Below are 57671 nucleotides of genomic sequence, written 5' to 3'. Positions count from 1 at the left end.
AGCACAATTTATTGGAAAACTTAACCTTTTTTTAGTATCATATTCAACTATTCTGCCCTTTAAAAATACCAATATAATAATCAGCCACAACATATATTGTTATATTTTATTGCTCTCACTCATAAAGAATAAGTAGAAAAAATATAAGGGGGCAGATTCAAGTGAGAACAAATTACAGAAGATGGTCTGAATATCCTTACCAAGGAGAGCAAACCCCGCCTAAAGCTTATTTTGCACCAGCGTATTTTCCAATGTTTTTTATTTTCAGGCAAAGCAACAATGAATTCCTGGATCCCTTTCAGCAGCGTATTAATTGGCAAATTAAAAATCCTATTGAGGTTGATTGGGGAACAGAATTACATATTGTAGAACAAACATTATCATTCATAAACCCTCAACAAATACGCATCGCACAATACTGGGGGACGGTCGAAGCAACTCAGAATATGACTCCTATGATTTTCAGTTTAGCAAAAAAATATAAACTAGGATCACCGCATATTGCCAGAGCACTCGGATATTTTCACGCTGCTGTTAATGATGCTTTTGTGATGTCTTGGTATTTTAAATATCTTTGGGATGTGGCACGTCCAAATCAATATGGCAGAAACCTATCTCCTGTGTTCACTACACCGCGTTTTCCCTCCTACCCTTCTGCACACGCCACTGTTGCAGGATGTGCAGAATCGGTATTAAGTTATTTCTTTCCACCAGAAGCATCAGGAATAAAAAACACAATGGAACAATGCGCTTTATCACGTTTGTACGCTGGCGTACATTTTAAAGTAGATAATGATGAAGGGTTGAGATTAGGCAGACAAATCGGCGGTATGGTTGTAAGTGTATTGAAGGCACAAAATCTCAATGATTTTCAATAGTATTGAACCCTGTAATTCAGGTTTTATTATTAAATGAAAATATTGCACCCGATGATGGGCAAGAATGCGCAACTGGATTATCACCCAGAAAAAAAGCAGCAAGTTAAACTTGCTGCTTTTTACTTAAAAATCGCGTTCCGCTGCTAGAACATCTTCTTGATCAGCAACAATATCAAATAAAGCTCATCAAGCTCCAAATCATGCGTACTAGATATTACCTGCCTTTTTTTCTTATTCTATTTTTTATAAATGCAATACCTAGAAGTATAATTGGTATAATCACCTGAAATGGAAGATGCAAATATATTGTAACTATCTGTAAACCTTCCTGCAGATGACCAGAAAAATTACTTGCCATCGTTATAGACAAAATCAAAATGACGAGACCAATTGGATAAACCATTCGAGAAGGTTCTTTGATGTTAAACAAGGTTGCAGTGCCTGTAACAGCTGCATAACAAAAGATGCTTATTTTGAAGAAGCCGCTAATAATAAGGGCAAGCATAAAATACACATCAAGCCGTTCCAAAAAATCTGCAACCTGAATCGTTTGTATTGTACTAAGAAGAGGAAATGCAGCAAGGGTAGTAAAATCCACGCCAAGAACACTAATGTTAAACGCCATGACAATTGCTAAGTTTATACCACTTAATCCTAAAGCAAGCAAACCGGTCATTCTCGCCTTTTTCGATTTATTTATATAAGGCATAATCATTGTAAATACGATGACTTCTCCAAAAGGGACATACAAGGTTTGAGTAATTGCGGCTTTTAAAACTGGGAAAATTCCATCTTCAAGTACGGGCTTTAAATTATTAATATCAATTAATCCTGAAATTACAACAAGGATGAAGCCTGTAATTGCGAGCAAGTACATTAATACAAACAACAATTCACCTGTTCTAGCTAATACTTCGATTCCTTTTCGAATGGTATAGACAACAGCCAGCGTCAATAATGCGTTTATAATGAACAACGGTGTATCTGGATAAGCAAACGTTACCAATAATTCTCCAAAGTCTCGCAATACCCTTGCAGCGAGATATGTAAAATATAAAATATAAAGATAGGAAAGGCTGCGCCCGAGTACTTTTCCAATAATTTTTTGAGTATATTCTGTTGGAAGCATATCAGGATAAAAACAGTAAAGACCATGATAGACTAAAAATAGGACAAAACCGCCCAGCATACCAAGCAGAACTGCAATCCAGGCATCCTGTTTTGTCTCGGTAGCAAGCGGAAACAGTAATGCACTTCCTAGTTCGAACAGTAAAATAAGGACAAACAGCTGATATGAGCTAATTTTCGCCTTCTCCACTGAATTGTCACTTCCCTTTTAATTATTTATCCATTTCAGATAAGTGGGGCTTTTTTATCATACCTGTTCTGCGAATAAAAGCATCAACTTTCACATCTACCTTTATTTCTGGAAAGTGAACATCGTTCCAATCATTTTTTAGCTTTTTCCATTCAACTGGATTGGAGCGATATACAGCATCACCAAACCCAAAAATATCCGTTTTGTCTTCCTTTGCTAGTTGTACTGCCTCTTTGATCTCTTTCATAATTTCTTTTTCTAATAATTCTTCGATTTTAAATAAAACGTTGGGATCATTAAGAGTGACAGGAACAGTAACCTCTCCAATATCCCCTTCTACCCGTACATGAATGGAAATATGAGGACGATTATTTTTCATGTCAGCAGAAATTTTGGTTTTTTGACGGATAACCTGATAGGCAATCGCATCTTTATCTTTCTCCCAACTGACATTTACATCGGTTGCTTTGATTTTATCAAGCACCCATAATATGCCTCTAGCAGGTTTCCCTTGATGCCAATTAACCAGCTTACCCTCTTTAAATATTGCAAGGCCTTCAGCTTGGAGGATTGCATCTAGAGCAGTTTGTTGAATATTCTCCATCTTTTTTCCTTGTTCTTTATTGCCCACTACTCGAAAACCGCTGATCACTGGTTCTTTTCCAGAAGATAGAAGGTTTTTAACAACCTCTTGAATGTTGACATTCAAATGTTCTCCCCAACGTCTTTCGGTGAATTTTAACGTTTTAATTACTTTATTTGCAGGAATTTTGTCCACGGCAGTTAATGTCTTTACAATATCTGAAGCATTCGAATCATGTGCGATCACAACTGTGGCTGTAGTTCGAAATTCAGGGTCCCGTACTAAAGCATCAAACATTTTATTGATACCTTCTTCTTTTGCCAATTCCTCGCTAATGATCAGCAGGTTTGTATGTGCGTAATATAGTCTGCGCGAAATCTTGGTTGATGCACGCCGGTTCATTTCCACTAAATTTTTACCTGTCGAGGTAAAGACAGAAACGGAAGGACCCTGTCCGCCTCCGCCACCTTGCGTGCCTCCTGTCACATTTCCTGGATTAATAATTTGAAAAGTTCCAACATACTCACCGTTATCATTTTTATCAATTCCCAGAGCTGAAATTAATGCCAGATCATTTAATTCCTTTTTACTCCAGCATCCAGAGAGAATAGGTATTATTATCAAGAGAAGAAATAATGCTTTTAGATTCATTCTGATCGTCCTTCTTTGAACTTAATATTTACCATTCCTCGGTTTTCAGGGGGGGCAGGCTTCTGGTCTTTCCCTCTCCGATTAATATTTTTATTGATTAATCTTGGTCTTTCTTTTAAAGACCACCATGGCAATCGAACAATTGTATCACCTGTATTCGTCGGAATAAAGGGTGCAAATGGTGCCATGTAGGGTACACCAAAAGATCGTAAACTGCATAGATGAACAATCATCATGATAAATGAAAGAATAATTCCATAAAAACCAAATGAAGCAGCACTCAGCATAAAGATAAAACGTATCAAACGAGCAGAAATGGCTATAGCATATGAAGGAGTAGCAAAACTTGCAATCGCAGTGATGGCTACAATAATCACCATGGCTGGCGATACTATACCGGCCTGTACAGCCGCCTGCCCAATTACAAGAGCTCCGACGATCGAGATTGCCGATCCAATTGCTTTTGGCATTCTTATACCAGCTTCCCGTAATATTTCAAATGTCACTTCCATAACGATTGCTTCAACAAGGGATGGGAAAGGTACGGCTTCACGCTGGGCTGCAACTGCGATTAAGAGCGGTGTGGGGATCATCTCTTGATGGAATGTTGTAGCAGCAACATAAACAGCAGGTGCTATCAGGGATATAAAGAAAATTAGGATTCGCAGGAAGCGCAGTGCAGTGGCGATATCAAATCGAACGTAATAATCTTCTGCTGACTGAAAAAACTGGATAAATAATGCTGGAGCTAACAGCACAAATGGGGTGCCATCTACAAATATGGCCACTCTTCCTTCCAGGAGATTTCCTGCTACCATATCTGGTCTTTCTGTATGATAGAGTGTTGGAAATGTTGTAAATGACTGATCTTCAATCATCTGTTCAATATAGCCAGATTCAAGAATGCTATCGAGATTAATTCTCTCTAGCCTTTTGCGAACTTCTTTAATAATTTCTTCTTTGGCAATACCATTGATATACATGATTACAACATCTGTGTTGGTAACGGTGCCAATTTTAATAGACTCTATCCATAAGTTTGGATTTTTAATAATTCTCCTTACCATGGCTGTATTCGTACCAATTGATTCAGTAAAACTCTCTCTAGAACCACGGACCGCCACCTGAGTCCCAGGCTCCAGTATTGAACGCCTTTCCCCTCCTTTTGTGCTTGCACTCAACCCTATATTTGTACCGTTTACCAGTATAATGGTTTCACCCGACATTAAGGATAACAACAGTTCATGCCAACCATTTATCTGTTTAACACTGCCTATAGAAACAATCTTATCTGCCATGCTGTCTAAGATTTCTTCATAACAATCCGTTCTTTCACTTAATTCAAAATTCTCCATTATTGATTCAATTAAAAAATCATTGATGGATTGGTTATCTACAATACCCTCAATATAAACAATTGCTGCTCTAATTTCAGGATCTTTATTGATTTTCAGCATTCGAATGATTACATCTGAGCTGTTTCCTGTTTTTTGATTTATAGCTGCAATATTTTCTGCCAGAGATATGCCTATGAGCTCTGAAGATTCATTAATTGAATGATCTTCACTATTTTTTTTATTCTTTTCATTTACATTTTTTGATTTAAGCTTTTTAAAAAATGAGGGCATAGTATAAAAAACCTTTCTTTTCTTTCTTTTCTTTCTTTATCTTTTTCATCGTATCTATTTGTTATGCAATATCTAGAAATTATTCGCTAAATGTATAACAGTATAAATTTTTAAAATAGGTAGTGGAGAGTGATATTTAATGAAGATGATTGCCATTCCAATAGTTATGATGATGATGTTAACGGGGATTTCATTTGGGATCGATATTCTTCAAGGATTTGAATTGAGAACATCTCTTTTTAATGCTGTGAATCCCTTTCTTGTGATGGAAACTCCCGAATTAGCTGTTTTCATTTTTTTTCTGTTTTGTTTTGTAATGGATGCCTTTCTCACTTTTTATAGAAAAAGAAAAAATGTAACTAAGAATGCCAAAAAGCAGCCACAATCCTAAAACTGCCTTATGCAGAGGGCATAAAAAAGGGAGCTGCTCCGCAACTCCCTAGACTTCATACAATTTTTTTATACCTAAGCACTCTAAAGTTTGCTAGGGTAAGCAGGATATTGCCACCCGTATTTTTCGGACAACTATTCTTCAGGCTTCCTTTAGGCAAAAAAAGTACCAAGTATACTATTGATATCTTTTTAACAACTTGTAAGTTCCTTTGTTAAAGCGCCCAATAATTGAACAGGCGAAAGCTGTAACAGTACTACTTTTTAAACATAGAAAATTCCCTGTCTTGAAACACGGGACAGGGAATCTTCCATCTTTATATAATTCAAAGTAAATCATCCACGATGTTTCCTGAGGGTACTCGTTTCACTTAGTGACCTCGGAACCACATTCAAGAAGCTTTTATCCGATGCTTCTTAATTTTCTGCTACCTTTCCCTGATTCGCTTGATTTGCCTTCGTGTTCCGCATCTTATAAATCGCAATCAGCAATATAAACCAAACAGGAGTTACGAATAAGGCAACGCGAGTATCTTCCGCAAGTGCGAGCACGACAAGGACGAACGCTAGGAATGCAAGGATCAAGTAATTTGAAAATGGATAAAGCGGCAATTTAAATTTGTTCGCTTTTGCCAGGTCTGGTCTTGTTTTACGGTATTTCAAATGACTGATGACAGTAATTCCCCAAATAAATATGAAACATACTGTAGAAATACTTGTAATCAGTGTGAATACGCCTTCTGGCATTATATAGTTCAAAACAACGGAAATTAGAATGACAACAGTTGAAAAGAACAATGCATTGGATGGTACTTTACGGGCATCAAGTTTTGCAAATGGTACAGGTGCATTTTTATCTTTGGCAAGTGAGTATACCATCCGGCTTGTACTGAAGATGGCGCTGTTACATGCCGACGCAGCCGATGTTAGGACAACAAAATTGACGATACCAGCTGCTGCTGCGATACCAACCGCCACGAATACTTGGACGAATGGGCTTTCCGTTGGGATGATTGCGTTCCACGGATAAACACTCATAATGACAATAAGTGCGCCAATGTAGAAAATGATAATTCGAATAGGAATATTATTGATTGCTTTTGGGATAACTCTTTCCGGATCTTCTGTTTCACCAGCTGTAAGTCCTACAAGTTCAATGCCAACAAACGCAAACACAACCATCTGGAATGAGAGGATAAAGCCATTTATGCCATTTGGGAACATGCCGTCGTGGCTCCATAGATTCGTGAAACTGGCTGCGCCTGAATCAGTGGAAAAGCCTTTAATAATCATGAAAATACCGATAACAATTAGTGCTAGAATCGCGATGACTTTAATTAATGCGAACCAGAATTCCATTTCACCAAAAAGTTTTACGGTTGCAAGGTTCATAAATAGCAAAATGACAAGCGCAATTAATCCTGGCATCCACTGTGGTACACCAGGAAACCAATACTGGGTATAGAGACCAACTGCTGTTAAGTCGGCCATTGCGATTGAAATCCAGCAAAACCAGTAGGTCCAGCCGGTCATAAATGCGTGCCATATTACCTAAATAGTCTCTTACAAAGTCAACAAAAGAATGATAGTTCAAATTGCTTAAGAGTAATTCTCCAAGTGCGCGCATGATTAAAAAACAAATAACGCCTGTAATCATATAAGCAAATAAAATCGATGGTCCTGCTAAATGAATTGATTTTCCTGCTCCAAGAAATAACCCCGTTCCTATTGCCCCTCCGATAGCAATTAGTTGTACGTGCCTGTTTTTAAGGCCTCTCGACAATTCTTGTTCCTGCATATAATTTCCCACTCTCTATTATTTCTAGTCTTTTTGCATGTTGCTGATTATAAATATTTTAATAATAAATTTAAAATCAGATAATTGTAAATTAATATTAAAATAAAAGTTTAACATATTATCAGTCAAATCGAACGCAAAAAAACATCAATTCCTTATTCTTGCTACAGATAAGCTCTTTGCAATTTCAACAGCTAGATCAATCAGATCAAAATAAGGTATAAAAAAAGAGTACCTTTTTAGGCACTCAATCATAACGTTGTTACAGCGGTTTTTCAAGCTCAGATCTGAAACGACAGGGAATCAAAATTGCTCTTTTACAAGCTGACAAAACAGTACTCTGTCCGAAATGGCCGACTTGATTTTGACTATATACGGACTCATAATACCCAAACTTAAAATCGTAATTGCAGTTTTGTAAAAGCTGAGATTTTTTTTAAAAAAATAAATATTATTAAAATAACTGAACTTTCTAAGTTTTTGATGCTAATAAATGATGAAAAGAATTTTTGAATGATTAAACCGGAAGCTCTTCTTCTGTCTTTACTTGCTGCAAGCTTGATTTCCCATCTTCCACAATGAATGAAGTGCGTGTTTCAATTGGTGCACCCGGTCTAGATACATATGGAACTACCAGATAATCTGTTTGCCATTTTTGCTGGGTTAGTTTGCACCGCACATAACCGCGTTGGTTACTAAAAAATTTAATATGTGGATTTTCTTGCAGTATTTGTTCAGTGTTGCTGTTTACATCGGAACCGTCTCCACCAGAGGTAATAGATGTTCCGACAAACTCAACAGCCACATTTTTTGAGTTTTCATCATCAAAGTTCGCTTTAACCTCATTTGCCCAGCTCGTGTGAACATCCCCGGTCAAGACAACGGTATTGGAAATGTTTTTCTCCTCTAAAAAGTCCAGAACACGTTGGCGTGCACCAGGATATCCATCCCAAGCATCCATACTGTAGGACTCCTTCTCTGGACCAATCGCGCCATCACGTCTGGCAAAGAAGACTTGTTGTGCAAGAACCTTCCATTTTGCCTGTGATGAAGCAAGCCCATCAAATAACCAACGCTCCTGTTTTTCACCTAGAAGGGTACGGGATGGATCCTGCGACTCAGGTGTTGGACTGTCCCATCCGTCGCCATTAGCCTGATCATCTCTATATTGACGTGTATCAAGCAGACTAATATCTACTAAATTCCCAAAGGAGAGTCGGCGGTATATTTCCATACTGCTTCCATTTGGGAAGGATGCACGTCGAAGAGGCATGTGTTCATAATAAGCTTGGAAGGCGATAGCCCTCCTTTTTAAGAAATCTTCCTCGGATTGCTTTGCAGGATCTTGGGGAACATCTCCAGCCCAGTTATTATCCACTTCATGGTCATCAAGTGTTACAAGCCACGGAAAATTAGCATGGGCGGCCTGTAAATCAGTGTCTAATTTATATAAGGCATAACGGTTGCGATAATCGTCAATCGTATAGATTTCTGGAAAATCTTTTTCGATAGGCCGAACACCGTTTGAGTTATGAGTACCTTCATAAATATAGTCCCCTAAATGGATGACCAAATCCAGATCATCCTTGGCCATATGCTGATAAGCTGTGTAATAGCCAGTTGGCCAATTTTGGCAGGAAGCAAACGCGAAATTTAACTTTTCTACCTGACTATGTAAAGCAGGAGCAGTCTTAGTTCGACCTACTGGACTGATCTCAGAACCGGCCTTAAAACGGTAATAATACCAACTTGAAGCATCCAAGCCATTGACTTCGACATGGACGGAATGTCCCAGTTGAGGCTTTGAAACCTCTGTTCCTCTTTTTACGACTTTCTTAAATTCTGGATCTAGAGAAATTTCCCATTGTACAGGGAAAGGATGGGGTGACATGCCTCCTCCATTAAGTGGGTCTGGGGCAAGTCTTGTCCATAAAACAACACTATCTTGCAATGGGTCACCCGAAGCAATTCCTAGCGTAAAAGGATATGATAAGCCCTTAGACTGTGCAGAGACGAAATTCATCGGTAGTGTGTTGACAATCGTAGCGCCAAGTACAATCCCCACTCCTTTTCCAGTTTTCTTTAAAAAATTTCTGCGATTGAACTTTTTCGAATTATGGTTAGAATCTTTCACTTTTAGTCCTCCTTTTATACTCATTGACTATTTTATACAAGAACTATTTAGAAGTTATGACCTCATTGTGAAAGATTTGTAAATAGTAGAAATAGTAGATTAATAGTATTTTATTAGAAACAAGAAAAGAGCCCTTGTCAGGGCTTTGTATCATTTAAGGAGCAGTATCAGATATAAAGTGTAAGTTTTTACGCAAAATCCTTTTTATGTATTTTATAACTTTGTACAGGTTCAATGATTTCACGAATCTTTAGAAACGAATACGTACCGCTCCCATTCAATTGTGCTTTTTCCCATCACACTTTGAATAAACGAGCCTGACTATAAGTCAAGCTCGCCTTTTACGAATTTCAATGAACTACCAGTTTATATGTTTTTTCGTTTGTTGGGGGTCATTTTCGTTCAAGTACTTTTGCAGTTCTGGCAGATCGTCTGTATTAATTAGATCCACGCTAGCTTTTAAGAGCTCATCCCATATGGCTTTACGGTTTGGGAGCGGCAAATCTGGTGTTGCCCAAAAACGGACGATCTGCCCGTTTTTATGTGCCGCTGTAACGATGTGATTAAGCTTTTCACGCTCATGCTGCGGCATCTCACCGTATCCCTGCCAAGTGAAGTGCTTTGTCCAATTGTCGCTGATAACTGGCATAAACTTGTTGGAAACATCAGAACCGAGGTCGCTCATCCGGCCATCGTACGAAGCAAAGCGCACGCGCTGGTTTTCCATAAGTTCACGCGGGCGGTTGCCAGAAATTATTACGGTAACGTCGTTCGGCTTAACTCCGTTATCCGTAAACTTTGTCAGCATTTTATTGTACTTTTTCAGCTGTTCATGGATGGCGACATATGTCGCTTCATCTTCAGATTTGATATCAATCCATAGAAGAAAATCCTGGTCATATCCTTTGTAAATTGTCCCTTTATTATTTTTGATTCGTTCACTCAATGGTTTTAGGTATAGAGATTCAAGCGTACGTTCGGGTTTTATATCAATTTGATCATGAGCTACGAGCAGCTCACCATCTTCGAGCCACACATCGGCTTCTACAGAGGTAAATCCATGGTCAAGGGCATCAAATAGTGGTCGTTCATGCTCATAATCGTTATGGGCGTGCGCTTTTGCCAGCGGCACTACGGTCGATTTTCCAAAGGCAGGTTTTGCATAATCAACTTCTCTTTCTTTTGCTCCTGCAGGAACAGCTGGAAGAATCACTCCAATCAAAAACATAGCGATTAACAATACGGTAATCTTTCTCACAATAAATCCGCTCCTTTTTTATTTAGTAGAGATATTGATAGATCACAAAAATCGGAAACTCATTTATAATCATTTAATGAATGATAAAAATTTAAATAAATACAGAGGAGCCGCAGACACCAAAACTTTTCAGCGTCCTGATTGCTACTTCTTATACACACTTACGAATACAGGATTAGAATAGAACCACAGGTCTTGATAATTTCGCTTGTTGATTTCAGCAAAACGAGTTTCGTTATCCTCAATTTCAGTCTTTTGATCAATCAGCGGTTCACCGTTTCTCGTTTCTCCCGGTACATTCAATCCAAGGTTAGTTCCTCTTAGACGGAAGTATTGATTCTTGTTTGCCTTTACTTTATATGTGATAACATTGTAGCCATTACGATCTGTTTTCCAGTCTTTACTTGTGAAACGTTTAATGACTTTAGTCGAATCGTTAGTGTCCTTGTTATAAGCAGGTGTGCCGGGTACTGCTTTCCCCGATACCTCACCAGAAATCAGATCCACGTGATCAACTTGAACCGAATCACCATTGTTATTCTTTTTTGGACTCTTAAATCTCATCGTAACTTTGACCATTTGTCCTTCTTTCACTTTAAGCTCTTCACCCATTTCTGCCTTGCTGCCCATGCCTTCAACTTGAAAATCAAGCTCATTAATCAAGTCTCCAAACACAGAGAATGATTTTCCTGAACGCATGCCTTCAAGGACTGACTGCGCAGTCGATCCGTTTATCCATGTATAATTTTTCGAGTACTGACCAGGCCAATATCCGCTAGAATAAAGACGGTTGTCGCTGATTTCAAAATGAGAGTCCGAATTGGAAAAATTCCAAAATCTTCGTCCTTCTCCAAGGAGTGCATCCCATGAGCCGCCTACCTTAGCAAGCATGTAATCTGAACCGCCGTAAGTACGGTTTTCTGGAGTAGTCAAATTTAAGCCGCCCCTATCAGGTTCCATTTGATTGCCGGGCATGCCTTCAAATCCAAAAACTACATGTGGAGCTATATTATTAAAGTCTCGAAAATCTGCAATCGTGTATACTCTTTTTCTTGAAGGGTGGTTCAAAATCGCATAACTTGTCTCTTTATAATTTTTTTCAAGCCATGCCAGCGCTGTTCGAGCATCTTGTGACGTATTGTAGGCTCTTTCATCCTGAGCTTTCCAAGCAGCTACATCTTCAGGCTCAAACATCTTTTCATCACGGTTCGTAAACAAATACTCGAATTGACTTCCGGCTTTTAAACTTTTCGCCGATCCGGCTTGCTCCCCTATAATGCCAATGCCGACATGCTCATATGTAGGCATGTCCCATTCGAATCCAGAAAAGATAATTTTATTGCGGTACTTCCCTTCACTTAAAAGCTGATTTATTTTCGGTGCTTGATATTGAATGATACCTTGAGACAGTGGGATTGGACCGCCTGGAATCACATTTCCATCAGCATCTCGCGAAGACATTCTCAAGTGATCAGAAACAGCCATCCAATCCATATCATATTTGTCAAACGCATTGTCTAACAGCAGTTCAAGCGTCTGAGAGGACTGAGCATCATCTGATTGAGAGGTATGGGCATGATACTCTCCCTTCAACCATCTTCCTCCGGTATTCTCCTTGAAATTCCTTCCAGTTTCTTGTGCAGTTGCCGGTATTCCCTGAGCAAGGACGGTAAGACCCAGAACCACAATGGTAATTAATTTGAATGCTTTTAACATATAAACCTCCGAAGTGTTGAATTATTATATACAAACCTATTTTATGAAAATATTATTAAGCAAATATAGATAGATTGTATCGTTTAAGTAAAAAGAGAAAGCACTTATAAACAATTTACCTGCTTTCTCAAATCATCAGCATATGATGAAAAAATTCCGACAGGTACCAGACTATTTTAGATAATTATAAGTTTGCTTAGGTTAAGCGGTTACAGTGAACTGAAAAATTTTATTTTGAAAAACCAATGCGATTGTATAATAGGAGAAACACAAATGGATTATCCAATTGAAACGGCAGATTTTTTGATAAGGTTTGAACTCTTAAAAGTCTTATTGAAGAGATGTTGGCGAAATATTAAGAGAAGATTTGAGATCATGGGGGATGCAGCAGGCTTACATATCATTGTTCAATTACCAGAAAGATTAACTACTTGAAAGCAGTTTTAATTACAACAAGTATATCTAAGTAATTTGGAACAAATATTATAACTATTCAAAAGCAAAAGGAGGTAACCACAATGAATGCACAACGAGCACAAGAAATTTCTTCTTCGCCAATTATGGCAAATGTAACCTATAATGGAGAAAGTATTTACATTGAGCACGTGGATGAACAAAATGGAAAAGCTACAATCCATTCACTAAAAGAACCAAATAATAAACAAAGTGTTTCTGTAACAAGCTTGACTGAACATTAATTTATGAAGTATTTCCCCATGATAAACCTCCACCTGCGGGTGGTGGTTTATCTAGTTCAATTCAAAAAAAAAAATTTTTATTAAGATTAATTCGCAGGATTTTTCTGAATGTTACTCCCCTTTGTTCTTTAATTTATTATGAAGCATTCCCCCCTTAACTCAATAAAAAAAGGGATTGCCGCAGCATTCCCTCTCTAAGCCTAATATTTTGTCCCTAACCTCTTTAAAGAAATGAACGGTTTTGCAATCGAAGTGAGTTTTGATAATTTTATAAGACATACAGTAAGTATAAGAGTTAGAAGTAAAAAAACTACAACCATGAAAATAAGCCCTGCCCATCCAAATGAAGTCCAAAAAATCCCTCCTAGAGAACCACCAATACTTGAGCCGGCGTAATATAAAAAAAGATATAATGAAGATGCTTGTGCCTTGTTATTTAATGCACGCTGCCCTACCCAGCTACTAGCAATTGAATGCCCTCCAAAGAAACCAAAAATAAACAAACCAAGTCCCAATATTTTTATTAGTAATGATGGGAATAAAGTTAATAACACCCCTAGAATTGAAATTAATAGATTAATAAATAGGACCTTGGATCTTCCGTGTTTATCAATTAGTCTTCCAATAAAGGAAGAGCTAAACATGCCAATGAGGTAAATCAAAAAGAACCAGCTTATGAAAGATTGGCTAAATGAATAAGGCTCATCCATTAATAGATAACCAATATAGTTAAACAAAGCCACGTTACTTCCTAACAGAAAAAATCCCATTAAAAATAAACAAACTAGTCCAGGATCTTTTAAATGCTTAATTAATGACATCCCTAAGCCTCTAATTTCTAATTTGCACGGCTTAAAATTTCTTGAAGGAGACAGGCTAACACCAAAAATTAGGGTGGCAATTAAGCTTATTGCTCCGACCCCTACTAGTGCGAAATGCCAATCATAATAATCAGTAAGAATGCCTGTAAAAATCCTGCCAAATACAGCCCCTAAAGCATTGCCGCTTATAAATAATCCCATCGCTTTCCCTAGACTCTTAGGATCTACTTCTTCTCCAAGATAGGCCATTGCTATTGATGGCAGACCTGCAAGTGAAATACCTACCATTGTTCGGAGAATTAGCAAAATATGAAAGTTTGGACTAAATGCAGTCAGCAGACACAAGACAGAGGCAATAAACATAGAAATTACCATAATAGGTTTACGTCCCCAAGCCTCAGATAATGATCCAAAAAAAAGCATGCTTACTGCTAATGCTATCGTTGATACTGATAGTGACAAGCTTGCACTAGTTGGAGAAACGCCAAAATCTCTCGTGAATTCTGGCATTAAAGGCTGCATGCAATAAAGAATAGAAAATGTATTGAATCCTGCAGCAAAAAAAGCAAAGTTTGTTTTCCGGAAGGCTTGCGTACCTTGTTGGATGTAAGTCATAAATTAATCAATCCAATAATATAAAAACATTCCTCTTGCAGCATAATGAACAATCGCTTCCTTCTTAAAGATGTTACCTCTTTATAAATTATAATATCTCCTTCAAAAGTCCTTGCAAGTAACTTCTGAATTTATAGTAACACCTAATATTTATAATGTATAATGCATTATAATGATGATTTTAATGCGAAAATGTAATTGATTATTATTGTTTAGGATATAGGAGGTTATTAAATGGATTTGCAGCAGTTTGAATACTTCCAAACCCTTGCCAAAACGCAGCACGTTACCCGTTCGGCAGAAGCACTCTCAATTTCTCAGTCTGCTCTTAGTCGTTCTATTGCCAGATTAGAGGATGATATAGGTGTACCATTATTTGATCGTCAAGGGCGATCTATTCGACTAAATCAATATGGACAGATTTTTTTAAAGCGAGTAGAAAATATTATGAAAGAGTTCTATGAAGGAAAACAAGAAATACAAGATTTACTTGAACCAGAGTCAGGAACTATATCACTAGGGTTTCTGCATACCCTGAGCACAAATCTCATACCAGATTTAATCTCCTGCTTTCGTATTTACTATCCCAAAATTAAATTTCAACTTGGGCAAGGTCCTTCACATGTTCTTCTTGAGCAGTTGAAATCTGGAGAAATGGATCTTTGTCTAATTGCACCTAACGAAGTCATCCATCCGATTCAATGGGAAAAACTTTGGAGTGAGGAGCTTTTTGTTACAGTCCCTAAAAATCATAAATTCGCTGATCGTAAAAGCATTAGGTTAGAACAATTAGCAAATGAACCATTTATTCATTTAAAAAAGGGTTATTCCCTCCGTATAACCGTGGAGCAGTTGTTTCAAGAAGCAGGGATAACACCAAATATAACATTTGAAGGAGAAGAAGCAGACACTGTGGCAGGGCTTGTCGCCGCAGAACTAGGGATATCGATTTTACCGGATTTAAAAGGAATGGATAAAAGCAGATTATTACAAATATCTGTTAGTTGGCCCAAGAGCCAAAGGACAATTGGTATTGCTTGGGTTGAGGGCAGGTATATATCACCAGCAACTCAACAGTTTAAACACTTCGTTTTGGAGAAATTCAATCACATGAAATAATTGTGAAGAAAAGATGTCGATATAAATCAGCAACCATCTGCATGCAGATTTTCAGGTCCCCATTACATAGACAGCACTGATAAATTCCTTCGATGCATTTTAACTTGTATTTTTGAAATAGGCTCTGGTCAAATTGATATTTTTCCTTGCATAATCTGTGGTGCATGCTTGTGCTGCTTGGATTGCTAGCGGGGCAGATTGATTGAGTAAGAGTTTTTTTAGGTTATAATAACTAAATTAGTATAAAAATAGGGAGTGAATAACAATGAGCTTGTTTTTTATTTTTTCTAAATACATTAACGAAAATGTGGAGTCCTTAGCTATTGAAGTGGTTGAAAGTGTTCTTCATAGAATGAAATTAGACATCCCTGAATGGGAGAAAGAACAAGCAATTGCGATATATGTTGATCTTTTAAGGTTTTTCGGGGAATCACTTATTAACGAAGGTAAAGATTTAGTTCCCGATACCTTTATCGATTGGAGTAAAAGGAATGCGGCAATGCAAGTATCTTCAAGAGGGAAAATTTCAGAAATAGCGGTTCGTTATTCGCCAACCAGGGAAGTCTTTACAGAAATACTAACGAAAATCAGTATAGATCTAGGGCTGTCTATAAAGGAAAATGCGCTTATTATAAAACGGATAAACACAATGTTAGATATCAGCTTAAATGAAACTGTTTTCGCTTTCGAACGCCTTCTAGATGAAGCCAGGGAAGAAACGAAAAAGGAGCTGGCAGCATTATCAGCCCCTATTATACCTGTTAAAGACGGTGTCGTGATCCTTCCCTTGATTGGCTATATTGATAGCTACAGGGCAAATTATATTATGGAATATGTTGTTCCGAAAATGGCTGACATGGATATAAATCACGTCATTGCAGACTTTTCAGGTATTTTAACAATTAATATAGACATTGCAGAACATATCCATCAAATAGGGAACATGCTTCAATTAATGGGGATACATGTAATTACTACAGGCTTGCGTCCTGAACTAGCACAATTAGTGATCAATAGCCGTATTAATATCTCTGCTATCGAGACTTTTGCTAATGTTAAGAAAGCATTAGAAAGTATTAAATAATCTTATGGATAACTTTGTAAAAAACACTGTATATGTTCCCTGAGCTCCCTTCGAACGGTAAAAATTCCATCATCTGTGGTACTGCTATGTACAGCATGAGGACCAAGATTTTTGGTCCTTTTTCTATGCTTAATTATCAACATAATTGTTTAACAGAGCCTTGAAATAAAAGTTTATTAACAGCCCCCGTTTGTTGAATAACATTTGATTTACATTTTATCATTAGTAGTTTTTGGTTTTGTTTCCTTTTGACTTTTTTAATGGTTGAAAAAGAATGTCCTCGTATTTTTCATAAATCATTAAAATATTTCTTGCAACACTTAATTTAGGTACTGTGAAATATATGAAGGCTGCAGCTGCAAAGCTTATTAGTATTCCTGTTAAAACATCAAAAGGATAATGAACACCGACCCAAATACGGGAGATGCCAACAAGAATAGCTAACATTATCCATAAGACCGACCATCCTCTTCTGAAAAGCCAAAAAGAAAGACAATATGAGAAGAATAAGATTGTATGGTCACTGGGAAAGGACTTATCTTTTTCTTTCTCGATCAGCTTATTTACATCTGATAATTCTGCAAATGGCTGATAATTTTTATGAAATTCACCTGACATTTTACCCATTGTAAATGCACAAATAAATGAAATTGTTGCACAAAGAATCATTAATCTGCTGTTTTTGTCCCGTCTAAACCAGAAAATAAGAACACTTAGTGCAAGTAAAAAAACCATATATTCAGCAATAAAACTGAAAACAGGATTTAAATATGTATATTCTTTTCCCAAGTCATTAACCATTCTAAATAATGCAATATTAACTTCAGAAAAATCCAAACCCAATCACCTTCCTATCTCTTTTTACTACATCTTAAAAGAGAGCCAGATGATCTGCCATCGATTCGAATTACATTTTATGGTTTTATGTAACAATCTTGTAAGGTTAATGTTAGATGTTATATAAATGGGACAAAACAAAAAATTCTTTTCTATATGAAAGGAATTTCTTAGTTCACAGCGGCACTAAAATGTACTGCAATCGCTCACCAGTTTTAAATGATCACAAAAATCACCTAACCATTTGGGTAGTCGTTAAAAATTATATATTCAATAGTCTTTTCTAGAAGTTCAATATCCTTATATATCTCTCGTTTAATTCTCATATCATTGCATCGTTGGTAATCCCGGTGTAACCGTTGAAGTTCTTCAGTAAAAATACGGTATAATTAAAACTAATTTTTTTAATTAATGTTCCCCAACGTAAGAGTTAAATTTCCTATGAGTCTTAACGAAACTGTAAAGCCGTTAGTTGAATTAAAAGCAAATAATTATTAGCTTTTACCCTTTAATTGATGATTTTTTCAAATGGGTGTGGTTTAGTATTTTCAATTAAAGGGGATTTAAGTTTTGTAGGAATCTATCTAAAAAGGGGATTAAATAATGGAATTGTTTATTGATACAGTTAAATTCATGAAATACATCGATGAAAATAAACAGAATTTTGAAAATTCGTTATTAAGCCAAGCAGCTAATGTAAAAGAAAAAATTAAAGATATTCTGCAATTTGGAAATATTGATCTCATAAATAATGCCCATAAACTTGTTCATTACGTTGTTGATGGTAAAGAACAAGAACTTCAATCTTTTGCGAAACATGAAGGTATAGCGTGGGCGACACACGAAATTACATTATCATTCAAATTAGAGTGGGTTCAAGCCATTCGCAGAACCTTGTGGGAATTCATGCAAAAATATAACGAGTTATCGAATAACACTATAATCGATGATTTTTTTTCGTTGGAAAAACAAATAAATAGTCGATTAGACCAATTTTTAAATATTTTTTTTATTAATTATTCTAAATACAAGGATTCATTGATAAAGGCTCAAAGAGAATTGGTTGAAAATCTATCGGTGCCTATAATACCAATAACATCCACTATATGTATTTTGCCTCTGATTGGTTCGGTTGATATTTTACGAACGAATGTTATTGAGGAAAAAGTTTTAATGGAAGTTGGAAATTTACATATTCAAACATTGATTATTGACTTATCTGGAATTGCAGAGATGGAGAATGAAGTAATTGACCATTTATTGAAGATTATTGCTGGTACTTCAATGATGGGATGTCATACTGTGATTACAGGGTTAAGAGCTGAAGTTGTTAGAAAAATGATACGTTTAGGAATAACATTTGATAAAAACACCAAAACATTAGGAACTTTACAACAAGCATTAAATGACTACTTGAAAAGTTAAATGGAATTTTTATATATTTAACACGGTGAATATTAGAGGAGATTTGCTCGTACTTTCGCTATTACTCCAGATATTCTTATTGAGTAAGCTATTCATCTTTGCTTGCTGCGCCAAGCATGCTGACAGCAGCTTTATTTAAATAAACAATCTTATTATGCCGGTGAATAAAAACCGATTCAGGCAATGAATCAATCATTTGTTTATAGCTTGTCTCATTATCACGTGCTTTTTTTCCATAATATTTAGCCGTATCATATTGCCATCCGACCAGCCAGGCAATAAGGGTAAAAATAAAAAAGTCTACCGTAAAAAAAGGTTCTTCTCCCACAACCTTTTGGTAGCTTGTAAATAAAATTGAAATAATCACCAAACCAATCTGTCCCGTGTATTTCATCTCATTGCCCCTTATGTAAATAGTCCATTTATCATAGCACAAAATAAAATCATATTGATGATTCTCACAATTAAACTTTGTGTGTAAAGAGAAATTATCTTATGTTTCATATATTCACTAAATTGATTTATATCATGATCAAAAGGTTTGATTTCACCAAATAAGTTTTTTATATTACATGGGCATTCATTGGGAAAGCTGATTGAGCAGCTTGAAGGATGTATGGAATGAAAAATGTACGGGCATTTTAATCCCGAAGGGGGTGTGCTTATGAAAAAAGAAAATCGCTCATCAGATGAACAAACACTTGCTGAAGGAATCAATACAGAAGATGAATTGAATAGAGACGCTACTGAAGAAGAAATTGATAAAGGCGATTACACGAAAGTAACCACTTTATCTCTTGATGAGAACGATCCAAGTTAAACACTAACACCGTATCTCACGGTGTTTTATTATGCTTTCAAGATAAGTGACAATCTATTGGAATGGTTTTAAAAATACCGATACTCATGATAATAAAACTGCTGGTAAAAAATAAGAAAGTGTAAAGAACCGTAATGATTAAACCTCTCCCTTTTTCTTTTATGTCAATTATTTCAAAACTAAACGATTTACTCAATACTTTATTGCTTTTCTTGTTTTGGATATCCCTTTTAACAAACCCAGCAATGATTAGTGAATCGCATTTTGGAGAACAATTGGTCATGATGTAAAGATGAAAAACTCACTATTTATTCATGATGGTAATGGTCTTTGATCAACGTGAGTAAAGGCAAGGCTGAATAAGAGGAATTCAGTAAAAACAATCTAATACCAAAAAAAGAGCCAGCATGTAGGCCGCCTCCTTTTTGATTAGGTTTATCAGCTTATAACACAAATGAACATCTGTTTCATGAAGAAAGGGTTTCAGTCTTCAGTAATTTTTTTCGATAGATAAAGGATGACAAATTGATACTAATTTCATAGATTAATACAAGCGGAACTAATACAAGTATGTCTGATATTAAATCCGGTGGTGTAATTAACACAGACGTTATAAGAATAACAAAATATGCAATTTTTCTGGATTTCTTTAACATCTGCGGATTTAATATTCCTATGGCGGTCAAAAATAGAATGACTACAGGCAGTTCAAACAATATTCCAAAAGGAACGGTCAAGCTAATCAGAAAACTAAAGTACTTTTCTGACGTATAAAATTGCTGAAATCCTTCACCTGCTAATTCTTGCATGAATGATAGAACAATAGGAAACACAAGAAAATAGCCAAAGGTAATTCCGAGAATAAATAGTAAAAATAGTGCTGGAATTAGCATAAAGGTTGCTTTTCTTTCTTGCTCTTGAAGAGCAGGTAAAACAAACCGCCAAACATGGTATGCAGCTAAAGGAATGGTAAGAGCAATCGAACAGACGGCTGATATCTTGAAATAAATCCATAAAACATCTCCTGGTCCAAGTAAGGCGAGCTTAAATTCTAAGTCTTTAACTAGCCACCTATAGATTTGCTCTACAAAAGCAAATGATAAAGCGAAGAAGACCAAAAAACTTCCAAGGATATAGATAAGCCTTTTTCTCAATTCCTCCAAGTGTACCGTTAATGCAACTTCCTGATCCTTCATGTATTTCACCTCTTTAATGAAAAAGAAAAAAGATAAGATTATCCTTTTTCTCTTTTCAATATTTAAAGTTTTTCATCTTCCTTTTTAGAGTCTGAAGATACTAAATCCTTTGTCGCATTTTTAAATTCCTTTAACGTGTTGCCGAAAGCACGTCCAACTTCAGGAAGTTTTGATGGACCAAAAATAATTAGTGCAATGACTAAAATAAGAATTAGCCCTGGAATTCCGATGTTTTGTATCATTTCATTTTCGCTCCTTTATTTTTTGAAAGTATCAGCAATCATGCCGAGCTCCAACGCCTACCCCGACATAGGATTTGCCTTCCTTTATAAAACAAGATTCTTAAGGCTAGTACTGTGTTTGTCGGGGGTGAATTAGGCGCATACACTTTTCTTATTAAAATCCTGTAATAGCAACAACAGCCGGTCGCGGCATTTTGTCACCGCTGCGATGCGGCCACTTGCTTGTAAGGTTTGCAAGGTCTTCTGTTTCTTCACCTGGATGCTGGATAGAAAGGAATAGTGCTTTCTCATCAGGAGTAAAACAAGGTCCTGTTAATTCTGCTTGAACTGGGGCGGAAGCAAATTGGAAAGCTTCTCCTTCGTTTTTCCCTTCTGTAGGGATTACAAATAGACCGTTGTTGCCGAATGGCTCCCATATTTTTGTGTTAACACTTCCGCTTGAAATGTCTGTAACAGTCCAAAGGTTTCCATCTTCGTCGAATAACAGGTTATCTGGTGCACTAAACCCGCTTTGAATACCGCCTGCTGCAAAGATTGAAAACTGGAATTCCATTGAGCCGTGATCGTTATCTTTTTCAAAGAAACGAGTAATATGACCGTGAAAGTTACCATGATTACTGTTATTTGTATGAGCAATAAAGATTGAACCATCAAACGGACTGATTTCTAAGTCTTCTGGGCGATCTGTTGGTGTTCCGCCTAAAAGGAGGGCTGCTTCATGGCAGTTTACAACAACATCTGCCTGTGTTTGGAATTTTTTAAGCAGTTCAGCGTTTCCTTTAGCTGCTTTTTGAACAGCTTCAACCGTCAGGGCTACCCATCTTCCTTCTCCAAAATTAGCTACATAAAGAGTTCCTTCTTCTAATAGTTTTGAATTCTCTTTTCCATCTTTTTGGTTGTATTTATTTTTACTGATAAATTTATAGACACAGGCATCTCTCTTATCATCGCCCATGTACACAACAACTCGGTTATCTTTTGATAGACCCATGCATGTATTTTCATGATTAAAGCGGCCTAAAGCTGTGTGCTTGCGAACTTGATAGGCAGGATCAAATGGATCCACTTCGATTACCCATCCATAATGTGTTTCGTCTAAGTTTGCCGATTTTGAAGTGGATTCATAGTTTTCTTCACAGGATAAAACCGTGTTCCAAAGTGTCTTTCCGCCAGAGCAGTTCGCAAATGTACCTTGAACGATTTCTGCTCCGTTAACAGCTTTTGATCCTTTTGCAGGTCCGGTTAAAGCGAAAGGTGTTAGCCCTGTTACGCGGCGGGCATATTCAGATGACGTATCCATTTTCCAGCCATTTCTGTCTTTAAATACTTCGATAATCGAACCGCCTTGATTATAAAGCATTGTTTTTATCTGTTCCGAGTTGTAGCCGCCCTTAATTGTTTGACCGAAAACAAACAAATCTGAGATATATTCATGATTTACCCATAACAATCCTCGGTTCTTTTCATCTTCATATGGAAAGAAGAGAGTAAAGTCGTTATTGTATCCGAATGTATCTCCTTTTTGATTAATCTTGTCGCCATATGCAGCAATAACTTCATATTTATAGCCTTTTGGAAGAACAAGATCATCCTTTGCTGTTGGTTCGATTGGCTGGAATTTTAATGGACCTCTTTTTGGCCTTTTAAATTCTGGATAGTGAAAAGGAGTTTTTGCTTCTGCTGTTTTTACTAATCCGTCAAGTCCTGTACTTGCTGCTGCTAGGGCAACAGTACCAGTTCCTAGGTATGTTAAAAATTTTTTTCGATTCAATACTGGGGACATATATCCGCACCTCTTCCTCTTAGTTATGCATATTAAATGATAGAGAAAAAGAATTAAGCTGCTTTTAAGTAATTGTAAAGATTCCTTTTTTATTATTTTCAGGAATATATTCTTAGAGTTAACCTGATAAGAAAGTCGCAATCCACTTTATATTTTTCCTGATTTTTACAAAATTATTAAAAAATAAGTGTAGAAATATGGGGTTATATAGTCACTTTTGATGGAATATTTAAGTTGAGAATCATTTTAAAATGTAAATTCATTAAGTTTTTTGTAAAATTTCTTGTCAAAATTTAAGAAAAGGTATTCTTTTTATATTTTTTATATGAATTAAGTAAATTCTATTCAGCTCATATTCTATTTGTGTTAACAATATGTCTGTACTGGATAATACACATCTAAGGAGTGGAATCATTGAAATTCAGAATGCTGTTAATGAGAGAAGCTGAAAAAGGATGAAGCAGACGAGAAAGAAAAACGAAGATCGGGAGAGAGAATGATCCATACCTTCTGCTCTAATCATTCAATAAATAAGGATTGCTGTCAGAAATGTCCGATGGATAGAAAATTAGCAGAGAATATGATTAATAGAAATTCCTTGAATGAGGAGTCTGTTATAAAAGGTTTGGTAAACACACCTCTGAGGTAACTGTAAACATCAGTTGATAAAACAATTACTGCTGCCTGAATAACATAAAACCTTTTTATAAATCACTTGGAATCGAGGAGGATGGATGATGAAAAAAGGAATTTTTGCACTGGCGGCCGCTCTAACTATTGGAACTGTAACAACAGCGTTTGCATACCCTGATGCGCTGAATTCCGGGAAGGACGGTGAACAGCTTGCGGAAAAGTTCCAGCACCTTACCCGTAATAATGTTTGGGAACAGAAAGAAAAAGTTGATCTGCAATTTAACACATATCATCCGCAAGGAATGACGAAAATCGGAGACTTGTACTTCATGTCTTCTGTAGAAATCATCGAAAAAACGGTAAAAATACGACCAGCCTCAAGATGGATACGACCGTACACCTGGTAAAGGAATCGGTCATCTATTTGTATTTACTAAAGAAGGAAAGCTGTTAAAGGATTTAAAGCTTGGCGAAGGTAATATATACCATCCTGGAGGAATTGCATATGATGGTAAATCAATCTGGATATCAGTTGCAGAGTACCGGCCAAACAGCAAGTCAATCATTTATAAAGTAAATCCAGAAACGATGAATACAGAAGAAGTGTTCCGCACGAATGACCACATTGGAGGAATTCTTCGTGATGGAAAACAAGGAACTCTAAAGGCAGTAAGCTGGGGTTCAAGAATGTTTTATGAGTTCAATGAAAAAGGAAAAGTGCTCCGTAAATCAAATAATCCCAGCCATTTTATTGATTATCAGGACTGCGAGAATGCAGGAAAAGAGAACATGATATGCAGCGGTATTACTGAATTGCCACAGCAAGGAGTTTCCACTGCTAAATATGAATTAGGCGGACTAGCCTTACTGGATATAAAAACAATGGAAATGGTTCACGAACTCCCAATTACTCTATTTTCTCACAACGGACATGTTGTAACACGCAATCCAGTATTCCTTGAAAATACAAACCAAGGATTAATCATGTACACTGTACCGGACGATGATCAATCCTCTATGCTAGTGTATGAAACAATAGTAAAAAATAAATAATAGGCGGCATAAGAATATAAGGTATGCCACTAATTGGTGAAGATAGTTTACATAATACAGAATATCATCAGTCGAAAAAGGATTGCAGCAGCAATCCTTTTTATGTTTTTTAATCTTCTAATCGACATGGCACTTGTTATTGGTAATCTAACATTCATTAATAAGTTTTGATGAAAAGATATCAATTAATAATTTTTAATTAGTTTTTCATAATACTTATACCACTCAGCTACTTTAACAATGTCACTAAACCCCGAAATAATTTTTGTCTTAACGTTGTAAATCCGCATTTTGCTGACGCTATCGGCAGTACTTCTGTTCCCGGATAAAAGGCAAAAAGGATGAGTTTGTTAAAAGCTAGACCGAAATGCTCTTCAATGGTCGAAAATAGTATCTAGCGAATTAAAAAAGGTAACGAACTTACTTTAAAAACAACTTCGTTTTTTGGTTACAACTAGACAGGTGCCCGGGACCTGTCATCTTTTACCTAAATACATGTAACCGTTGATTCAGTTCTTTTGTTTGTTGATATACGTCTTTATATATCTTGTACACATCTTCATATACGATGACGTTTTCAGGGATTGGGTTGAATTCTTTTTCATACTGAATGAAAGTATCAGTACAAGCTTCAAATGTATCAAACCAGCCGCAGCCTACTGCTGCTATTATGGCAGCTCCAAGAGCAGGACCTTGCTCGCTTGTTAATTTAACGACAGTTGCATTAAAAATATCTGCCTGCATTTGCAGCCATAGTTCATTTTTTGCCCCGCCGCCAATGGAGATGATTTTATTAATTTCTTTCTTGCCAACGGTTCTCATCAACTCCAATGAATCACGTAAGGAAAACGTAATTCCCTCGAGTACGGCACGAGCAAAGTGATCGAAGGAATGGGAACCATCCATCCCAATAAAGCTGGCACGAATATTGGAATCTGCGTAAGGGGTACGCTCTCCTGCCAAATAAGGCGTAAACAGAAGACCATTTGAACCAATTGGAACAGAAGACACTCCTTGAAGCATTTCTTTGAACTTCTTTTCCTTTGCGAAGGTATTCTTGAACCAGCTTAAGCTATATCCTGCTGCCAATGTTACTCCCATCAAGTAATAGCTATTCGGCTTGGCATGGTTGAAAAAGTGCAGGCTGCCGCGGAAATCCTGCTCTTTATTTTCTTCGTATGATAGAAGGACCCCAGAAGTTCCTATACTGCAAAGTGCAGCCCCATCATTCACAATGCCAGCACCAAGGGCACCGCATGCATTATCAGCTCCACCAGCAAACACCTTTGTTTCTTCGGCAAGCCCCATTGCACTCGCCATGTCCGGAAGAAGAGTCCCTACACAGTCATATGAGGAAACAAGCTCTGGACAAAGAGTGGCAGAGATGGAAAAAGCATTACATATTTCTTCGCTCCACTCTTTGTTTGTTACATCTAATAACAATGTTCCTGCAGCATCAGAGTATTCCATATGAAGCGCGCCTGTGAGACGATAGCGAACATAATCCTTTGGCAAAACAAATGCAAATGCCTTTTTAAAAATCTCAGGTTCATGCTGCTTTACCCACAATAATTTTGGTAATGTAAACCCTTCTAATGACTTATTTTTCGTAATATCTAACAAACGCTCCCCCAATACATCAACGATTTCCTGACATTGCGGAGTTGTTCTTGTATCATTCCATAAAATAGCCGGACGTAATGACCGGCAATTAGCATCTACTAGTACTAGCCCATGCATTTGTCCCGAAAAACTTATTCCTTTTACTGATTGGAGAGAAATTGATTCCTTTTCAGTTAATTCTGCCACGGCACTGAGGGTTTGCGTTATCCAATCTTCCGGATTTTGTTCACTGTAACCTGCCTGCGTTTGAAATAGTTCATACTCACGTACTGCTTCTCCTGAAACAGTACCTTTTTTGTCTACCAAAACCACTTTCACAGAGCTTGTTCCTAGATCAATTCCTAGTACGTATTCCATTACTGTTACCCCCAAAGAAAATATGAAAAGCGCCTCCTGACAACCAAACAGGGAAACTGTCCATTTGTAGAAGGCGCTTCTTCTAATCTATTTTTTAGAAAATATATTCATTTAATGCTGCTTTAACATACTCTATACGGTCAGAAGCATTTTTAATTTCTTTATTCTGCATTGCATACGCCTCTAAAGCTTTGAAGTCTGCCTTTCCATTTACAATGTCTAAGCCAATACCTTCATTGAAGGTCGCATAGCGCTTGTTGATAAGATTATCGAAGAATCTTTCTTCTTTTAATCTAGCAGCAATCTTCAAGCCTCTTGCAAATGTATCCATTCCTGCAATATGTGCCAAGAACAGATCTTCTGCTTCGAATGAAGAACGACGAACTTTAGCATCGAAATTGACACCGCCGCTATGTAATCCGCCATTTTCAAGAATTTCATACATTGCTAGAGTAACAGCATATAAATCTGTCGGGAATTCATCCGTATCCCATCCTAGCAATAAGTCGCCTTGGTTAGCATCAATGGAACCTAACATACCATTAACTCTCGCTACTCGTAATTCATGTTCAAATGTATGTCCAGCCAATGTAGCATGGTTTGCTTCTAGATTTAATTTAAAATCATGGTGTAAATCATATTTTTGTAAAAATGCAATCGTGGTAGCCGCATCATAATCGTACTGATGCTTTGTCGGCTCTTTTGGTTTTGGTTCGATTAAGAATTGACCAGTGTAGCCAATCTCATTCGCGTAGTCAATGGCCATATGGTAGAATTTCGCCAGGTTGTCCATCTCTAATTCTAGATTAGTATTATATAAAGATTCGTAGCCCTCGCGGCCGCCCCAGAACACATAGTTTTCAGAACCTAATTCTTTTGCTGTTTCTAATCCTTTTTTCACTTGTGCTGCAGCATAGGCATAAACATCTGCGTTAGAAGTTGTTGCTGCACCGTGAACAAACCGCGGATTTGTAAACATATTAGCTGTGTTCCATAATAACTTTACATTATTTGTTTTCATATAATCTTTGAACATGGCAACAATTTGGTCTAAGTTTGAATTCGTTTCCTGCAATGTATTTCCTTCAGGTGCGATATCACGATCATGGAAGCAGAAGTAAGGTACATTTAATTTTTCAAATAACTCAAATGCTGCCTCTGCACGTTTTTTAGCAACATCCATCGCACTTCCGCCATCCCATGGGCGAATCATTGTACCCGCACCAAATGGATCCGAGCCATTCGCAGTAAAGGTATGCCAGCAGGCAACGGCAAAGCGCAAATGCTCCTCCATTGTTTTACCTGAAACAACTTCCTGTGGATTATAATGTTTGAATGCAAAAGGATTTTTTGACCCTTTACCTTCAAATTCAATTTTATTTATGTTTTGGAAATAACTCATATTCCTCTTCCTCCATTATCCTTAAATTGCTCTTTTTCAAAAAAACTCTTGCTCAAAAACCTTTAATATTACCGATTATTTAACAGCGCCATCCGAAACACCCTTAATAATATACTTCTGCAGGAACATGTATAGGATGATGACAGGAAGGATAGCGATCAATAATGCAGCAAGCGCTAAGTGCCATTGTTTTGAAAACTCTCCAAAGAAGTAGAACATTTTTAACGGAATGGTATACATTCCATCCTTATTAATAACAAGCGACGGCAACAAGTAGTCATTCCAGAACCAGATGGAATTAAGAACAATGACCGTTACGGTCGTTGGCTTTAATATGGGCAAAATAATATACCAATAGATTTGCAATTTATTGCAGCCATCAATTGTGGCAGCTTCATCCAACGATTTCGGAATCGACCTTAATGCACCATAGTATAAAAAGATTGCCATACTGCTGCCTAATCCTAAATACATGATCACTAGGCCTGCTCGATTCAGCATACCTACACTACCAAAACTGGTCATAAGCGGAATCATGATCGATTGAAATGGAATCAGCATTGCAACAGCAAAAAGGAAATAAATAAATGAACTTACTCTACTATTATTACGAGATAGGGCGTAGGCAGCCATTGATGTACAAACTACTATGACAAATACGCTTACAACGGTAATAATGACGGAATTCATAATACTTCTTACGAAATCCAATTCGACAAAAGCTTCTAAATAGTTATCGATAACAGGATCAAGTGGAATGCCTAAAGTATTGACAAAAATCTCTTTCTTTGTCTTAAAGGAGTTAACCAGTACGAGATAAAATGGATAAAGCCATGCTAAAGCCGCTGCAACACCGACTATACTAATGCCTGCCGATATAATCTTTTTGCTTCTCACAGTTCTACCTCCCTTTTTCTCGTAATATAAATTTGCACCACAGAAATGATGACGATAATAATTAAGAATACAACAGCTTTCGCCTGAGCATATGACATGTCTTGAATACCAAATGCTGTGTTATAAATATTCATAGCCGTCATTTCAGTTGAATTGAATGGACCGCCTGCTGTTAAGGCCATATTCTGATCATATACCTTAAACGCACCAGATAGGGTCAAGAATAAGCTAACTGTAAAAGCTGGTGCCAGCATTGGAAATTTAATCCTCCAAAAACGCTGCCAGGAATTTGCTCCATCAATCTCTGCTGCCTCTAAGAGCTCCTCAGGGATATTATTTAAAAATGAAATATAGATAATCATGATATATCCAGCCATTTGCCAGACATATAAAATGACAAGGCCCCAGAATCCCGTTTCTGTCGTTGAAAGCCAGCCGGACATGAAGGAGAATCCGGTAATACCGGCAATTGATTCAAATGATTTAATAAAAATAAACTGCCAGATGAAACCCAAAATAATTCCGCCAATCAGATTTGGCATAAAAAACACCGTACGCAGCGCTGTATTAAATTTAAATTTCTGGGTAACCAGTAAAGCTAACGCTAATCCAATAACGTTAATACCAATGACAGCGGCAACGGCAAACTTTCCTGTGAAAACTAATGAATTTATAAATCCTTCATCTGTCAGCAGACGTTTATAATTATCCAAACCGACAAATTTATCGACATAATTCCCATCCCAATTTGTAAATGAATAATAGATACCCATAATCAACGGAATAGCAAGAACTATAAATAGAGCTGCTAGACACAGCGATAGAAAGGCCCAATAGGAAAAGCTTTTATTATTCACTGTCATGAACCTCCTAAGACGAGACTGAATCAAAAAGGGGCAGACTCCCACTAAATGATCCATATCTAGTGTTGTAAAAGCACCAAATAGTGTGTTGCGGGGTCTGACACCTTTGGTTTTGAGTCTGCCTCATTATTTATTCCTTGCTTCTTAATTCTTCCCATGATTTAGATGCTGATTTTGTAAACTCATCCCACGTACTATCGCCAGTTAGATATTTTTGGAATTCCGGATGAAGACCGCTTTGGAACCAGCCATTCGGATAGCTGCCGTGAATCCAAACTGTGTTATTTCCGTCTGATAAATGCTGATAAATCACTTTTGAAACCGGATCTTTAATAGAATCTACATCGTTACCTGTATAAGCAGGGATATATTTAAAATCTTCGATTAATGATTTTTTACCCACTTCAGATGTATACATCCAGTCTAAGAATTTTTTGGATTCTTCAACAACTTTCTCATCTTCATTTTTGTTGATGCCCCAGAACCATGAAGGGCCTGCTGCAACCGTGCCTGGTTCACCATCTTTTAAGAACATTGGGACTAAAGCTAATTTCTCTTTAGAGAATGTTTCATCAATACCATCTAAAGTTGGAACAATCCAGTTCCCCTGGTGAATAATTGCAGCTTTTCCATTGGCGAATTTTTCCTCAACAGATGTACTATAATCGATAGATACTATCGGCTGAAGATTATATTTGCTCATTAAATCAGTGTATTGCTTAAATCGATCTCCATACTCAAAGGAAGGTGTTTTAGCTTCAAGTGCTGAACTTAAATCATTTTCGTATGCTAATGACATAAAATTACTAGAGTATTGAGAAACAACCCAGTTTTCTTTGGCACTGAAAGCAAAAACCGCATCAATTCCTAATTCTTTCTTTTTTGAATCAATAGTTTTAACTGCTTTCTCGAAATCCGCAAATGATTTTATGGATTCAACTTCGATTCCTGCCTTTTTAAAGATGTCCTTGTTGACCATCCAGCCAAAACCTTCAATATTATATGGCAAGCCATATGATACTCCATCAATAGTTGCTCCGCCTAAAGTACCTTCAATCGCAAGCTTTGCTGCTTCCGTTTCTGAAACATCCAATAAAGTCTTTTGCCACTTTTTCGCATCATTTAATCCGCCCATCATAAAAATGGATGGTTCATCACCTGATGAGAATTTTGCTTGTAATGCTGCTGGTGCATCTTGACCGCCGCCAACAGTAGTAACATTGATATCAACATTTTTATTTTGACTTTCATATGTCTCTACTAATTCATCAAGCTGTTTTTTTGTTTCAACTTTTATATTGAAAACATCAACTACCACTTTATCGTCAGATCTACCATTTGCTTCATTTGAAGAACATGCTGTTGCTACTAACGAAACACTTAGTAAACTACTTAATAAAAATGCAGTTCTTTTTTTCATTACCTTTCGCCCCTTTAATATATGGAAATATTATTATTAATCCCTATTATTATTTAGACAAATGAATTTGCACTGATTCATCTTTTGTTGTAATTAAAGTTCCTTTTTCTGTATAAATCATTGTGCCATTACTTACTGAATTGACCTTTTCAACATTTCGCAATAGAATACTATAATAATTAGGCAGATTTTTTGCTCTGAACGAAATCATGCTGTCTTCTTTGATTGCAGTTATACTGCCTGCTTTTTCACCTTGAATGTTATAAATATCTGCAGCAGTTTCTTTTCCATCTGCTAATTCAAACACATGGAAAGTCACACCTTCTACATAGTCATACTCTGCTTTGCTATCGATAGCTCCAACAGGTATGATTGAGTTTTCCCTTACCATGAACGGCAAGGTCATGTATCCGTGTTCCTCTGTATGCCACTTCTCACCTTGTACTGCTTCATTGGTCAAGAAGTTTGTCCATTTTCCTTTTGGAAGGTAGTATTTAACAAGTCCCTTTTCATTGAAAATTGGCGCTACCAAAAGCGAATCACCAAACATATATTGTCTATCTAAATAATGACATGTTTCATCATCCGAAAATTCAAGTACCATTGGCCTCATCATAGGGACACCGGTTTGAGCTGATTCACACGCATTCCGATATAAATATGGCATTAGGCTGTTTTTTAATTTTGTAAAGGCTCTTGTCACATCAACTGCTTCTTCATCGTAAATCCAAGGCACTTTGTATTCTGTATTTCCGTGATAGCGGCTGTGGGAGGACAATAAACCAAATTGCGTCCAACGCTTGTATAAGTCTGGTGTCGTGCCATGTTCAAATCCAGATATATCATGGCTCCAATAGCTAAAACCAGATAAACTGAATGATAATCCGCCACGTAAGGATTCAGCCATAGATGGATAGGTTGACCAGCAATCCCCACCCCAATGAACAGGAAACTTCTGGCTGCCAACTGTAGCCGAACGAGCAAAAACAGCTGCCTGATCTTTTCCAAACTTACGCTCTAATAATTTAAATACCACTTCGTTGTATAGATAAGTATAATAGTTATGCATTTTCTTAGGATCTGATCCATCAAAGTAGACAACGTCGGTTGGAATCCGTTCACCAAAGTCTGTTTTAAAGGAGTCTACCCCCATATCGATGAGCGCTTCTAACTTTTCTTCAAACCATTTACAAGCATCCGGATTTGTAAAATCAACAATACCTTGACCCGCTTGCCATTTATCCCATTGCCAAACGCTTCCATCAGGTCGTTTCAACAAATAGCCATTTTTCATCCCCTCCGCAAACAACGGGGACTTTTGTCCAATATACGGATTAATCCACAAACAAATTTTTAATCCTTTATCTTTTAAACTCTTTAACATAGTTTTCGGATTAGGGAAAACACGATTATCCCACTCAAAGTTGCACCATTCAAATTCTTTCATCCAGAAACAATCGAAATGGAATACGTCTAAAGGAATATCTCTTTCAATCATTCCATCTACGAAACTATTTACTGTTTCTTCATTGTAATTTGTTGTAAAAGATGTACTTAACCATAATCCAAATGTCCAGGCAGGTGGCAGACTCGGTTTTCCAGTCAAAGTAGTGTATTTCCCCAAAACATCTTTCATGGTTGGACCATTAATAATGTAGTATTCCAGATATTCTCCTTCAACACTGAACTGCAATTTGGATACTTTTTCTGAACCAACCTCAAAGGATACTTTTTCCGGATGGTTAACAAAGACACCATACCCCTTATTGCTAATGTAAAATGGAATATTCTTATAGGCCTGATCGCTGCCTGTTCCTCCATCTTCATTCCAAATATCAACGGTTTGACCATTTTTCACATACGCAGTGAATCTTTCCCCTAAACCGTAAATCAATTCACCAACATCCATGGACAGCTGTTCGCGTATGTGGGCTTTTTTTTGATCGGTTAAAATATAACTCATCGCTTTACTTTCACTAGAAGTTAATTGCTTTTCATTGTTATAAAACCCTACATTCCATGCATCTTTTTTGTTGAACTTCGCGTGGAGGCTGCCACTAGAGAAGACTATATCATCTTCAGTTTCTTCTATTACTATCGATACATCTTTTTCATATAGTTCAAAATGCGGCCCCTTATTGTTACTTCCGAGGTGATGAAACATTTTCACACAAATCACATCTTCTATTGGAGAAGACAGTTGAATGGTCATCATACCGCCATCTAACGTTTTTCCTCTGTGAACGATATGATCGAAAGGGGCATAAACCGTTAGATCCTTCTCCGTTTTTCGAACATCATATATTTCCATTGGATATTGCAGTATATAACCTTCCTTATTTAACCAGTTGCCATTAGTGAACTTCATGTCTTATCCCCCTTTTTGTTATAGCTTTAGAGTAGAAATCAAGTAATATATACAACCTTATCTTCGTTCGTTGGTTAAACTAACTTTATGAGAAGATTCTATCACACGATTTTTGCACTTGCAAGCGTTTACTTACAATAAAATATAAGACTTTTCGCTATGAAATAAGAGGTATTATGATATATTAATAGCTATATTACTTATATAAAAACAATCCTCATAAGAGATGAAAAATGAAAAATACGATTAAATAAAGGTTTATCATAAAATTTAAATCAATTTATTGTTAATTCCTTGCCAAAAGTTAGTTTGGATATTAAACTTATTATATAAACATTATTTTTAAGGAGAATTCAAGCTGTATTTTAGCTGTTTTTAGAAAAATCGTTTAATTTTGGAGGAGTATTATGAAAGTGGCAGATAGATATTACATTCGTGAAATGAATGAGAATCTCGTTCTTGAAATAATCATTCAACAAGGTACAATTTCACGAGCAGATATTTCCAAGCTCTGCGGATTGAATAAAGCAACTGTATCATCTATTGTTACCAATCTTTTAGAAAAAGAACTTGTAAAAGAAATTGGAATTGGTGAGAGCAGTGGGGGAAGAAAACCGATAATGGTAACGTTTAATGAGAAAGCGGCATTATCCCTTAGCATCGATTTAGGTGATAATTATATCTCTTCTATCCTTACTTATTTGGACGGAACAATCATCTTGCAAAAAAACATTGATGATATCACCATCAATAAGCGAACTGTAATGAAAGAACTAAAAGAGCTCATTACTTATTATCTAGAGCAGGCGCCGCACACAACCTATGGTGTTATCGGTATTTGTATAGGTATTCATGGGATTGTTAATGATAATCAAATCACATTTGCTCCATACTATAACTTTGAAGGCTTAAATTTAGTAGAAAATCTCGAAAGGGTTTTCGCAATTCCAGTAAGATTGGAAAATGAAGCAAATTTGTCTGCTTTAGGGGAGAAAATATTTTCGACCAATGCATCAAATTTCGTTAGCATCAGTGTTCATACTGGGGTAGGTGCCGGAATTATCATTAATGATGAATTGTTTAGAGGCTCAAAGGGATATGGCGGAGAAATTGGGCATATGATTGTGATACCGAACGGAAGAAAATGCCCTTGTGGAAACAAAGGCTGTATTGAACAGTACGCTTCTGAGAAACGACTGCTAGAGGTGTACCGTAAAAAGAAAGGGCAAAAACAATTAACATTTGAACAGCTTATTTACAACTATAAAAATAATGAACAAGAAGCATTAGACATCGTAAATACTTTTATCGATTATATTAGCATTAGTGTGAATAACATCTTTACAGCCTTCGATCCCGATGTCTTTATTCTCAACAGTCGTTTTACAAGTAACATTGATGGATTGATCGATTCTATAAAGGACAAAATCACCAATAAAATGAATAGCGATACAATTCTCCAAAGTTCATCCTTACGAGAAAAAGCCACTCTGTTAGGCGGCGTCCATGTAAACAGCACTTCTTTTTTGGATATCAAACACTTTACATTCCAAAATATGTCAGGTGACAAGCACCATTTAGAAAATCCAAATTAAATCAACATAAAAAAGGAATTTACAATAAAGAATATGGCAAATTTGGATTGGTTGGGTTTATTGGATTATCTTTAAAGATTTTCTTATCCTTCCAATCTTTTTTTTCGGACTAACCATAAGAGGATTTGCTGCTGTGTCTTCTGTACTATCAGGAGTTACAACGGGCATGCTCGCAACATTTATTGAGGTTAGTTTAATACATGTACTTTATCTGTACTATTCTGCATCCTTACAGCAAAAAATAAACAAACCGTTTCTAATCAGCGAATACTTTTACTTAATTAAAGATCAAAGCCTTGAAGGTATCCAAAAAAGGCTTTTTAAGAACAACTTCATTTGAGCAGTGACTGCATAATAAAAAGCTGAAGATTATCATCTTCAGCTTTTCTCAATTATTTAAGATCCCTATTCCAAGTACAAATTACAAAGGAAGATGTATAGTAACCTCAGATCATCTAAGTTTTAATTTTTTTCACTAAAGTCCTAACTTTATTTATATCCATCCCACTTAAAGAGTTCTCAGGTGTTCGAACCCATATGCCCTGTATAAATATCATGACATTCGAGTACAAGATAGAACTAACTTATCTCGAGAATTAATTTAGAAAGAGTAAATGTTTTAGAAATTAAGTATTCCTTCAATCCTTATTTCCAATTTAAGATTAGTATCTCTATAATTTTTACCTTTAGATATTCAAAATGTTATCCTCAAGTACAGCTGATTTATCTCCGTATACTTTTTCAATATGATGAAGACCCCAGGCAGATAAAGACTCGAGTATTCCTGTGACACTCCAGCCATACTCGCTTAGTTCATATTCCACTTTTGGAGGAACTTGATTATAGGTCATGCGATTGATGATTCCATCTTCCTCGAGCTCACGCAGCTGCTGAGTCAGCATTTTTTGTGTGATGCTGGGCATCAGCCTTTTCAGTTCACCCGTCCGTTTTTTTCCCCGCATCAAGTGACATAGGATCACACATTTCCACTTTCCGCCTATTACTTCGAGAGCTGCTTCTACCGGAATGTTATACCGCTTTGTTTCTTTCATTCATGTTCCTCCTTAGTAAAAGGGGTGTTTACTTTTATTATAGCCAACTGCTCTGAATATCCCCAAAATTCAGCGCATAGAAAAACCAATCCTGATAGGATTGGTTTAATTTTGATCAGCGGGATAAACAACACCAATTTGTTTTCTTGCTTCATCCATCACTTCCATTACCTTGATTGAATTCTCATAAGTATTAATTGTTGATTCATACAGGTCATTTTGGATTAAGTCGATGAATTCCTTCATTTCATAATACATGGTGTCTTCTTTTTGAGGTTTTGAAATATCCTCTAATCTGCCGTCCCGATAGCGAATTTCCACTTTTTCAATTGTACTGATGCGGTCAATAATAATTGTACCTTCTTCACCCTGAATTTCCGATGGAAGTGCTGAGTCTGATATCTTGGAATACATCATCACAGCATCTTTGTCTTTATATTGAAGAAGAATGCTTCCTTCGCCGTCAACACCAGAGCTAAGTAGCAGCCCGCTCGCTTTAATGGTTTCCGGTTTTCCGAAAAGAACAATCGATGGATACAGCGCATAGATTCCAATGTCCATCAGTGATCCGTTTGAGAAGGTCGGATCAAATGCATTCAGCACGGTTCCTGAGCGATAGGCGTCATAACGGGATGAGTATTGGCAATAGCTTGCTGTATATCTTCTCACTGTGCCAATTTTGTGCAGGTTTTCCTGAATGCTTTTAAAGTTAGGCAAGAATGTTGATTTCATCGCTTCCATAAGCAGTACGCGATTTTCTTTTGCAGCCTGTATCATTTCAGTAATCTCTTTAACGTTTGATGCAAGAGGCTTTTCGCACAGCACATGCTTTTTGTGATTCATGAATAAAATGGCCTGCTCAGCGTGCAATGAGTTTGGGCTTGCTATGTATACGGCATCAATTTCATCGCTTTTTGCCATACTCTCTAAATCTGTAAAGGTGGTCTTCACACCATATTTGGCAGCGAATTCTTCAGCCTTATCGCCATTTCTTGAATAGACAGCCTTCAGCGAAAAGTCCTCGATTTGCATCGCAGCTTTTAATAAGCGGTCAGTGATCCAGTTTGTTCCGATAATTCCAAAGCGTATCAATTTGTTTCCTCCTAAATACCTTGTTTGCTATTACAATACCATATGTCATCTTCATACGTCTTATTTGACGCCTGCTCAAATCATCTCTACTTCAACGGACTCAATACCTTTTGCTTCTTTTATATCCTCATAAACATCTGATGTATAACGGTCATTTTTAATCAGCAGAATTAAGTCTACTGTTCTCAAATCACGGTCAATACTATCTTTAATCTTCACATACTTGATTTTCATATCTTTTTTGCGAAGCGAGTGTAAGATATCAGATATATTTACATTTACAGGAACGGTCAGCTTTACCTTCAATTCTTTCAGTCTCAGCGTTTTAGGACCAAGCTTCTTTACTAACGGAGCAATGATCTCAATTGATCCAATCATGAAAATAAGTGCAATAAGTGCTTCTTGATAAAATCCGGCTCCAATGGCAATCCCTAGGCCAGCAGCTCCCCAGATCATCGCAGCAGTTGTAAGACCGCTGATGACATCATTGCTTCTGCGGAGAATCGCTCCCGCGCCCAAAAATCCGACGCCTGATACGATTTGCGCTGCAAGACGGAGCGGATCCATCGGACGATTATAATCGTTAGAAAACGTATAAGCTGCTTCAATTGATATCACGGTCAAGAGACACGAGCTTACCGCAATAATAATTGTTGTTTTCAGTCCCAGCGGCTTTTTCTTAATTTCCCGCTCAAGTCCGATAATGATTCCAACTAAGAGGGATAAAAACAATTTTATGATTGTATGCTGATGTACAATAATATCCTCCAAGATCCCTCACCCTCTTCTTTTTCTATAGTTTGCTCTATTTTTATTTCAATCATTATACCATTCGGCAAGTACGGAATATATGTGTATTTTGTCGGGCTTTTAAATAGGTCATGATTTTTGAGTTTATTCTAAGAGCCCTGATATTATTCAGTATGGGATTGACATCCGGGCAATTTGGCTTGAACTGATCCAGCCGATTATTAAATCTTTCAGCCGAATTTAGAATTTATAAAGCCTTTTTCGCTATTTTTCAGCCAAATGAAAAATTCATCCGCCCAAATCCGCCTTTATTTAGCCTGCATTACATTTTTACAGCCAAAAGACTTAATATGCTTTCTGTTTTAAATAAAAAAGCACCCGGCCGGGTGCTTTTTTAATCATGTATTATTCTTCCTCAACTGTTCTCGTTTTTTTTCGGCTGAATTTACTCATCATCTCATAAACAATTGGCACAATCAGAAGTGTCAACAGCGTTGAGCTTGTTAAACCGCCGATTACTGTTACTCCGAGACCTTTTGAAATGATGCCGCTGCCGCCTTCGATACCAATTGCAAGCGGAATGAGCGCTCCAATTGTGGCGATCGCTGTCATCAGAATTGGACGCAGACGTGTTGTTCCTGCTTCAAGCAATGCTTCTCTTGTAGACAGACCTTCACGTTCTTTGTGAATAACGCGGTCAATCAGGACAATTGCGTTTGTGACAACGATACCGATCAGCATCAATGCCCCAATCATTGCGTTAATACTGATGGTTTCTCCTGCAATCAATAATCCAACCAATGCACCGATCACGGTAAATGGAAGAGAGAACAGAATCGCAAAAGGCGCAAGTCCTCCGCCAAATGTAATTACAAGGACCAGGTACACAATGGCTATCGCAACGAGCATGGCAAGGCCAAGCTGTGTAAAGGATTCCTGAATATCTTCTGTTACTCCGCCTGTGTCTATGTCAACACCCGTCGGCAAGTCAAGATCATCCACTTTCTTTTGTACTTCCGAAGATGCTTTTGCCACATCATCCGTTGTCAGTTCTCCGGAAACTTGTACGTAAATGCGGCCATCACGCCGTGTTACAGTATCTGATGTTTTTCCTTCTTCAACTGTTACGACATCGCCGATTTTCACTTCTTTGCCAAGCGGCGAAATGATCGTTTTTCCGGTTAAATCATCTACATTTTCAAACGTTTCTTTCTCTGTTTGAAGATAAACGTTTAGTTCTTCTCCGTCTTTTTCAACTTGAGTCAGAACTGGACGCTCTCTTAGCGGGCTAAGCTCCATGCCGATTTGACCGGCTGTCAGGCCAAGCTTGCTGAGTTCTTCCTGATTGGCAATAAGGGTATATTCATCGTATGACTCGGCAAGGCTTGAACTTACATTTTTAAAGCTCCCATTGTCGATTAGAATTTTTTCAATTTCCCCGACAGACGGCTCAATGTCTTCTAATTCATTTCCATATACAAAGAATTGAACTTGGTTGCTGCCGGCGCTCTGAGTGAAGTCCTGTGAAGCCCATTCGCCCTCTGCAGTCTCAGCTTGAAGATCTTCAATTACTTTCTCTTTTTCCTTATCAAAATTCTCTGTATCATCTTCATATTCAATAAAGAATACGGCACTGTTTGAATCTCCAGGGCTCATTGGGTTTTCGCTTCCTAATGAGAACTGAACTAAAGAAACATCTTTGCGGTCCATTAACAGGTTTTCTGCTTTTGTTACGACTTCTTCTACTTGTTCTTTTGTTTCACCAGGTGCAGGCTTATATGTTGCATAGACAAGCTTTTGTTCTTCTGACGGCAAGAAGCTGACGCCGATAGCCGGAACTAGGAATAAGCTGCCGACAAGCATTAAGACGGCAAGGCCTGATGTTATCCATTTATGATTTAAAGACCAGTTCAAAATGCTTCTGTAAACACCAGTCATTTTTCCTGGCTTGTGTTCCTCATGCTTTTTAGCCGTTTCGCCGTATAGTCCTTTTTTGAAGAGGCTGTGTGCAAGCATCGGCACAATCGTAACGGCAACGACCAATGAAGCAAGCAATGCAAAAACGATGGTTAATGCAAATGGAAGGAATAATTCTCCTATCACTCCATTTACAAGTGCCAGCGGCAGGAATACGGCGATTGTTACAATTGTTGAAGACATAATTGGAATAAACATTTCCTTTGTAGCTTCTCGTACTAAGCTCATTCCTTTTAATTTCTCGCCCTGCAGTGACATTCTGCGGTAGATATTTTCTATGACAACGATTGAATCATCAACTACACGTCCGATTGCAACCGTCATGGCTCCAAGTGTCATAATATTAAGGGTAATATCCATTTGCTTTAATAAAAGAACAGCAATTAATAAAGATAACGGAATGGAAACAACTGAAATCAAGGTTGATTTGATATCTCTTAAGAATAAGAGAATAATGATAATTGCGAAAACAGCTCCAAATAATGCTTTGCTCAGCATCGTGCTGACGGATTCTTCAATAGGTTCAGCCTGATCGAGCGTGGACTGGATCTCAAGGTTATCATACTTTTTTTCAAAACCGTCAAGCTCATCTTTTACAGCATTTGCTACATCAACGGTATTTGCATCTGCGGATTTCACGATTTGAAGACCGATTGCTTCTTCTCCGTTTGTTCTGGAAATGGATTCTGCTTCACCGACAGTTTTAATATCTGCAAGCTCTGACAGCTTTACCGTCGGGAGTTCTATATTCTGTGCTGCAGGAGGTATCTGGCCAGCTGCTGGTGCTTGAGCTGTGCCTTGCGCCTGCCCTGGATTCTGCTCTGATCCTGAAGCAGTCTGTCCCGGTATGCTGCTTTGACCTTGTCCAGAAGTATCTCCTCCACCCGGAGTAATCGGGATCTCCATATTCTTTAAATCTTCCATTGTCAGGATGTTTCCATCTACAATGACAGATTGTTCTTTATCCCCGAAAGTATACAATCCAAGCGGAAAATTAACATCGGATCCTTTAATGATATTTTGAACGGTTTCTTCATCTAAACCGTATTCTTTAAGCTTCTCTTCTTTAAATGAAAACTGGACTTCTTCTACTTGCTGACCTGACACCTGAACAGAAGAAACACCTTCAAGTCCTTTTATTGCCGGAACCATTTCATCCTCGGCAAGCGCAGTCAGATCTCTCAAAGATTCTTCATCATCTGATATACTTAAAGCTAGAATCGGAAAGGCATTGATGCTGAGCCTTGAAACATCTGATTCATTCACTCCATCTGGAAAAGAGAGATCTGATACAGTGCTTTTCACTTCTTCTTCTGCTTTGTCCATATCTTTTTCAAATTCATATTCAATCTGAATGGATGAGGCATTTTGGAATGATGTAGAGCTGACAACGTTCACTCCATTTAAATTTTGAACTGCCTGTTCTATAGGCTCTGTTACTTTTTCTGCTACTTCTTCCGGTGTAGCGCCAGGATAAACAGTTGTGACTGTTACGATTGGTGTTGTGATGTTCGGAATTGTCTCAAGCTTCATATTCAAACCTGAGTAAAGACCTGCAACTGTCACAATAATAGTAAGAAGCCACACTGCAAATTTGTTCTTCAAAACAAAATTAATGATTTGATTCATGTTGTCCTCCGGCAATTTATTTTTAAAGTTTTATGAAAGTATAAAGTGTGGAGCTTCGATGCCTAGCTTCAGCGCCCAACTCCTCGGCCAGAACAAATCCGTCAAAAAAGTCAAACCCGTACTTTTCGCCGGATTCTTATCTGTCATGCCTGAGCTAAACGGGCGTTACGCTTTTCTTATTGACTGACTGGTCATAATAATTAATAATATAAATGACCAGTCGGTTACAGTCAATCATATTTAACCATTTTAAAATGAATCTTTTTTAAATGTGAACATTCAGTTAGAAAATTTTGCTTGACTTATTTAGTGGCAGAAGCCATTCTGTTCTAAAACTCATTCTTTACTGTTATAAGGAGAATACACGATGAAGGAAAAAGAAAAGCGGATCATTGAAGCGGCTATGAGCCTTTTCGCTAAAAAAGGGGTTACCTCAACGTCCATACAGGATATTGCAAACGAATGCGGAATTTCAAAAGGGTCTTTTTACCTTTATTTTAAATCGAAGGAAGCTCTCCTGCTTGAAACATTCAAATATCATTTTGAGCTGATTCATTCAAAAATGGAGGCTGTCAGACAGCTGGATCTCGAACCCCGCGCACTTTTAATCGCCCAGCTATCCTGCCAGCTGAGTGAGATTAATAAACATAAAGATTTCATTATTATGCAAATGAGGGAGAACGCCATACCAAATAACCCTTCAATGGCCGCTTTCATTCAAAAAATGAATGCAGATTCCAATCTTTTTGTTAAAAATGCGCTTCTGGCCATTTACGGCGAGTCCATTGAAGAATATATCTGGGATATAAGCACAATCCTTCAAGGAATGATTCATTCTTATTTGAAATTCATTATCTTTGAAAAAGCAGAATTGGATTTCGATGAACTCGCAGCTTTTCTTTTAAACCGGGTGGATGATGTTGCATCAGGATTGATGGTTTCAAAAGAGAAACCCATTCTTTCAAGTGAAAGAGAAAAAAATCTTTTCTCTTTGTGTACAGCCATCAACCGGGATGAACTATTAGCCAAAATCGAGCGAAGCAAGCAGCAGCTCTCAGGTGATCTTCTTGTCACGCTTGAGGTGCTGGAGGCAGAAATTAAAGAGGAGTCACCTCGCACTGCTGTAATACAGGGGATGCTTGCGAACTTGAATCAAGATCCGGCTTTAGCGGAGCTTCAGAAGAGCATTGCTGCTTATTATCAAATTAAACTTTTATAGATCATTCTATTTCCATGCAAAAAACGAGAGATCTCTTTTATAGAAATCTCTCGTTTTTTATGATGCTAATGAAATCAGCTTTTTCTTATACAAGGCTGCAATAAAATTCATCATGGCAGCTGGTATTCTTTTAGGAAAATAAGTCTTGCGGTAGTATTTATTAAAAGCTGTCTTTAAATCGTCCCATTGTGTGCAATTTTTTGTTTGACGGAACCTTGCGACATCAATCATTTTGATCTCGCCCCCATCGGTAATGAATATATTGCGAAGGTGAATATCAGACGGGTTCAGCCCTCTTTCTTTAGCATGCATAAGAGCTTTATCTATCTCTGCTATATGCTTATCAGTTATGGATATTCCCGTGCTGACACAATCAAAGAGAGTGCTTCCTTCTATATAATCAATGACTAAATAGTTTTCTCCCGCTTCATATAGATTGGGGTAATACTCAATCCCCTGAAGGGTTCTGTAAATTTCAGCTTCTTCCTTTGCAATATGAGTAAATGAAGGAAAGAACACCTTTAAAGCTTTATTCTCATTCGCAAGTTTAAAAACAAATGCGCTTCTGCCAGCTCCGATGAAGGTTAAGGAAGAATCATGGCCATATAGCTTGGCACGTGTCCCTTTTCCTCCTATTTTGACGCTATCTGCAAATTGCTTATATCCTTTCATCCTGAGAACCTCCTTTCCTCTTTACCTTGTATCTCAAGATCCAAGCTGTTCAATTTGATCTAAGATGCTTTTCATTTCAGACACGGTTTTCACAATTTCTGTGTCTTCAAGCAGCTGAAGATTCCACTCTCCGTTTTCAATTTGCTTCAGAGCAGAATCAATTCCGCTTTCAAGTGATTCACTGTAGATGATAAGCTGATTATGTGCATCCAGAGCAATCTCCGGCGCATCCGATTCTTTAAATGTATTTATTTCTTCCTTCATATTGTTTAAACTCTGCTCAAGCTCTGCTCTTGCTTCTTTGTTATTTACAGCCTCTTCAGCAAGGGCAGGAATCTCCTCTGCAAATATGCTTGCCTCATTAATATAATCCTTTGCATCATTTGCGTACTGCAAAGAAGAATTAACGCCTTCAAGCAAAGAACACCCACTTAGGAAAACTATGGATAAAACAGCCAATACTTTAAACATTTTCATCATCGTACAGCTCCTTTAATTTTATTTTCGGAAAAAATAAAAGACGTCAGATCCAATTACTTGGTCATAACGTCTTTTTCGAAAGAGACTTCACCAAATAATCGGCAAAGGTCTCGCTAACAGCATCGCTGCCAGCAAAGCCGGGGAACATTCCCGTATTGACGACTTTGCTGTAAAAGCTACTCCCCTTTAAGGAAGAGATATTTAAGTTAATCTTATTATACAATTAATCAAGCAGCGCGGTCAATTTTAGAGCTTCTTAACTATCCTGGATGACAGAAACTTTTTCTCCCATCACAAAATAAAAGCCGGCTGTTTTTATATCACGGACGACACTGTGAAGACCTTCTTCTTCAAGCTTTGAAAATAAGCGATCAGCGTTTAGCACATCAAAACTCAGCATCTCTTCTTTATTCAATCCTGAGATCCGGACATCATCCAAAAGGTGATCAAATTCTTCATCAGCAAACACATTGATGCCGATTTCATAAGCTACAGCTCCTGTATCAGAACCGTCTAGCTTGATTTCTTCCGATTTCAAATACCAAAAATCGTAATAGATGTGATCTGTCATAGTCGTTCCTCCCAGCAATTAAGCAGATAATCCTTATTGTAACAAAAATAGAGGCTCCATGTAAGAATGGCCTATTCATCAAGTGAATAGGCCATTCATTTATTCTTTAACTTCTTTTTTCGTAAATCCTACCATGACAGCTGTGATCAATGATCCGATCAAGATTGCTGCAATGTATAACAATGGATTTCCATCAACAATCGGGATAACAAATGCCCCGCCATGAGGTGCGCGAAGTCCAATGCCAAAAATCATCGTAAGCGCTCCAGCTGCTGCAGATCCGATAACCGCAGCCGGGATAACACGCGCGGGGTCAGCTGCTGCAAATGGAATGGCTCCTTCAGTAATAAAAGATGCTCCCATGACGTAATTTGTTTTCCCTGCTTCCCGCTCTGCTTTTGTAAATTTCTTTTTAAAGAAAGTTGTTGAGAGAGCAAGACCAAGCGGAGGCACCATTCCGCCAGCCATAATGGCTGCATGCGGTGCAAAGTTGCCTGCGTCGATCATCGCAATTCCGAATGTAAAGGCCGCTTTGTTGATTGGACCTCCCATATCAACCGCCATCATTCCGCCTAAAATCAATCCAAGCAGCACAAGGTTTCCAGTTCCCATTCCTTTAAGCCAAACCGTTAATCCATCATTTAATGCTTTAACTGGCTCGATGACAATAAACATCATGATCAGACCTGTCAGTAAAATACCGAACAATGGATAAAGCAGTACAGGCTTTATGCCTTCAAGAGAATTCGGCAGCCCGCTGAATACTTTCTTAAGTCCGACAACTAAGTAACCCGCAAGGAAACCGGCGATTAATCCGCCCAAGAATCCTGCTCCTCCTGTAGCTGCCATAAGACCCCCGACCATACCTGGTGCAAATCCCGGACGGTCCGCAATACTCATCGCAATAAACCCGGCTAAAACCGGAATCATGAGATAAAAGGCATTGCCTCCGCCAATTGTGCTTAATGCTTCTGCGATTGGGTGGTAGGATGGATCATCTGGATTTGCGGCATTAATTCCAAAGATAAAGGAAATCGCAATCAAAATTCCTCCGCCCACGACAAACGGGAGCATGTTCGAAACACCATTCATTAGATGCTTATAAAAACCGTTTCTTCCTGATTTAGGTGAGTCAGCCGTTTTCTTCTCACCGCTGCTTTTATAAACAGGCGCATCCTGATCCAGCGCTTTTTGAATTAATTCCTGAGGCTTTCGGATTCCTTGGGCAACAGGCACCTGAATGACATGCTTGCCTGCGAAACGATCCATTTCCACCTGTTTGTCAGCAGCTACGATAATTGCTTCGGCTTCTGCAATGTCTTCAGCTGTCAAACCATTTTTAATTCCGCCGGATCCATTTGTTTCAACCTTGATGCTTACGCCCATCTCTTTCGCTTTTGCCTTTAGGGCATCTGCAGCCATATATGTGTGCGCGATTCCAGTGGGACATGCTGTGACAGCAAGAATTTTCTTGCCTGAAGAGGATGATGCAGGTTCTTCTTCTGCTTCCATCTCTTTTTCTTTTTGATCAACAGCAGCAAGAACTTCTGCTTTTGAAGCGGCCTCTTCAAGCTTCTTTTTAAAAGCCGGATCCATTAAAAAACTTGAAAGTCTGGAAAGCGTTTGCAAATGTTCATTGTTTGCTCCTTCAGAAGCCGCAATCATGAAAAACAGATGAGCAGGCTGGCCATCGAGTGATTCATAGTCTATTCCTTCTGCAGAGCGGCCAAACGCTATTGCAGGTACTGACACTGCACTTGTTTTTGCATGAGGAATGGCAATCCCTTCTCCGATTCCTGTAGTGCTCTGCTCTTCCCTGGCCAAAATCGCTTTTTTATACTCTTCTTTATTTTTTAGCTTGCCTGCCCGATCAAGTGACTCAATGATTTCGTCGATAACATTCGCTTTTGATTCTGCATGCAGGTTTAGGATAATCGTATCGTTTGTTAATAAATCTGTAATCTTCATTTTTCTTCCCCCTTCAATGAATATCTAAATCTCATTGACATTTACTTCATTAATGAGCTCAGCTGCAAACTCTTTTGTAGTAAGATCTTCTGAAAAAGCAGTTGCGCTTCCGGTTGCAACGCCCTGCTTAAAGGCTTTTTTAAAATCTCCATGCTGTTTGAATCCTGCAATAAAGCCGGCAACAACTGAATCTCCTGCACCAACTGAATTCTTTACTTCTCCAGATGGTACATTGGCAAAATAAGCTCCGTGCTGATTGATGAAAATGGCCCCTTTTTCAGCCATTGAAACAATGACATTCTGCACGCCCTCTTCAAGCAGCTTCTTCCCATAATAAACAGCTTCTTGGGCGCTGCTGACCTTTGTATCGAATAGCTCCCCTAATTCATGATGATTCGGCTTGATCAGGAAGGGCTTGCTTGGGAATGTGCTTCTTAGTGCATTACCTGATGCATCAATGACAACTTTCACACTATTTTTTAAGCATTTATCTGCTATTTTTTTATAATAGCTTTCGTCAAGAGCGGATGGAATACTCCCTGCTAAAACGAGTACATCCTCAGCCTGCAATTCATCGATTTTCCCGAGCAGCTCAAGCTTCTGCTCAGTTGTAATCTCTGGACCACGGCCATTGATTTCTGTTTCTTTAACTGATTTAAGCTTGACGTTAATTCTCGTTTGATCTGAAACACTGATAAAATCATGTGTAATCCCCTCTGATGAGAGAAACTCTTTGATGAATTGGCCTGTAAATCCGCCTGCAAAGCCAAGTGCTGTACTTTCTGTTCCCAGCCGTTTCAGAACTCTTGAAACATTGATTCCTTTCCCGCCTGGAAAAATGCTCGCGCTATCCGTGCGATTGAGGTGCCCTTCTTTAAAATCGTTTACCTTCACGACATAATCGATGGAAGGGTTCAGCGTACATGTATAAATCATGCTGTCACAACCTTTATCTCTGTCTTTTCTTTAAAATCATAAACTGTGTCTTCATCCAGTTCGTTCGTAATTACCGCTGCTTCGTGCAGGCCGGCAATTTTAGAGAACGAAATTTCATTGAATTTCGTATCATCTGCAAGAATAAATGCTTCTTGAGACAGGGTGATGGCAAGCCTCTTGATTGCGGCTTCCTCCGGGTCCGGTGTTGTATAGCCTGCTTCCGGATGAATGCCGTTCACACCCATAAAACATTTATCAAATCTGTATGCGTTGATTCCTGACTGTGCTCCACTGCCTACAAGCGCTCTTGTTTTCGGCTTTACAATGCCTCCAATCAGGTAGGTTGAGATCTGATTTTCAAGCAGCAATTCGAGATGTGAAACGCCATTTGTGACGACCGTTATTTCTTTGTCTTTTAAATATGGAATCATCTGCATAGTTGTCGTACCTGCGTCAATGTATATGCTGTCTCCGTTTTTCACAAGGTCTGCTGCAAATTTGGCAATCCGTTCTTTTTCAGCAGCATTTTGTAAGGACTTTTCAATGACACTGAGCTCTTCTCCCTTTTGATGAAAAAGAGAAGCACCTCCGTGAACACGTTTTAATTTTTTCTCTTTTTGGAGCTGGCTTAAATCTCTTCGGATGGTTGATTCTGAAGAAGAAGTAGCATCAACTAATTCCTGTATCGTTGCGACCTGTTTTTCACCCAGTACCTTAATAATGATCCGGTGCCGTTCTGGTGTAATCATTCAGTCACCTCCAGCTAATCGTTCTAATTGCCTAAAATCTTTACCTTGAATTCATTCTAACGTAAGCCCTTTCATAAATCAACCAAAAACTTTCAAAAACAATCATTATTAATCATTAATACTATTATTCAACCAAAAACAGTCAAGCACTCTCTGATTTGCTCGTTTTATTCCGGATACTTCCTAAATGAAATGTCATACTCTCTCTATGATTACCCAATTCACGGATTTTTCTCATCTCAGGGTGTCATACGGTCTCTATGAGTACCCGAACCACGGGTTTTTCTCATTTCAGGGTGTCATACGGCCTCTTTGAGTACCCAATTCACGGATTTTTCTCATTTCAGGGTGTCATACAGCCTCTTTGAGTACCCAATTCACGGGTTTTTCTCATTTCAGGGTGTCATACGGCCTCTTTGAGTACCCAATTCACGGATTTTTCTCATTTCAGGGTGTCATACGGTCTCTATGAGTACCCGAACCACGGATTTTTCACATTTCAGGGTGTCATACGGCCTCTTTGAGTACCCAATTCACGGATTTTTCTCATTTCAGGGTGTCATTCGGTCTCTTTGAGTACCCAATTCACGGATTTTTCTCATCTCAGGGTGTCATACGGCCTCTTTGAGTACCCTAAACTCGGATTTTTCTCATTTTAGGGTGTCATACACGCATATCAGTAAATACCTATTAACAGCAAAAAAAGACCATCTGATCAAAACCACACAGTCCCATTTAACCTTATATCATTCAGCTTTAATTGCTGAACCGCGAATTCCCTGTACATCGGATGAGATTCGAGCAGTTCCGAATGTGTGCCTGTTCCGGTGACTCTTCCTTTATCCAAAAAGATAATCTGATCAGCATCAATAACCGTGGACAGCCTGTGGGCAATGACGATCGTTGTTCGTCCGGCCATTAAGTTGCCCAGTGCTTTTTGAACAACAATTTCAGAATGGCTGTCAAGGCTTGAGGTTGCTTCATCGAGAAGGAGAATTTTAGGATCCCTTATCAGCGCTCTGGCAATACCGATACGCTGACGCTGTCCGCCTGAGAGTTTAACACCACGTTCTCCTACTTGAGTATTATAGCCGTCAGGATATTCTTCAATGAACTGATCCGCATAGGCCATCTTCGCTGCTTTGGCTATTTCTGCATCCGTCACTTCTCTCGTTAATCCATAACAGATATTTTCTTTAATTGTGCCTGATATAATGGGACTTTCCTGAGAAACGTAGCCAATTTGCTCTCTCCACGAAGCAAGGGTAAAGCTGTCTATTTGTTCATCCCCAAGAAATATACCTCCCCCTGTAGGCAAGTAGTAACGTTCAACTAATGAGAACAGCGTTGTTTTTCCGCTTCCGCTCGGTCCGACAATAGCCGTGGTCTGCCCCCGCTTAATCTCAAGAGTAACCTTGTTTAAAATTTGCTCTTCTTTTTTGTAGGCAAAATCAATCTCTTTAAAGCGGATCGATTGGTGAATGTTCTCTACTTCCTTGCCTGAGTGAAGGTTTTCCTCATCTTCTTCAAGAATTTCAATAATTCGCTCCGAAGCACCCATTGCTTTTTGCAGCTGTGTGAAAAAAGCCGTAAATTGAGTCATTGGAATGACAATCTGAAAGAGATAAAGAATAAAAGCAACCAAATCTCCTGAGGACAGAACTCCGGCTTGAACTCTTAAGCCTCCGTAGCCAAGGATCACTACGAGCAGCGACATAATCACAAGTGAGATTAACGGGCCAATCCATGCATGAATTTTTGCTTCAGCCAGACCAAATTGAAAAAGGCGGCCAACTCCGCTTTTCCCTGAGCTGTACTCTCTATGTTCCGCATTGGAGGATTTCACCAATCGGACATGAGATAATACTTCACTTAATAACGCTGTAAAGCCCGCTGTTTCATCCTGAAGACCTTTAGAGACTTTGTACATTTTTCTTCCCAGCGGAAGCAGTATCAAAATGGAGAGAGGAATTAAGGCAAGCATGATTAACGTCATTTGCCAGTCCAGATAAAGAAGAATGCCGAAGGACCCTATTATGGCAATGATTCCTGTAAAGAAGTTTGTTATATGATCTGTAATTAACCCTTTTAAGATGGCCGTATCATTTGTCATCCGGCTGATCATTTCACCGGTTTTATGGTCGTCGTAAAATCGAACGGGAAGGTGGATATGCTTCTTCCAAAGTCTTTCCCTTAACCTTGCAACGACATGCTGTCCGACATGATTGAGCAGGTAAATCGAAACCCCGCTTGTAATGGCCTGTGCTATGAATGCTGATATCAGCAGAAAAATATGTACACTTCCAAAATTATCAAAGCTGAAATCATCAATTAAATTCTTCGTGAACAATGGGATGACCAGACCGACAACTGTGGATAAAACGCTGAGCGTACCTGCAATTGCCATTCTTGTCTTTGAAGGCTTTGTATTTCGTATCAGCTGAAAGAATACCCGCCAGCTGCTACCTGTCTTTTGTAAACTCATCTCATTCTGTCTCCTATCCAGCATGCTTGCGTGCTATCCTTTATTATACATTTTCCCTCATAAAAGTTTAAATTTGAAACTTCGTGTACTCTTCGCATGTATTTCCATAAAAAAGGAAATGATAAGGTGCATATCACTATATAGAAAGCAGCAGGAAAAAAGATGGATAATTATTCAGGCGCCAATCAGTATAGACGGTATAAAGCTCATTTAAGCATGCTTGGAACGACACAATTTCATTTGAGAAACCCGTATATTATTGCATGGTGGTCTGCAGCCTTTCCGGGATTTGGACATTTGCTCTTATCAAAATATCTTAGAGGGCTGCTCTTATTTGTCTGGGAAGTATTTATTAATATGCAATCACATTTAAACATCGCCATGGTTTACTCTTTTTGCGGTGAAATTGACAAGGCACGGGATGCACTTGATTACCGCTGAACTCTTCTTTATATTCCTGTTTACATCTTTGCAATCTGGGACAGTTACCAGACTACGATTGATTCTAATCGTGTTTTTCTGCTTGCTGAACGGGAAAATGCCCCCTTCAATACGTTCTCAATAGGGGCTGTTGAAATCAATTATTTAGATAAAAGGAACCCCAGAATGGCCGTCATTTGGTCTTTTCTGATGCCGGGAACAGGGCAGCTTTATATTCATCGCCTCATTACTGGTTTCTTCGCTTTGATATGGACGGTTGTTTTTGTTTATTATTCTAAGTGCCTGCTTGCCGTTCATTTTTTATTTTTGGGGCAAGTACAGCATGCTACAGATATTCTGAATCCTTCATGGCTGATGTTTGTGCCTTCTGTGTACGGTTTTGCAGTCTATGACGCTTATATTAATACGGTTGAGAACAATAAACTTTTTATTGATGAGCAGAGAAATTTCCTTGTGAAAAATTATCAGCATTACCGAGTTAAATTTCCTGAAAGAGTTTGAGAGGCGATATCCATTGCAAGTTTTTGCTACGTTTGATCACTGCACTTATCTAGAACTGGCCATTTCTCAGATGGAACTAGAAGGAATTCCCAAAGAGAAGATACTGGCCGTCTCATTAAATACTACAGATGATTCAATGAAACTGATGGATTCGATTCATCACTCTGATGGAGTCAGTCTGTTTGATACTGGCGCAGCACTCGCCACTGCTTTTGCTGTAATAGGCGTAAGCATTGGGTTCCGTTTAGCGTGGGGGCCGGTTTATTGGGGCTTGATCGGAGCTTGCAGCGGACTCTTACTTGGATTTCTTCTCAATTTTTTCTACTATCGTGTGATTAAAAAGAAAAAATTAAAGCCTTTTTCTAAAAAGAAAGAAACAGAAGTTGTTATAGTGATTGAATGTCATGAGGATTTTTATAGAAGAATTCAGCAAGTTCTTTTGGATAACTATGCCATCGCAATCGGCTCTGTAAAATAAAAAGCAGTTAGACTGAATTTTTTCAGTTGCTAACTGCTTTTTTTTATTAAGCTTCCAGCTCCAATTGTGATGAGCCGCTATTATTATACGTATCTGTATCTAATTCTTTTGTCACTTTTCCAGTTAAAACTCCAGCTGTCATGCTGCCGCTGACATTCAATGCCGTACGGCCCATATCAATAAGAGGTTCAACTGATATAAGCAGACCTGCCAATGCAATTGGCATATTCATGGTTGAGAGGACAAGGATTGCGGCAAATGTAGCCCCTCCGCCGACACCGGCAACTCCAAATGAACTGATGGCAACCACCGCAATTAATGTAAAGATGAAAGAAGGACTTAATGGATCGATGCCGACAGTCGGTGCAATCATAACTGCAAGCATTGCGGGATAGATGCCTGCGCAGCCATTTTGTCCGATGCTAAGACCGAAAGATCCTGCAAAGTTTGCGATTCCCTCTGGTACACCGAGTTTTTTAGTTTGTGTGCTGATATTCAAAGGAAGCGTTCCTGCGCTCGTACGTGAAGTAAAAGCAAACGTCAATACAGGAAGTACTTTTCTTACATATGTGATTGGGTTAAGCCCAGCAAGTGTTAACAGCAGCAAGTGAATGATAAACATAACAAGCAGCGCAACGTAAGAAGCGAGGACAAATTTCCCAAGTTTTAAGATGGAATCAAGATCACTTGAAGCCACAGTTTTTGTCATGATGGCAAGCACGCCGTATGGAGTAAGTCGAAGAATGAGCGTGACGACCCTCATGATGATTGCATAAAATGCATCAACTATGTTTGCAAATAACTCTGCATGCTGCGGTTCTTTCCGTTTAACACCCAAGAATGCCAGACCTAAAATTGCAGCAAAAATGACAACCGCTATCGTTGATGTCGGACGTGCTCCAGTAAAATCAAGAAATGGATTTCCAGGCAGCAATTCAAGGATTTTTTGAGGGAATGTCTGATCCTGGATCTCAGTGTAAGTTGCATCAAGAGCTTCCCCTCTTGCTGTTTCTGCCTCACCCTGCTCAATTTGGACAGCTTCTAAATTAAAGCCAAGAGAAGTGCCAATGCCAATTGCAGCAGAAATGGCAGTCGTCCCAACAAGAATTCCTAAAATAAGAACACTGATTTTACCGATGTTATTTGACAATTTCATCTTCGTAAATGCTGCCAGAATCGAAATGAAAACTAGCGGCATTACGATCATTTGAAGAAGCTTTACATAGCCGCTTCCAACGATATTAAACCAGCCAATCGATTCAAGCAGTACCTCATTTTCCGGTCCATAGATAAATTGAAAAGCAAACCCGAGAATAATTCCCAAACCGAGTGCAGAAAATACACGTTTTGAAAACGATACATGTTTTTTCTGCATAAAAAATAATAAAAAGATAAGGCCAAGCAGCACGGCTATATTAATAATAACTAAAATAGATGACACTTTTTCTCCCCCTAACATTTTCCTTTATTATTTAAAAAATATAATTCAATTATTCCAATCAGTCAAGTAGGAATTACTGACGCAGATGACTTAATTCATCATACGTTGATCCTTCAGGAAATATTCATCAGGAGTTCCAACTCGCAGGGTGCCCTCATAAAATATTAAATCAGCTTCATATTGGGAGGCGAATGATTGCTGTGATTAAAATACAGAATGCTTATCAAAGCAATAATATATTAAATACATCCATATTAACCGGCGAGCAAAAAGAGATCCTGGATTTAATGGTAAAGTATGAAGAAGTTTATTCCTATGAACATTTTAATCAGCTAAAATTTGAATTGGACCTAAGAATTGAAATTGTAAAAGCGGCAACAGCTTTGTATCAAAGCGGCGTAAAGTTCACCACCTTTGAATATTCCCGCTGCAACCCGGCACTGTGGAATCTGACAAGTCAAGGGGCGATTGTCATAAAGCCGGGAGTTCCGCCGTCAGAAGGGATCAGGGATCTTTATGCAAACGGGAAGCTTTATGCCTTTGAATGCGCGACCGCCATTGTGGCCGTATTTTACAGAGCTGTGCTTGAGATCATTGAAGAGCGTCATTTCAATCAGCTATTTGCCGGAATGATTCTCTATGACTGGCATTACGATGATAATCTTGGCGTTTTTACAAGAAGAGGAAACGATTTTTTGCCGGGTGACTGTGTATATTTTAAAAACCCGGATTTCGATCCTGAAAAGCCTCAGTGGCGCGGAGAAAATACAATCGATATGGGATATGATCTCTATTACGGCCATGGAATTGGAATTAAAGATGCAGAAGGAATTATCGCTTCATTGAATAAATACCGGAAAGAGGGAGCCGTTCAGACTGCATATATGCTTTCACAGGTTACAAGACTGGATTACAGATATTTGTATGTTTACAGAAAGGCAGGCAGAGAAATCCAGGGAACTTTCTCGCTCGCTGATGATCAGAAAATCATTTCTAAGATCGGCTCGGCTGTTTATCTAAAATAACAGACAAAAGCTGCCTATTATTTAGGCAGCCTCAGCCGGTTTTTATCAAAATATTTGCGCTGCATGTAGTATTGTTCACGTCCAAGGTACTGATTGACAATCAGCTCCATCTTGCCAAGGTCATCTCTCGTAACGAGCGGATCGAGCTCACTCCACTTTACAACTCTAATAAAATAGTATTCTTTAATGGGAGTGAAAACAACGGGTGAATTCGGCCACTTATCAAACCAAAATTCAATTCTGCCGTGTTTTCTATAAGAATAATGAATGATTTTCATTTTCCATCACCTACAAACAGAATACACGTTCCGGTCCAATTACTCTGACAAGCCTTATTCAAACGTTCTTAAAATTGCTCTCACAGGACTTCCATCTCCATCTACAATCAGAAGCGGCAAAGCAATTAACTCATAATCTCCCTGTTCTACTGCGCTTAAATCAAGCCCCTCTAAAATGAAAATAGAATGCTCTAAAAATGAATGATGGGCAGGAAGCTCTTTGCTTTTCATAAAATCAACAGAAGGAACATCCACACCTATCAGCTTGACTCCGATTTCTTTCAAGTAAGCAGCTGCATCAGGGTGAAAATATGAGAACTCTTCCGGAAACCTTAACGGGTCATCCCACGAATCTGTTCGGATCAACAGCCTTTCTGTTTCAGAAAGACCTGCTTTTTTCAGCTCGTGCGCTGTTATCACTTCAACATCCTGAAGGTGTATCACTTTTGCTTTTCCGCAGTAGATTGATAGATCGAGCTCATGCACTTTTTTCCCCTCTGAATCAACATGAAAAGGTGCATCTATATGCGTACCGGTATGGGTGCTCATTTCAAGCTTGCCTACATTAACGGATCCGCTTGCTTCTTTTGTCCACATTAATTCAAAGTCAAATGGTGTATCGCCGGGCCACGTTGGCGTGCTATTTTGAATAGGTCTTGAAATATCAATAATCATTATGCGATCACCTCACGCTTATTTTCATATTGTTCATATCTTTTTTCCCTCATAATGTCCTTTAGAAACTGTATTGTTTTCCAAATTTCTTCGTATGATGTATACAATGCAACTGGTGCCAGTCTGATAATGTTTGGTGATCGGTAATCCGGGATGACGCCAGCCTGCTTTAATGCTTTGCAAATCCTTGCTGCTTCAGGGTGCAGGAGAGCTACGTGGCCCCCGCGTCTGTTATCTTCAGCAGGGTTGATAATGCGAAAAGCAAACCCTGAAAGCTCAGAATCAATTAAATCCATCATAATTCTTGTCATATTCAGCGACTTTTTGCGGATGGCTGAAAGAGTAGCCTCTTTAAAAAGCTGAAGAGACGCAGACAGAGGCGCAGTACTGAAAATATGGGGCGTTCCAATTTGATAGGCTCCGGCAGAGGCCGCAGGAGTAAAGGTGTGCTCCATATCAAATTGAGACTCTTTATTCGATCCAAACCATCCGCTTAAGCCCGGCATTTTCCCCAAGTGCTTTTCATGAACAAACAGTCCTGCAGATGCCCCGGGTCCTCCGTTTAAATACTTGTAATTGCACCAGTAGGCAAAATCAACTCCCCATTTGTGAAACTCATGCGGCACTGCTCCCACTGAATGGCACCCGTCAAACCCAATCAAAATCCCGCGTTCGCTTGCGGCTTTCGTCAGCTTTTCTATATTCAACAGCTGTCCGCTCCGGTAAAGAACGGTAGGCAAAACGACTAATGCAATTTCATTTGTCATACAAGCTATGATATCGTCCTCTTCAAGGGTATGGCCATTCCTGCTTTTCGCCTTAACTAAATGGACATTCGGATCGAGTCCTCTTAATGACAGCTGACTCTGCAGCGCATATATGTCAGATGGAAAGTTCAGGTCATCTGCAAGAATCTTCGTCCGCTTCTTCTCTGGATGAAAAAAGCTAGCAGCGAGCTGATGCAGATTGACTGTTGTTGATCCGGTCACAACCACCTCATCAGGCTTCGCCCCTATTAAAAATGCAGATTGTTCGCCAAGCGTTTCTGATAAGTAGTACCAAGGCTTTTCTCCTTGAGTCCAGCCGTCAATCCCAAACTCCTTCCAGGCATCAAGCATGGAAATCAGTGCTGCCTCTGCCCTTTTTGAAGGCAATCCAAGGGAATTTCCATCTAAATAAATCACATCTTTTTTCAGATAAAACTCATTTCGAAAATGGGCAAGCTCATCATTCTCATCAAGGGCTGCCGCCTTTTTAAGATCCATTTGCATCCACTCCCTTCCAGCTGGATTCTGTTACAGCGTTCACTTGTCCAATTAATCTGTCTAAAACCTCTTTCGCAGACATAGATTCAGTAATCATTCTTAAACCCTGTCCTGCCCATAATGACATGTTTTCCGCATTGAGCTCTTGTGCAGCATGTCTGCGCAAACTTTTTGTCATTTCATTTTGTACAGGATAAGGTAAAATGCTGTTTTCAAATGGTTTCATCTTTTGAATAAAGTCATTTTCAATTCCGCGGGCGTATTTGCCGGAAAAGGCTCTTGTCAAAACGGTCTCATCTTCATTGCTGCTTAGTACCTTTGCTTTGTAAGCAGAAGGGGCCCCGCTTTCTGTACATGGAATAAATACACTTCCCAGCTGGACTGCATCTGCACCAAGGATCAGCGCTGCTGCTATTCCTCTTGCATCTGCAATCCCCCCAGCTGCAATAATTGGAAGGCTTAGAGCGTCTGCTGCTTGAGGTACAAGAGCCATTGTGCCAATACAAGAATCAGCGGAGCGTTTAAATGTACCTCGGTGTCCTCCTGCTTCGCTTCCCTGCATGACGATAACGTCTGCACCCCGCTCTTCGAACAAAATAGCCTCCTCCACTGTTGTTGCTGTGCCCATCACAATCCGGCCTGCCCGTTTAAGCTCCCTGACTGCTTCTATGGAAGGAAGGCCAAAAGTAAAAGAACAGATCGGCACATCATTATGAAGAACAGCCTCAAGCTGCTTCTCATAATTTGATTGACTCTTTTTATTTGTGAATGAAATATCCTCC

50 protein-coding genes and 1 pseudogene (1 of these 51 running past the window's edge) are annotated in these 57671 nt (G+C 38.4%); 16 read left to right on the top strand and 35 right to left on the bottom strand.

Annotation, left to right across the window (positions count from 1 at the left end):
* Positions 1 to 161 precede the first annotated feature (161 nt).
* The gene (locus QFZ72_RS06410; protein ID WP_307430922.1) at positions 162 to 878 is read left to right on the top strand and encodes a vanadium-dependent haloperoxidase; all 717 of its coding nucleotides are present in this window, start codon (positions 162 to 164) and stop codon (positions 876 to 878) included.
* A gap of 214 nt (positions 879 to 1092) precedes the next feature.
* Here QFZ72_RS06410 and QFZ72_RS06405 read toward each other — a convergent pair whose 3' ends face one another.
* From QFZ72_RS06405 to QFZ72_RS06395, 3 genes are read right to left on the bottom strand one after another with little or no spacing between them, the layout of a single operon-like run.
* Entirely contained in the window at positions 1093 to 2196 is a 1104-nt protein-coding gene (locus tag QFZ72_RS06405) for a GerAB/ArcD/ProY family transporter (protein ID WP_307430919.1), read from the bottom strand.
* 22 nt (positions 2197 to 2218) lie between these two features.
* Positions 2219 to 3430, bottom strand: a complete 1212-nt coding sequence (locus QFZ72_RS06400; RefSeq protein ID WP_307430917.1) for a Ger(x)C family spore germination protein — start codon at positions 3428 to 3430, stop codon at positions 2219 to 2221.
* Entirely contained in the window at positions 3427 to 5058 is a 1632-nt protein-coding gene (locus QFZ72_RS06395) for a spore germination protein (RefSeq protein ID WP_307430914.1), read from the bottom strand. The genes QFZ72_RS06400 and QFZ72_RS06395 overlap by 4 nt, the downstream gene beginning before the upstream one ends.
* A 139-nt stretch (positions 5059 to 5197) precedes the next feature.
* Here QFZ72_RS06395 and QFZ72_RS06390 point away from each other — a divergent pair, with 139 nt between their 5' ends.
* Entirely contained in the window at positions 5198 to 5449 is a 252-nt protein-coding gene (locus QFZ72_RS06390; protein WP_307430911.1) for a YczF family membrane protein, read from the top strand.
* A 416-nt stretch (positions 5450 to 5865) separates the two neighbouring features.
* On the opposite strand, the pseudogene QFZ72_RS06385 reads toward QFZ72_RS06390, so the two are convergent.
* The 4 genes and pseudogenes from QFZ72_RS06385 to QFZ72_RS06370 form a co-directional block, all read right to left on the bottom strand.
* Positions 5866 to 7246: pseudogene (locus QFZ72_RS06385) on the bottom strand (amino acid permease).
* A gap of 517 nt (positions 7247 to 7763) precedes the next feature.
* Positions 7764 to 9380, bottom strand: coding sequence for an alkaline phosphatase D family protein (locus QFZ72_RS06380; RefSeq protein WP_307430908.1), 1617 nt, complete (start codon positions 9378 to 9380; stop codon positions 7764 to 7766).
* 358 nt (positions 9381 to 9738) lie between these two features.
* Complete coding sequence (locus QFZ72_RS06375; protein WP_307430905.1) at positions 9739 to 10638, bottom strand: phosphatidylinositol-specific phospholipase C/glycerophosphodiester phosphodiesterase family protein; 900 nt, start codon at positions 10636 to 10638, stop codon at positions 9739 to 9741.
* 144 nt (positions 10639 to 10782) lie between these two features.
* The gene (locus QFZ72_RS06370; protein WP_307430904.1) at positions 10783 to 12354 is read right to left on the bottom strand and encodes a CehA/McbA family metallohydrolase domain-containing protein; all 1572 of its coding nucleotides are present in this window, start codon (positions 12352 to 12354) and stop codon (positions 10783 to 10785) included.
* Positions 12355 to 12627: 273 nt separating this feature from the next.
* On the opposite strand from QFZ72_RS06370, the gene QFZ72_RS06365 reads away from it, so the two are divergent.
* Together QFZ72_RS06365 and QFZ72_RS06360 are read left to right on the top strand one after the other, a co-directional pair.
* Complete coding sequence (locus QFZ72_RS06365) at positions 12628 to 12789, top strand: hypothetical protein (protein ID WP_307430901.1); 162 nt, start codon at positions 12628 to 12630, stop codon at positions 12787 to 12789.
* 83 nt (positions 12790 to 12872) lie between these two features.
* A complete protein-coding gene (locus tag QFZ72_RS06360) occupies positions 12873 to 13052 on the top strand; it encodes a small acid-soluble spore protein H (protein ID WP_252202143.1) in 180 nt (59 codons plus the stop codon).
* Between the two features lie 200 nt (positions 13053 to 13252).
* Here QFZ72_RS06360 and QFZ72_RS06355 read toward each other — a convergent pair whose 3' ends face one another.
* Positions 13253 to 14488: an MFS transporter gene (locus QFZ72_RS06355; RefSeq protein ID WP_307430897.1), complete on the bottom strand. Its 1236-nt coding sequence runs from the start codon at positions 14486 to 14488 to the stop codon at positions 13253 to 13255.
* 234 nt (positions 14489 to 14722) lie between these two features.
* On the opposite strand from QFZ72_RS06355, the gene QFZ72_RS06350 reads away from it, so the two are divergent.
* Entirely contained in the window at positions 14723 to 15607 is an 885-nt protein-coding gene (locus QFZ72_RS06350; RefSeq protein ID WP_307430895.1) for a LysR family transcriptional regulator, read from the top strand.
* 265 nt (positions 15608 to 15872) lie between these two features.
* The gene (locus QFZ72_RS06345; protein ID WP_307430893.1) at positions 15873 to 16691 is read left to right on the top strand and encodes an STAS domain-containing protein; all 819 of its coding nucleotides are present in this window, start codon (positions 15873 to 15875) and stop codon (positions 16689 to 16691) included.
* Between the two features lie 222 nt (positions 16692 to 16913).
* Here QFZ72_RS06345 and QFZ72_RS06340 read toward each other — a convergent pair whose 3' ends face one another.
* The gene (locus tag QFZ72_RS06340; protein WP_307430890.1) at positions 16914 to 17528 is read right to left on the bottom strand and encodes an undecaprenyl-diphosphatase; all 615 of its coding nucleotides are present in this window, start codon (positions 17526 to 17528) and stop codon (positions 16914 to 16916) included.
* 603 nt (positions 17529 to 18131) lie between these two features.
* Between QFZ72_RS06340 and QFZ72_RS06335 the strand changes: the two genes are divergently transcribed.
* Positions 18132 to 18953 (top strand): STAS domain-containing protein, encoded by an 822-nt coding sequence (locus tag QFZ72_RS06335; RefSeq protein WP_307430888.1) that lies wholly within the window; start codon positions 18132 to 18134, stop codon positions 18951 to 18953.
* An 88-nt stretch (positions 18954 to 19041) separates the two neighbouring features.
* Here the strand turns inward: QFZ72_RS06335 and QFZ72_RS06330 are convergent, their stop codons facing one another.
* Complete coding sequence (locus QFZ72_RS06330) at positions 19042 to 19347, bottom strand: PAS domain-containing protein (protein ID WP_307430886.1); 306 nt, start codon at positions 19345 to 19347, stop codon at positions 19042 to 19044.
* 270 nt (positions 19348 to 19617) lie between these two features.
* Here QFZ72_RS06330 and QFZ72_RS06325 point away from each other — a divergent pair, with 270 nt between their 5' ends.
* The gene (locus QFZ72_RS06325) at positions 19618 to 19773 is read left to right on the top strand and encodes a hypothetical protein (protein ID WP_252202144.1); all 156 of its coding nucleotides are present in this window, start codon (positions 19618 to 19620) and stop codon (positions 19771 to 19773) included.
* A gap of 467 nt (positions 19774 to 20240) precedes the next feature.
* On the opposite strand, the gene tatC is transcribed toward QFZ72_RS06325, so the two are convergent.
* The 3 genes from tatC to QFZ72_RS06310 all read right to left on the bottom strand — a co-directional run bounded on the left by tatC (position 20241) and on the right by QFZ72_RS06310 (position 22994).
* Positions 20241 to 20969 carry a twin-arginine translocase subunit TatC gene (gene tatC / locus QFZ72_RS06320; RefSeq protein ID WP_307430882.1) on the bottom strand — a complete coding sequence of 243 codons (729 nt, stop codon included), beginning with the start codon at positions 20967 to 20969 and terminating at the stop codon, positions 20241 to 20243.
* A gap of 62 nt (positions 20970 to 21031) precedes the next feature.
* Entirely contained in the window at positions 21032 to 21211 is a 180-nt protein-coding gene (gene tatA / locus QFZ72_RS06315; protein ID WP_223437756.1) for a twin-arginine translocase TatA/TatE family subunit, read from the bottom strand.
* A gap of 154 nt (positions 21212 to 21365) precedes the next feature.
* Positions 21366 to 22994 carry a PhoX family protein gene (locus tag QFZ72_RS06310; RefSeq protein WP_307430878.1) on the bottom strand — a complete coding sequence of 543 codons (1629 nt, stop codon included), beginning with the start codon at positions 22992 to 22994 and terminating at the stop codon, positions 21366 to 21368.
* A gap of 737 nt (positions 22995 to 23731) precedes the next feature.
* Between QFZ72_RS06310 and QFZ72_RS06305 the strand changes: the two genes are divergently transcribed.
* Entirely contained in the window at positions 23732 to 24034 is a 303-nt protein-coding gene (locus QFZ72_RS06305; RefSeq protein WP_307430875.1) for a DUF6454 family protein, read from the top strand.
* A gap of 4 nt (positions 24035 to 24038) precedes the next feature.
* Complete coding sequence (locus tag QFZ72_RS06300; RefSeq protein ID WP_307439616.1) at positions 24039 to 24680, top strand: DUF6454 family protein; 642 nt, start codon at positions 24039 to 24041, stop codon at positions 24678 to 24680.
* A gap of 483 nt (positions 24681 to 25163) precedes the next feature.
* On the opposite strand, the gene xylB is transcribed toward QFZ72_RS06300, so the two are convergent.
* The 6 genes from xylB to yicI form a co-directional block, all read right to left on the bottom strand.
* Positions 25164 to 26660, bottom strand: a complete 1497-nt coding sequence (xylB, locus tag QFZ72_RS06295; protein ID WP_307430872.1) for a xylulokinase — start codon at positions 26658 to 26660, stop codon at positions 25164 to 25166.
* Between the two features lie 94 nt (positions 26661 to 26754).
* Positions 26755 to 28062, bottom strand: coding sequence for a xylose isomerase (gene xylA, locus QFZ72_RS06290; RefSeq protein WP_307430869.1), 1308 nt, complete (start codon positions 28060 to 28062; stop codon positions 26755 to 26757).
* Positions 28063 to 28137: 75 nt separating this feature from the next.
* Positions 28138 to 28959, bottom strand: coding sequence for a carbohydrate ABC transporter permease (locus QFZ72_RS06285; RefSeq protein WP_307430866.1), 822 nt, complete (start codon positions 28957 to 28959; stop codon positions 28138 to 28140).
* Entirely contained in the window at positions 28956 to 29816 is an 861-nt protein-coding gene (locus QFZ72_RS06280; RefSeq protein WP_307430863.1) for a carbohydrate ABC transporter permease, read from the bottom strand. Before QFZ72_RS06280 ends, QFZ72_RS06285 begins: the two co-directional genes overlap by 4 nt.
* Positions 29817 to 29952: 136 nt before the next feature.
* Complete coding sequence (locus QFZ72_RS06275) at positions 29953 to 31242, bottom strand: ABC transporter substrate-binding protein (protein ID WP_307430860.1); 1290 nt, start codon at positions 31240 to 31242, stop codon at positions 29953 to 29955.
* Between the two features lie 49 nt (positions 31243 to 31291).
* Positions 31292 to 33610, bottom strand: coding sequence for an alpha-xylosidase (yicI, locus tag QFZ72_RS06270; RefSeq protein WP_307430857.1), 2319 nt, complete (start codon positions 33608 to 33610; stop codon positions 31292 to 31294).
* 407 nt (positions 33611 to 34017) lie between these two features.
* On the opposite strand from yicI, the gene QFZ72_RS06265 reads away from it, so the two are divergent.
* A complete protein-coding gene (locus QFZ72_RS06265; RefSeq protein ID WP_307430855.1) occupies positions 34018 to 35205 on the top strand; it encodes an ROK family transcriptional regulator in 1188 nt (395 codons plus the stop codon).
* Between the two features lie 686 nt (positions 35206 to 35891).
* On the opposite strand, the gene QFZ72_RS06260 is transcribed toward QFZ72_RS06265, so the two are convergent.
* From QFZ72_RS06260 to QFZ72_RS06245, 4 genes are all read right to left on the bottom strand, one after another.
* Complete coding sequence (locus QFZ72_RS06260) at positions 35892 to 36257, bottom strand: winged helix-turn-helix transcriptional regulator (RefSeq protein WP_307430852.1); 366 nt, start codon at positions 36255 to 36257, stop codon at positions 35892 to 35894.
* A gap of 105 nt (positions 36258 to 36362) precedes the next feature.
* Positions 36363 to 37349 carry a Gfo/Idh/MocA family protein gene (locus tag QFZ72_RS06255; RefSeq protein WP_307430849.1) on the bottom strand — a complete coding sequence of 329 codons (987 nt, stop codon included), beginning with the start codon at positions 37347 to 37349 and terminating at the stop codon, positions 36363 to 36365.
* 75 nt (positions 37350 to 37424) lie between these two features.
* On the bottom strand, positions 37425 to 38111 hold the full coding sequence (locus tag QFZ72_RS06250) for an MgtC/SapB family protein (RefSeq protein ID WP_373464666.1): 687 nt from the start codon (positions 38109 to 38111) through the stop codon (positions 37425 to 37427).
* 393 nt (positions 38112 to 38504) lie between these two features.
* Positions 38505 to 41705 (bottom strand): efflux RND transporter permease subunit, encoded by a 3201-nt coding sequence (locus tag QFZ72_RS06245; RefSeq protein ID WP_307430843.1) that lies wholly within the window; start codon positions 41703 to 41705, stop codon positions 38505 to 38507.
* Between the two features lie 367 nt (positions 41706 to 42072).
* Here QFZ72_RS06245 and QFZ72_RS06240 point away from each other — a divergent pair, with 367 nt between their 5' ends.
* The gene (locus QFZ72_RS06240) at positions 42073 to 42924 is read left to right on the top strand and encodes a TetR/AcrR family transcriptional regulator (protein ID WP_307430840.1); all 852 of its coding nucleotides are present in this window, start codon (positions 42073 to 42075) and stop codon (positions 42922 to 42924) included.
* Positions 42925 to 42981: 57 nt separating this feature from the next.
* Here the strand turns inward: QFZ72_RS06240 and QFZ72_RS06235 are convergent, their stop codons facing one another.
* The 7 genes from QFZ72_RS06235 to QFZ72_RS06205 all read right to left on the bottom strand — a co-directional run bounded on the left by QFZ72_RS06235 (position 42982) and on the right by QFZ72_RS06205 (position 50785).
* Entirely contained in the window at positions 42982 to 43596 is a 615-nt protein-coding gene (locus QFZ72_RS06235) for a protein kinase family protein (protein WP_307430837.1), read from the bottom strand.
* Between the two features lie 33 nt (positions 43597 to 43629).
* Positions 43630 to 44076, bottom strand: coding sequence for a DUF6376 family protein (locus QFZ72_RS06230; protein ID WP_307430834.1), 447 nt, complete (start codon positions 44074 to 44076; stop codon positions 43630 to 43632).
* Between the two features lie 256 nt (positions 44077 to 44332).
* Positions 44333 to 44647 carry a hypothetical protein gene (locus QFZ72_RS06225; protein ID WP_307430831.1) on the bottom strand — a complete coding sequence of 105 codons (315 nt, stop codon included), beginning with the start codon at positions 44645 to 44647 and terminating at the stop codon, positions 44333 to 44335.
* A gap of 99 nt (positions 44648 to 44746) precedes the next feature.
* The gene (locus QFZ72_RS06220) at positions 44747 to 46615 is read right to left on the bottom strand and encodes a PTS fructose transporter subunit IIABC (protein WP_307430829.1); all 1869 of its coding nucleotides are present in this window, start codon (positions 46613 to 46615) and stop codon (positions 44747 to 44749) included.
* 24 nt (positions 46616 to 46639) lie between these two features.
* Positions 46640 to 47551 carry a 1-phosphofructokinase gene (gene pfkB, locus QFZ72_RS06215; RefSeq protein WP_307430826.1) on the bottom strand — a complete coding sequence of 304 codons (912 nt, stop codon included), beginning with the start codon at positions 47549 to 47551 and terminating at the stop codon, positions 46640 to 46642.
* A complete protein-coding gene (locus QFZ72_RS06210) occupies positions 47548 to 48300 on the bottom strand; it encodes a DeoR/GlpR family DNA-binding transcription regulator (RefSeq protein ID WP_307430824.1) in 753 nt (250 codons plus the stop codon). The genes pfkB and QFZ72_RS06210 overlap by 4 nt, the downstream gene beginning before the upstream one ends.
* A gap of 715 nt (positions 48301 to 49015) precedes the next feature.
* Positions 49016 to 50785 carry an ABC transporter ATP-binding protein gene (locus QFZ72_RS06205; RefSeq protein WP_307430821.1) on the bottom strand — a complete coding sequence of 590 codons (1770 nt, stop codon included), beginning with the start codon at positions 50783 to 50785 and terminating at the stop codon, positions 49016 to 49018.
* 162 nt (positions 50786 to 50947) lie between these two features.
* Here QFZ72_RS06205 and QFZ72_RS06200 point away from each other — a divergent pair, with 162 nt between their 5' ends.
* The 3 genes from QFZ72_RS06200 to QFZ72_RS06190 all read left to right on the top strand — a co-directional run bounded on the left by QFZ72_RS06200 (position 50948) and on the right by QFZ72_RS06190 (position 52205).
* Positions 50948 to 51226, top strand: a complete 279-nt coding sequence (locus tag QFZ72_RS06200; RefSeq protein WP_307430818.1) for a hypothetical protein — start codon at positions 50948 to 50950, stop codon at positions 51224 to 51226.
* Positions 51227 to 51391: 165 nt separating this feature from the next.
* Positions 51392 to 51727: a hypothetical protein gene (locus tag QFZ72_RS06195; RefSeq protein WP_307430816.1), complete on the top strand. Its 336-nt coding sequence runs from the start codon at positions 51392 to 51394 to the stop codon at positions 51725 to 51727.
* A 13-nt stretch (positions 51728 to 51740) separates the two neighbouring features.
* Positions 51741 to 52205 (top strand): hypothetical protein, encoded by a 465-nt coding sequence (locus tag QFZ72_RS06190; RefSeq protein ID WP_307430813.1) that lies wholly within the window; start codon positions 51741 to 51743, stop codon positions 52203 to 52205.
* Positions 52206 to 52251: 46 nt separating this feature from the next.
* On the opposite strand, the gene QFZ72_RS06185 is transcribed toward QFZ72_RS06190, so the two are convergent.
* Positions 52252 to 53664 carry an L-cystine transporter gene (locus tag QFZ72_RS06185; protein WP_307430808.1) on the bottom strand — a complete coding sequence of 471 codons (1413 nt, stop codon included), beginning with the start codon at positions 53662 to 53664 and terminating at the stop codon, positions 52252 to 52254.
* Between the two features lie 182 nt (positions 53665 to 53846).
* Between QFZ72_RS06185 and QFZ72_RS06180 the strand changes: the two genes are divergently transcribed.
* Positions 53847 to 54671, top strand: a complete 825-nt coding sequence (locus QFZ72_RS06180) for a protein-glutamine gamma-glutamyltransferase (protein WP_307430806.1) — start codon at positions 53847 to 53849, stop codon at positions 54669 to 54671.
* A gap of 17 nt (positions 54672 to 54688) precedes the next feature.
* On the opposite strand, the gene QFZ72_RS06175 is transcribed toward QFZ72_RS06180, so the two are convergent.
* The 4 genes in view from QFZ72_RS06175 to QFZ72_RS06160 are tightly spaced (at most 54 nt apart) and all read right to left on the bottom strand, a layout consistent with a single transcriptional unit that may run on beyond the window.
* Positions 54689 to 54949, bottom strand: coding sequence for a hypothetical protein (locus tag QFZ72_RS06175; protein WP_307430803.1), 261 nt, complete (start codon positions 54947 to 54949; stop codon positions 54689 to 54691).
* A gap of 54 nt (positions 54950 to 55003) precedes the next feature.
* Complete coding sequence (kynB, locus tag QFZ72_RS06170; protein WP_307430800.1) at positions 55004 to 55624, bottom strand: arylformamidase; 621 nt, start codon at positions 55622 to 55624, stop codon at positions 55004 to 55006.
* Complete coding sequence (kynU, locus tag QFZ72_RS06165; protein WP_307430797.1) at positions 55624 to 56895, bottom strand: kynureninase; 1272 nt, start codon at positions 56893 to 56895, stop codon at positions 55624 to 55626. Before kynU ends, kynB begins: the two co-directional genes overlap by 1 nt.
* Positions 56879 to 57671, bottom strand: the 3' portion of a protein-coding gene (locus tag QFZ72_RS06160) for an NAD(P)H-dependent flavin oxidoreductase (protein ID WP_307430795.1). It continues 305 nt past the right edge of the window; 793 of the gene's 1098 nt are visible here — the last part of the coding sequence; the start codon falls outside the window, past its right edge; its stop codon occupies positions 56879 to 56881. Before QFZ72_RS06160 ends, kynU begins: the two co-directional genes overlap by 17 nt.

The sequence above is a fragment of the Bacillus sp. V2I10 genome (assembly GCF_030817055.1).
GTDB lineage: Bacteria > Bacillota > Bacilli > Bacillales > Bacillaceae > Bacillus_P.
The sequence above is the reverse complement of the archived record's forward strand: the minus strand, read 5'-3'. Positions and strand labels throughout refer to the sequence as shown.

Bases quoted from the DNA above. Each gene is read 5' to 3' on its own strand.
- QFZ72_RS06305 (WP_307430875.1), top strand. From the start codon at position 23,732: ATGAAAAAAGGAATTTTTGCACTGGCGGCCGCTCTAACTATTGGAACT.
- QFZ72_RS06225 (WP_307430831.1), bottom strand. From the start codon at position 44,647: ATGACAGATCACATCTATTACGATTTTTGGTATTTGAAATCGGAAGAA.
- QFZ72_RS06335 (WP_307430888.1), top strand. From the start codon at position 18,132: ATGGAATTGTTTATTGATACAGTTAAATTCATGAAATACATCGATGAA.
- QFZ72_RS06345 (WP_307430893.1), top strand. From the start codon at position 15,873: ATGAGCTTGTTTTTTATTTTTTCTAAATACATTAACGAAAATGTGGAG.
- QFZ72_RS06220 (WP_307430829.1), bottom strand. From the start codon at position 46,615: ATGAAGATTACAGATTTATTAACAAACGATACGATTATCCTAAACCTG.
- QFZ72_RS06275 (WP_307430860.1), bottom strand. From the start codon at position 31,242: ATGAAAAAAAGAACTGCATTTTTATTAAGTAGTTTACTAAGTGTTTCG.
- QFZ72_RS06205 (WP_307430821.1), bottom strand. From the start codon at position 50,785: ATGAGTTTACAAAAGACAGGTAGCAGCTGGCGGGTATTCTTTCAGCTG.
- QFZ72_RS06200 (WP_307430818.1), top strand. From the start codon at position 50,948: ATGGATAATTATTCAGGCGCCAATCAGTATAGACGGTATAAAGCTCAT.
- kynU (WP_307430797.1), bottom strand. From the start codon at position 56,895: ATGCAAATGGATCTTAAAAAGGCGGCAGCCCTTGATGAGAATGATGAG.
- QFZ72_RS06240 (WP_307430840.1), top strand. From the start codon at position 42,073: ATGAAGGAAAAAGAAAAGCGGATCATTGAAGCGGCTATGAGCCTTTTC.
- xylB (WP_307430872.1), bottom strand. From the start codon at position 26,660: ATGGAATACGTACTAGGAATTGATCTAGGAACAAGCTCTGTGAAAGTG.
- QFZ72_RS06395 (WP_307430914.1), bottom strand. From the start codon at position 5,058: ATGCCCTCATTTTTTAAAAAGCTTAAATCAAAAAATGTAAATGAAAAG.
- QFZ72_RS06185 (WP_307430808.1), bottom strand. From the start codon at position 53,664: ATGTTAGGGGGAGAAAAAGTGTCATCTATTTTAGTTATTATTAATATA.
- QFZ72_RS06260 (WP_307430852.1), bottom strand. From the start codon at position 36,257: ATGAAAGAAACAAAGCGGTATAACATTCCGGTAGAAGCAGCTCTCGAA.
- QFZ72_RS06360 (WP_252202143.1), top strand. From the start codon at position 12,873: ATGAATGCACAACGAGCACAAGAAATTTCTTCTTCGCCAATTATGGCA.
- QFZ72_RS06265 (WP_307430855.1), top strand. From the start codon at position 34,018: ATGAAAGTGGCAGATAGATATTACATTCGTGAAATGAATGAGAATCTC.
- QFZ72_RS06365 (WP_307430901.1), top strand. From the start codon at position 12,628: ATGGATTATCCAATTGAAACGGCAGATTTTTTGATAAGGTTTGAACTC.
- QFZ72_RS06400 (WP_307430917.1), bottom strand. From the start codon at position 3,430: ATGAATCTAAAAGCATTATTTCTTCTCTTGATAATAATACCTATTCTC.
- QFZ72_RS06195 (WP_307430816.1), top strand. From the start codon at position 51,392: ATGGCCGTCATTTGGTCTTTTCTGATGCCGGGAACAGGGCAGCTTTAT.
- QFZ72_RS06355 (WP_307430897.1), bottom strand. From the start codon at position 14,488: ATGACTTACATCCAACAAGGTACGCAAGCCTTCCGGAAAACAAACTTT.
- QFZ72_RS06370 (WP_307430904.1), bottom strand. From the start codon at position 12,354: ATGTTAAAAGCATTCAAATTAATTACCATTGTGGTTCTGGGTCTTACC.
- QFZ72_RS06245 (WP_307430843.1), bottom strand. From the start codon at position 41,705: ATGAATCAAATCATTAATTTTGTTTTGAAGAACAAATTTGCAGTGTGG.
- QFZ72_RS06325 (WP_252202144.1), top strand. From the start codon at position 19,618: ATGAAAAAAGAAAATCGCTCATCAGATGAACAAACACTTGCTGAAGGA.
- yicI (WP_307430857.1), bottom strand. From the start codon at position 33,610: ATGAAGTTCACTAATGGCAACTGGTTAAATAAGGAAGGTTATATACTG.
- QFZ72_RS06330 (WP_307430886.1), bottom strand. From the start codon at position 19,347: ATGAAATACACGGGACAGATTGGTTTGGTGATTATTTCAATTTTATTT.
- tatA (WP_223437756.1), bottom strand. From the start codon at position 21,211: ATGATACAAAACATCGGAATTCCAGGGCTAATTCTTATTTTAGTCATT.
- QFZ72_RS06310 (WP_307430878.1), bottom strand. From the start codon at position 22,994: ATGTCCCCAGTATTGAATCGAAAAAAATTTTTAACATACCTAGGAACT.
- xylA (WP_307430869.1), bottom strand. From the start codon at position 28,062: ATGAGTTATTTCCAAAACATAAATAAAATTGAATTTGAAGGTAAAGGG.
- QFZ72_RS06230 (WP_307430834.1), bottom strand. From the start codon at position 44,076: ATGATGAAAATGTTTAAAGTATTGGCTGTTTTATCCATAGTTTTCCTA.
- kynB (WP_307430800.1), bottom strand. From the start codon at position 55,624: ATGATTATTGATATTTCAAGACCTATTCAAAATAGCACGCCAACGTGG.
- QFZ72_RS06175 (WP_307430803.1), bottom strand. From the start codon at position 54,949: ATGAAAATCATTCATTATTCTTATAGAAAACACGGCAGAATTGAATTT.
- QFZ72_RS06350 (WP_307430895.1), top strand. From the start codon at position 14,723: ATGGATTTGCAGCAGTTTGAATACTTCCAAACCCTTGCCAAAACGCAG.
- QFZ72_RS06210 (WP_307430824.1), bottom strand. From the start codon at position 48,300: ATGATTACACCAGAACGGCACCGGATCATTATTAAGGTACTGGGTGAA.
- QFZ72_RS06235 (WP_307430837.1), bottom strand. From the start codon at position 43,596: ATGAAAGGATATAAGCAATTTGCAGATAGCGTCAAAATAGGAGGAAAA.
- pfkB (WP_307430826.1), bottom strand. From the start codon at position 47,551: ATGATTTATACATGTACGCTGAACCCTTCCATCGATTATGTCGTGAAG.
- QFZ72_RS06390 (WP_307430911.1), top strand. From the start codon at position 5,198: ATGAAGATGATTGCCATTCCAATAGTTATGATGATGATGTTAACGGGG.
- tatC (WP_307430882.1), bottom strand. From the start codon at position 20,969: ATGAAGGATCAGGAAGTTGCATTAACGGTACACTTGGAGGAATTGAGA.